The organism is Francisella salina (assembly GCF_000219045.1).
Lineage (GTDB): Bacteria > Pseudomonadota > Gammaproteobacteria > Francisellales > Francisellaceae > Francisella > Francisella salimarina.
On sequence record NC_015696.1, the window covers coordinates 1,326,446 to 1,384,116 of the forward strand.

Below are 57,671 nucleotides of genomic sequence, written 5' to 3' on the forward strand. Positions count from 1 at the left end.
TTCAGCAGCTAGTTGAGATTGTTTTTCACGTTCTGCAAAGCGTGCTTTTTGCTCTTCTGTAACTTTATCATAACAATGATGACAACTTATACCCTTAACATATTCTGGGCGTTTTTTGTCTTCTTCGGTTATAGGCATACGACAAGCAAAACATTGATCATAGTTACCTTTCTCAAGATCATGATTTACAGCCACTCTTGAGTCAAATACAAAACATTCACCTTCCCACATGGATTCTTCTTTAGGTACTTCCTCTAGATATTTTAAGATACCACCTTGTAAGTGATAAACCTCATCAAAACCTTTAGCTTTCATTAAAGCTGTAGATTTCTCACATCTAATACCGCCAGTACAAAACATAGCTACTTTTTTGTGCTTTTTAGGATCTAGGTTTTTATCGACATATTCTGGAAATTCTCTAAAAGTCTCTGTATTTGGATTGATAGCATTTTTGAATGTACCTATTTCGATCTCATAATCATTACGAGTATCTACAAGTATAGTCTCTGGATCAGATATAAGAGCATTCCAATCTTTAGGCTCTACATACTTTCCGCAGACTTTATTTGGATCAATTTCTTCGATACCAAGAGTTACAATCTCTTTTTTAAGTTTTACTTTTGAACGATAGAAAGGCATTTCTTGATGATAAGACTCTTTGTAGTCAATATCAGCTAATCTAGAATCAGATTTTAGATATGCTAATAACGCATTTACACCTTCACGAGGTCCTGCTACTGTCCCATTAATACCTTCATTAGCAAGAAGTAGTGTACCTTTGACATTATTTTTTATCATGGTATCAAGCAGGGGCTGGCGCATAGCTTCATAATCTTCAAGCGTTACAAATTTGTACATTGCGCAAACAACTATTTGTGACATATTTATTCCTAGAAATTTATAATTAATATAATTAAAGATTTGCTATTATAACAAATATTATAATTTTTGTTAGAATGAGTTAATAATTGTGTCATCTCATAAATATAGTATTTGGCTAATACCAGCACAGAAATATCTCTTAGCTCTAGCTAGATGTATCAACTATAATTCTTATATTGCTAGACAGCCATCATTTATACCTCATTTAACATTATTTAGCTCTGCTAAAAATATTGTTGAAGATTTTGGGTATTGGGCGTGTCAGCTTGATTATCAGAATATCTCATTAGATATTGATAATATAGTTATAGATAGAGATTCTTATTTCATGAACTATTATCTCAAATTATCAAAAACTATACAGCTAGATAATCTTTTTGCTAGTGCAAGAAAATTAGATAGAGAATGTGAATATAATTTAGATCCTCATGTTAGCTTAGTGTATGGCGCTACTAATTATGACAAGCTTTTGGAATATCAATTTTCTAAAAAAATTATCTTTGATAAAATAGCTATAATCAAATATTTCCCAGCAGATACAGCAACAACAGTCATGAGTTTTGAGATAGTTAAATCATATAAACTATTAAATTTGTAGTTTAATAGTTTTACTTTATGATTAGATGTTTTATTATTTTGAGACAGTTTTATTATATTTAATCGTTTTTTATGTTTTTTAAAAACCTTACAGCATTCAAAATTACTGATATTAATATAGATATTTTTGAAGATTCGATGAATAAACTCGCATTTATTCCTTGTAGTAATTCTCAGAAATCTTCGAGAGGTTTTACAAACCCATTTATAAAAGATGAACAATGCCTTTTTAAGTTTAATCATTTAGCTGCATTTTGTTTACTTACTGAAGAAAAAATCCTTCCTGCTCAAGTTATCAACCAACAAGCACAAGAATATATTCAAGAGTTAGAGCTCACTAGATATGTGAGTAAAAAAGAAAAAACACAAATAAAAGAGGATATGGAGCAAAAGCTACTACCTCTAGCATTTAGTAAGTTTAGAAAGATTCACGGCTATTTGGATCTGACTAATAACTATCTAATAATTGATAGTGTTTCAGAAAAACAGATTACAGAAGTTTTAGATCTATTGCATAGATGTGAAGCAAGGTTTGAGCCTGTCATTAAAGAAGAAACAGATATTCTAACAGAGTGGCTTGTCGAAGATACTTATCCAGTAGATATTGAAATAGCAGAAAAATGTAAGCTAACAAGTGCTATAGGAGATAGTATTGCAAATATCTCATGTCAAGGTAGCTCGATGTTGAATGATAATATCAAATCATTTATTGATAGTGGAGGGTACATTACGGAGCTAGGTATAACTTGGAAAGAGCAGCTTGCTATGACAGCAAATACTAAGTTACAGTTTAAAAGTATTAAATTCTTAGATGGTATAAAAGATCTAAATAAAGAAGATAATGTTGGTCATGAAGTTGATTTATTACTAATGGCAGATATTTTTGCTGAGCTTATTACAGCTATGCAAAGTTGGATCAAAGAAGATGAGAGTTTGTAAGTATGACATTAAATGATAATCAATTAAAAGCATACGAATATGGTCTAGCACATCACCCAAGTTTAAAAGAAGGGTGCAAAATTTTTCTAGAAAAAGATTTTTTGAAAATTCAGCTGACTGAAAATGACGCTACGATAGAAAAAATATTCAAACATGATAATACTAAAGCAGGCTTAGTAGCATTGCTAAAAAGTAATGAAGTTAAAAACTTATTAGGTTTTGATTTTTCAAATTTGATATCGATTATGTGTATTCGATAGTTGAGATAAACTACTGGTACTCGCAACTGGATTCGAACCAGTGACCCCTACCATGTCAAGGTAGTACTCTAACCAACTGAGCTATGCGAGTATTTAGAATAGATATTATAATTTTATATCTTATAAAATCAATAGATTTTCGCTTATTAATTGTTATTTATTCTAATTAATATATCATTTAACACATATTTTATATTTTATAATTTCTTATGCAAAATTTTACATTTTTCGCTAGCTGTGCAAAGGGTATCGAGCTTTTATTAAAAGATGAGCTAGATGCGTTAGGCATATCATCATCTGAAAAACTTGCTGGAGTTGAGTTTGAGGGATCTTTTGAAGATGCCTACAAAGTTTGTATTTACTCTCATCTAGCAAGCCAAGTTATGCTAAAAATAACTACTCAAAAAGTTACAGATCAGCAAGCTTTATATGATTTTATATCATCAATAAATTGGTTAGATTACTTTGATGTTAACACAGCTTTTAAAATCATAATCTCAGGTAAGCATTATGATTTCAATAATACTATGTTTGTTTCGCAAAAAACAAAAGATGCTATAGTCGATCAGTTTCGTAGAGAAACTAATGAACGACCAAATATTGATACTGATAATCCAGATAATATCATTAAACTTCACTTACATAAGCAGTATGTGAATGTGTTTTTATGCTTAAATATAGAGAGTTTACATAAGCGTAGTTATAGACAGTTCCAAGGTCAAGCACCTCTAAAAGAATCTTTAGCAGCAGCGATACTTATCAAAGCAGGGTGGTTAGATGAGCTTAAAAGAGAACAGCCTATATTGATTGATCCAATGTGTGGCTCTGGGACTATTCTTATTGAAGCTGCTCTTATGGCAAAAAATATAGCTCCTGTGTTGTTAAATAAAGAATTTAAGCTATTCAATTCAAAGCTTCATGATGAAGACTTATGGAGTAACTTATTAGAAATAGCAAAAAAAGCTCAAAAGCCAACAAATGCAATTATTCAAGGCTATGATATTGATAACAATGTTTTAGATAAGGCTGATAGAAACATTTATCAAGCTGGTGTTGAAGATGCTGTTAATATTAAGCGACAAGATATCCGTGATCTTGAGAATGAGTTTGATAGTGAGGGCTTGATAGTTACAAATCCTCCTTATGGTGAGCGTTTATACGGTGATCAGCTTGATGAACTTTTAGACATATTTAATGGTTTCGGTGATAGATTATCTCAAGACTTTTATGGTTGGAAAGTTGCGATTTTGACAAGTTTCGGTGAGTCAATTAAAGAAATGCAGCTACGTACTACTAAGAAGAATAAATTCTATAATGGCGCTATTGAAACAGTATTGTATCAGTTTGATATAAATGAGCATGCAAGATTTAAACATGAAAGCCAGCTTGAGAAAAATATTCGTATAGCTGAAGCAAGTGCACAAAAGTCAGATGAGCATGTAGATTTTTCTAACAAGTTAAAGAAGAATCTTAAAAACCTAAAACCATGGTTAAAGCAGTCAGGAGTAGAATGTTATCGTTTGTATGATGCTGATATTCCAACTTTTGCTGTAGCTGTTGATATATATGGCGAGCATGTGTTTTTACAAGAGTATCGTGCCGATGCTACTATTGATCAAAATATGGCTAAACAAAGATTCTATCAAGCTATATATCAGATACATAAAACTCTAGGTATTCAATACGAGAATATACATACAAGAGTTCGTCAACGTCAAAAAGGCAAAGAGCAGTATCAAAAAAATAATGACAAAAATAACTTTCATGTTATTAATGAATTTGATGCTAAATTTTATGTGAATTTTGATGATTATTTAGATACTGGTGTTTTCTTAGACCATCGTAAGATCAGACAACTTGTAGCAAAAGCTTCAAAAAATAAGACTTTATTGAATTTATTTAGTTATACATGTACAGCTAGTGTTCATGCTACTTTAAAGGGAGCAAAAACTACAAGTGTAGATATGTCTAATACTTATCTTGAGTGGGGTAAGAATAATTTTGAATTAAATAATTTAGATATTAAAAAGCATAATTTTATTCAGGCAGATTGTATTAGCTGGTTAAAATCCAACAGTGAGAAGTTTGATGTGATATTTTTAGATCCGCCAACATTTTCAAACTCTAAACGTATGGATGATATTCTTGATATTCAAAGAGATCATGAGTTACTTATAAATTTAGCTATGGACTCTCTCAAAAAAGATGGAGTCTTATATTTCTCTAATAATTATCGTCGCTTCAAAATGTCATCAGAGATAATTGCTAAATTTGACTGTGAAAATATTGATAAGAAATGTTTATCAAGAGATTTTTTATCTAACAAAAATATCCATAATTGTTGGGAAATTAAATACAAGAAATAAAAATTATAAACTTAATGCATAATAGTCTTTGAGTATGCACAAATAATAATAGTTCCAATAAGTATAAACAGTGTTCCTAAGATAAATGGTAAATCCAACTTTTGCCTAAAAAATAGATATCCTATAATTCCTATTAGAATAATTCCAAATGCTGACCATACAGAATACGCAAAAGCAATATTCATATATTTTAATGTTAATGATAAAAAGTAAAATGAAAGTCCATAAAATATCAAAACAAATAGTGAAGGAACAATCCTTGTAAAACCATTGCATAATGGTAATGAAACTGTACCAAGGACTTCAGTGATTATAGCTATAACTAGATATACGTATGGCATAGAAGATGTATAATTTGGGTATTATATTCTTAATAATATTGTAGAATTGGCTTAATTAAAATATCTTTTATTCAACCACAAAGCTACATTTACTAACCCAATCAAAACAGGCACCTCAACCAGAGGACCAATTACACCGACAAAAGCTTCAGTAGAGTTTATGCCAAATACTGAGATTGCAACTGCTATAGCTAGCTCAAAATTATTTGAAGCTGCTGTAAAACTCAAAGATACGGCTTGCTCATAAGTTGCTTTAGCTTTATATGACATAAAAAATGATATGCTAAACATTATCAAAAAATATATCAAAAGCGGAATAGCAACCTTGATTACTTGAAATGGTAGGTTAATTATTTCATTTCCTTTTGTAGTAAACATCAACACTATAGTAAATAGTAGAGCGATCAATGTCAGAGGTGATATCGCTGGAGTGAATTTATCTATATACCATTGTTCACCTTTTTTAGAGATCAAGATAGTTCTAGTCAATATTCCAGCTACAAAAGGTATTCCTAGATATATTCCGACACTTTTTGCTATATCTAACATTGATATATTTATATTGATGTTCGTATCAAATCCCAGTAGTTTTGGAATAACTGTAATAAATACATATGCGTAAGCAGCATAAAATATTATTTGAAAAATAGAATTAAATGCAACTAATCCAGCACAATATTCTCTAGATCCTTTAGCCAGATCATTCCACACAATTACCATGGCAATACATCTTGCTAACCCTATTAAAATTAGTCCTATCATAAAGCTAGGTTGATCATGGAAAAAAACAACTGCTAAAATAAACATCAGGATAGGACCAATCAGCCAGTTTTGAATTAAAGATAAAAGCAAAATTTTAGTATCTTTAAATATTTTAGGCATTGTTGAGTATTTAACTTTTGCTAGTGGTGGATACATCATCACAATTAGACCCAGTCCAATCAACCAATTAACTGATCCGATATCAAATTTTGATATAAAATTTTTAGCTTCGGGCAGAGTATATCCAATGATGATACCCACAATCATAGCTAAAAAAATCCATAAGGTCAGAAATCTATCGAGAAACTTTAATTTCATTTATTACTCCTTAAATTTTACAAATTTCAGAAATTTCTAGTTTAGAAATTATTTGTTGAACTTCTTCGTCTTTATCTATTTGTTTGAAAAGCTCATTTAAAATATTTAACTGATATTCTGGAATATTTTTATCTAGTTTATAAAACACCCATTTGCCTTGTTTAAAAGACTCTAGCAATCCAGCAGTTACAAGATTTTTTAGCTGTATTGATAGCGCTCCTTGAGTTAATGAGATAAGTTTTTGGATATCACATACGCAAAGAGTATTTTTGTTTAATATATATAAAATAATTAATCTATTTTTATCAGAAATTACTTTTAAAAAACTTGTGATGGATGACATATTGAAATAAATATATATTTAAATTTATAAATATAATAATTGTTTTAGTTATGATTTTCAATTTATTTCTAATACTTATCTGAATAATTTAATATTTAGCCAATATAGACTAGATGTGTTAAAATCTAGCTAGTTTAGAGTAATATTTAATTTTAATGAGTCGATTCAGTCAAAATTTGATGTATGTTGGTATATTGGTTATAGTTTTTATATCTTGTATATATTTTTTTGTTTCTAAGAATACCCCTGAACCAAAAGGTATCTATTTATCAAAATATAGTGCAAAGCTACCTGCGACAGACCCAAGCCGAGTCAAAATTTTCAACTTACGCTATCAGACAGATACACAAGATAGCATAGGTGAAATAAGAGTAGTAATAGGTGTGGATAAAGAGAGAGATTTCCAAAAACTATGTAATGAAAATATAAGAGAAGCTGCAAAATTAGCTGCTCAAAATGGAGCGCATGAGATAAGATATGTTTGTCTGTTCCCAGAGGGGCAAATTACTGAATTAAGTAGTGTTCAGCTGAGAGCATACGCTTTTAGAGACTAATCAAATGAAAAAATTAAATATAATTTTTGCTGGAACTCCTGATATTTCAGCACAAGTTTTAAAAGACCTATACCAATCACAGCACAATATTCAAGCGGTGCTTACTCAGCCTGATAGAGCAAAAGGGCGTGGTAAGAAAATACAATTCTCACCTGTTAAAGAAGTCGCTATAGCTAACAACACACCAGTACTTCAACCATTGTCTTTTAAGAAAGATCCTCAAGTACTTGAGCAAATTAGAGAACTAAAACCAGATGTAATAGTTGTGATAGCCTACGGAATTATAGTGCCTCAGGAGTTTTTGGATATTTCTAAATATGGTTGTTTAAATATTCATGTTTCATTACTTCCTAAATGGCGTGGTGCAGCACCTATCCAGAGAGCAATTCAAGCAGGAGACTCTAAAACTGGAATCTGTATAATGCAAATGGATGCTGGACTTGATACTGGAGATATATTGAATACTCTAGAGATTGATATACAAGATACAGATACATCACAATCACTACATGATAAATTCGCTAAACTATCAATAAAACCATTATTAGAAACTCTAGAAAATATTGATATGATTAAGTCGCAACCTCAGCAAGGTGAGCCTACTTATGCACATAAGATTACTAAGCAAGAAGGTCTTATAGATTTCACAAAATCTGCCAAAGAAATTAGTTGTCATATTAGAGCATTTACTCCATGGCCATCAGCATTTTTTATGCTAGAGGGCGAGCAAGTCAAAGTAGGTGATTTTGAGATACTTGAGAAATCGGCAAATGATGAAGTTACAGCAATTACAGATATAACTAAAAATGGTTTTGATATTGCTACAAATGACAGGATAATCAGATTTAAGCAATTACAATTTCCCAACAAGAAAATGTTAAATATTGCAGATATTTTGAATGGTAAAGATTTAGATAAATATATTGGGTATAAAATAGGATAAATAATGAAAGTAGGATTTATAATAGATAACTTAAACTCTTTTAATATTTCAAAAGATAGCACGTATATGATGCTACAAGCAGCTCAAGATAAAGGCTGGGAAATTTATACTTTTTATTTAAATGATTTATCTATAATCAATGGTAAGCCAAAAGGCGATGCGCTTAAGATAAAAATCCATAAAGCAAAAGAGTCTTGGTATGAAATATTATCTCAACATCATGATTTATCACTATTAGATCTTGATTGTATTTTTATGCGCAAAGATCCACCATTTAATATGGAGTATATATATGTGACATATATGCTTGATTTGGCAAAAAAACATGGGGTGTTAATAGTAAATAATCCACAAGCACTTAGAGATTTTAATGAGAAAGTAGCTATTTCAAATTATCCTAAATTTGCACCAAACACTCTGATAACTAGAAGCTATAAGCAGATTAATCAATTTTACGCAGAGCATAAAGATATTATTGTTAAACCTCTTGATGGAATGGGTGGCAGCTCTATTTTTAGGATCAAAGATGGAGATAAGAACAAAAACGTTATACTTGAAACGCTAACTCATCATGAAACTAGATATATAATGGTACAAGATTATCAAGAAGCAATCAAAGATGGTGATAAGAGAATTTTGATAGTCAATGGAGAACCTATTAAATATCTCTTGGCTAGAGTTCCTAGTGATAGCGATAATCGCGGTAACTTAGCAGTTGGAGCTAAAGCTGAAGTAAGAGAACTTCAGGAGCAAGACTATAAAATAGCTAAAAAAGTTGCTAAAAAGCTGAAAAAAGAAGGGGTAATGTTTGCTGGTTTAGATGTGATAGGAGATAAGCTAACAGAAGTAAATATTACTAGCCCAACAGGTATTCAAGAAATTTATAAAGCTACAAAAGTTAATGCTGCAAGCTTATTAATGCAAGCAGTTGAGAAAAAAATAAATAAAATGAGGCAGGAACAAGAACATGGAGAATAAAATTAACTCTCAAAGTTTATTCCAAGAAGCGCAGCAATATATTCCTGGCGGAGTCAACTCTCCAGTTAGAGCGTTTAAAAGTGTTGGACAAGAATTCCCAAGATTCATAAAATCAGCGAAAGGTGCTTATTTATATGATGTTGATTGGAACAAATATATAGATTATATCGGATCGTGGGGGCCAATGATTTTAGGTCATGGTGATGATGATGTCCTTGAAGCTATACAATGTCAGCTAAAAAATGGTCTAAGTTATGGCGCTCCTTGTAAACAAGAGATTGGACTTGCTAAAAAAATAGTAGAGCTTATGCCAAATATTGAACAAGTTAGATTCGTAAATTCCGGTACTGAAGCGACAATGAGTGCTATTAGATTAGCAAGAGCATATACAGGTAGAAATAAAATTATAAAATTTGAAGGCTGCTATCATGGACATGCTGATGAGTTTCTTGTAGCTGCTGGATCTGGAGCACTATCATTAGGTCAGCCAAATTCACCAGGTGTACCAGAAGATGTTGTCAAAGATACTTTAGTTGCTAGCTTCAATGACATCGAATCTATACAAGCCCTCTTTGAAAAATACAAAGATGAAATTGCTTGTATCATAGTTGAGCCAATAGCTGGCAATATGAATATGATTTTCCCACAAGATGATTTCCTAGCTAAGCTTAGAGCAGTATGTGATGAAAATAATAGTCTACTTATCTTTGATGAAGTGATGACTGGTTTTAGAGTTGCTTTGGGTGGTGCTCAAAGTATTTATAATGTGAAGCCTGATTTAACAACATTAGGTAAAGTGATTGGCGGTGGTATGCCAGTAGGCGCTTTTGGAGGTCGTAAAGAAATTATGCAAAAAGTATCTCCCGCTGGACCAGTATATCAAGCAGGTACTTTATCAGGGAATCCAATTGCTATGGCAGCTGGTATCAAAACATTAGAAAAAGTTTCACAAGAGGGCTTCTTTGTTAGATTGGAAGCTAAAGCTAAACAGTTAGTTGATGGGTTGAATGAAGCTGCTGGAGCCTATGGCTTTAATTTCCATGCGAAATATTTAGGTGGAATGTTTGGACTATTTTTCTGTAATGAAAAGGTCGCTGTTAATACATTTACAGATTTAGGTAAAACTAATCTTAAAATGTTTAATCAATATTTTGCATATATGCTTGATAATGGTGTATATCTAGCGCCATCTGCTTATGAAGCAGGCTTTATATCAATTGCACATAGTGATGAAGATATCGAAAAAACTATTTGTCTTACTAAAAAATTCTTCCAGGAAAATCAGAACTAATTAATCTCCATGAATAACAAATTTAAAGATATTTTGCTAATTTTAGCTACGATTATTGTAGCTTTTTGTATGTATGGTGTAGCTAATTTTTATGCTCCTGATGAAACTAGGTATTCTGAAGTAGCAAGAGAGATGCTCGCTAACCATAACTTTATAGTTCCATATATTGATGGAATGATATTTTTTCACAAGCCTCCACTAGTATATTGGATTACTTGTATATTTATGAGCATTTTTGGCGAGAATACATGGGGAGCAAGACTTGTAAATCCTGTATTACTAGGTATATGTTTAATTTTTACATATATAACAGTACGCAAAGTATTAGGTTGCCGTCAAACAGCACTATTATCAGTAGGAGTAAGTTTAAGTACAGTTTTATTTCTATTTGTTGGTAGATATCTGAACATGGACTTGGCTATAGCTGTATTTTTAAATATGACTATGCTTAGCTATTGGGTAAGCCTTAAATATGATGATTACAAGAAAAGTACATATTGGCTTACTTTAGCCTTTGTATTTGCTGGGTTAGCGGTTATGACTAAGGGATTGATGGGAATAGTTTTTCCTATGGCTATAGTAGGTCTATATTCTCTTATTATGGGACAGTATAAAAGGCTACTTGATATTAGGCTTTACTTAGGTTTGGTAATTGTAGCAGTCATTTCGTTACCATGGATATTTGCAGTTGAACAGTATCATCCTAATTTTGCTTATTACTACATAGTAGTTCAACAAATACTCAGATTTTCAACAGATGAGCAAAATAGAGAAGTTTCTAAAATTATTTATTTGTTAGCAATTATGGGAGCTTTTTTTCCTTGGACTCTGTTTTTACCTAAAATTCTTAAGAGTTTCTTCTCAAAACAAGCTTTTAAAAATCGTAAGCAAAATTCAGATAAGTGGTTTTTATTTATTTGGGCAACATTTATATTTATATTTTTTGGGATTTCTAAATCTTTCTTATTTGGTTATCTAGCACCATTAATATTACCATTATCAATACTTGTAGCTATGCACTTTAAGAGTATAGACTTACAAAAGTTTGATAAGTGGGATAGTATAAGCTTTAAATTTATTATCCTTGTTTTTGCTTTGCTACCTGCTGTGGCCTTAGTTCTTTTATGCCTTCCTCAGTATTGGAGTTTTGGCTCTAGATATATCTTAATTTTATTAGCAATTGCAATAATAGCTATTACAATCACGATTAAATTAATCAAAGAATTAAATATTTTTTCAGTAAATAAATTAGTTGCTTATATTTGTATTATGATGATGGTTGTTGCAAATTTAGGTTATTTATTGGGAGATTATTTTGATACAAGCTCTAAATATAAGACAGCTCAAGAAATATCTAAAATATATCAGAAATATCCAAATGCTCAAGTTTTTGAGAGCGATCGCTTTTATGACATTATCTTCTACACTAAACGTAATGTAATTATTATAAATGATGAGGGAGAATTAGATGATGTTAGACAGTTCCCTAAATCAAATGTAGATAAATATTTAATGAAATTTGATAAATTTATTAAATATTGGAACAACTCAAACCAATTAAATATTCTTGTTGTAAAAAATAAGCCTAAAGAGCATAGTCCTCTAGCTTTTGTTGACTATAAAAAACAACTTAATCCAAGTAAGTTCTATGTAATCTCTAGTCAAGATAATGCTACGATAGTTGCTAGTGAAGATATAAAAATATAGTTTAAAGACTTATTCGTTATTTTGATTTGGGGGCATGATATTGCATATATCAATAAATCTATAGTCATTTAATCTCGCTATAAAATCATTGCTTGCTTGATTTAGTATAAATTTGAGTTTACAGTTTGGTATTAATGGACAGGTTGCTTTATCCTTATCAAAACATTCTACAATGTTCATTGGTTCTAGTTCTTTGACAATAGTTGATAGTTTTATATTGTATGTAGCTTTAGAAATTGATACACCACCAAACCTACCTTTATATGATTCTATATAGTTGAGATTGGATAGTTTATTAATGATTTTAGTAGCATGATTAAGTTTAATATCTAATAACTCTACAAGATCCTTAGTTTTATATTTTTGTTTGGGATTTGATCCTAAAATTATTAATATTCTAAGAGAGTAATCAGTAAAAGAAGTTAAATTCATACAAAATATTTTAGAAAAGATGTTTTCAAAGTATAGGATAAATTTGCATAAATTATAATATGCATATATAATGCATATTATAATTTGAGTATATGGAGATATATTATGTTAAGCCAAAAGAATATAGATACTATAAAAGCAACAATTCCTGTTTTAGAAGAAAATGGAGTTGCTTTAACAAAACATTTCTATGATAGAATGTTTAAGCATAATCCCGAAGTTAAAAAGTTTTTTAATACCTCAAGACAAAAAAACTCATCTCAACCAGAAGCTTTAGCTGCAGCAATTTTGGCTTATGCAAAAAATATTGAGAATCTTGAAGTTTTAGGCAATGCAGTAGAGCTAATAGCCCAAAAACATGCATCATTACAAATCAAAGCGGAGCATTATCCAGTAGTAGGTTCTAACTTAATCGAATCAATCAAAGAGGTTCTAAACTTAAATGATAATGATGACATAGTTATAGCTTGGACAGCAGCCTACAATTTATTAGCTGAAATTTTGATTAATCGTGAAAAGAGTATATACAAAGAGAATTTAGAGCAGTATGGTTGGGATAATTTTAAAGAGTTTGAGGTAGTCAAAAAAGAAAATGAGAGTATAAATACATATTCTTTCTATTTTAAAAATGATCTTTTTAGAAGATATGATTTCAAACCAGGACAATATATTACTGTTAGAGTTCCATATAATGGAATGACTACTATGAGAAATTATAGTATTTCTTCAGCTACTGGTGAGGATTATCTAAGAATAACAGTTAAACAAGAGGGGCAAGGTTATGTATCTCAATACCTATCGCATGAGATAAAAGTTGGTGACAAAATAGAAATAGCACCTCCTTGTGGCGAATTTTTCTTGGAAGTAAATAAAAATCTTGATAAACCGATAGTTTTTATTTCAGCAGGAATCGGTATTACACCTTTAATGAGTATGCTTTTATCGGAGCTAAAAACACAAAATCGAAGACAAGTACTTTTTGTTTGTGGTAAGAAAAACAAAAATGAGCATCCTTTTGCTAAGCTGTTAGAAAAACTATCAAGTGAGAACCCAAGACTTAAAACTATTTTTTTCTATGAAGATAATTCTGGATCTGATGCAAAGCAAGGACTAGTCTGTATAGATACTGTCCAACAACACATTAGTGAAGGTAAGAATGATGCTCAATACTTCTTTTGTGGACCTAAAGAATTTATGCTTTCTATACATGAAAAGTTATTAAAAAATGGCGTTAGAGAAAAAAATATTCATTATGAATTCTTTGGTTCAAAAACAGTTTAAGATATTAAATCTGAACAGGTAATTTTCCTGTTGGGATATTATCGCTAAAAATATTTTCTAATGCTGCTTGAATATTAATTTTCAAAGAAGTCTTTGTATAATTTGTTTGATCCATAGAAGTCGCACCATAAATACAAACATAATTAATAATATTATCGATATAGTTAATATCATAAGGAGTAAGTGCTGCGATATTTATAGTTTGCTCTGGCTTTATAGAAGTTACATAACTATAAGCATTATTATATTCACGAAGATTTGCCGAAATTAGCAAAATTATATCAGCATTTTCGATACTAGTTTTTATATCTTGATTATTAATATTTTCAGAGTTTATTATAGTAGTATAGCTATTTTTTGATACTATTTTTTGTAACTCATTATGAAAATCTGCCATACGTTGGCTATCACTATCTACAACCAAGATATTTTTTAACTTATTGAGATCGTATGGAATAATACCTGAATTTTTAACTACAGTTGTACTTTGCTTAGCTATATCTAAAGATATCAGTTGATGTTTACTACAATTAACTATTTGATTAGCATATTTTAATTGCTCATCGTATGAGAGTTTGAATATTAAACTTTCATCGAGTTTATGTTTTGCTTTGAAATCAGTAATATTCGTGTAGGCATTATCAACTGCATTAGCAAAATTAGGATTTTGATTATATTCTTTTTCTAGTTCACAAAAAAGCTCTTCTAACTTATAAAGATCACTTTCTGACCATACTCGAACAGGCATTAATAAAATATCAATACCAGCTAAGATAGCTAATTTTGAAGCTTCAATAGTTCCAAAGTGTTTAGCAATAGCATGCATATCCATAGCATCAGATACTACTAGACCATCAAATTTCATTTGTTGTTTTAGTAATTTAGTTATTATCTTATAAGAAAGAGTAGTTGGCACATAAATATTTTCACTTGTTGAAACTGATTGGTACTGGGTATCATCTAGGGCTGGTACACTAATATGTGCTGTCATTATCATACTACAATCTCTAGCAAGTTTACTAAATGGTAGTAGCTCTGTTGTCTGTAATTCTTTCAAAGTTTTATCTAAGATTACATTACCTAAATGACTATCTGTTGCAGTATCACCATGACCAGGGAAGTGCTTAATGCAGTCTATGATTTTAGCATCATGATAACCTTTTATCGCATTTTTGGCATAGTCAGTAACTACATTGGGACTATCTGAGTAAGACCTTACACCAATAATAGGATTATTTTTGTTAGAGTTGACATCTACAGCTGGAGCAAAATTAATATTGATACCTAAAGAATATAATTCATCACCAATTATTTTAGCCATAGTGTAAGCATTACTAGGATTATCTGTCGCAGCTAGTGCCATATTACCGCAGCCACTAGTACCTTGTTGTAAGCGATTAACTCTACCACCTTCTTGATCTGTAGCGAAAAATACTGGTGTATTAGTGTTAGCTTGAAGATCTCTTAATAGAGAGATGATTTGCTCATTATTTTGAATATTCTCTCTAAAAAGGATAAAACCACCTAAGTTATAATCTTGGAAGATCTTACTGACGATATCATTGGTTTTTGTAAAAGGTATACGTTGATTATTTGAATCTTCACCCCAATAGCGAAAATCCAACATAATTAGTTGACCTAGTTTTTGTCTTATATTTGAATTTGTAGGCATCTACAGTTTTAGAATAAAATTAATATGATAATAAATATATCACAGAAGTATTAGCTTTGTTTACATTCCCCAACCATGACTTACCAAAATCTTCTGACCTGTTAAAGCATTCGTTTTGAATCCAGCTAAGAATATAGCTGTATCAGCAATATCTTGAACAGTTGTAAATTCACCATCAACAGTACCACCAAGCATAACATTTTTGACCACTTCTTCTTCACTGATGTTTAGCTCTTTTGCCTGTTCTGGTATTTGTTTTTCTACTAATGGAGTTAGCACAAACCCTGGGCCAATTAGGTTTGAAGATATATTATGCTCAGCACCTTCTTTAGCAAGAGCTCTGACAAAGCCAACTTGAGCATGCTTTGCTGCTACATACGCAGCTTTATTTTTTGATGCAAGAACTGAGTGAACAGAACCTACAACTATAATTCTACCACCAGTTTTTAGTTCAATCATATGCCTCATAGCTGCTTGAGCTACAAGTAATGTACCAGTCATATGAATATCAAATAATTTTTTCCAAGCTGATACACTAAAATCTACTATAGGTGATATTATTTGAATACCTGCGTTATTAATCACAGTATCAATACGACCAAATTTTTTAACAGTTTGATCTACACCTGATTTTACTTGGTCTTCATTTGTTACATCCATTTGTACAGCCATAGTTTCTACATCATATTTTGATGATAAATTTATAGCTACTTCTTGCGACTTTTCTAAATCCAAATCTGCAATTACAACTTTAGCTCCTTGTTTTGCAAATTCTGTCGCCATACCTAGTCCAAGACCTGATGCAGCTCCGGTAATTAAAGTCACTTTATTTTTAACTGACATAATAAAAATCTCCTAACAAAAATATTTTAATTACATAATGTTATTATATATCACTAATCATCAGATATATGACATATAAATAAAAAATAATAGATTAATAGTAGTAATCATATATATAATTTATATTATTTTAGATCAACGATGCTTTATGTCAAAATATATATGTCTTAAAAAGAACAGTATTATCTTAGGCATTACTGCCTCTTTGGTAATAGGTTTTTTTACAGTTTTACAAGTTGTCTTAGACCTACAAAATATTTACGGCTTATTTGCAGCATTAGGATGTTTTGTAGTAGCACTTCATCAAGTTTCAATACGCAATCATAGTATTAAATTTAGGCTATATGCAGGAGTATTATTTATATTTTATATGAGTATAGCAATATCTTTAGGTAGTTATTATTCACATGATTTAATTACAAGTTCACTTATACTATTAGGATTTTCTTTTTTGATTGGCTATACTGCAAAATCAGATTTGGTTTTTGCTAATGGCATTCTCTTTATTGCTGATATGTATGTCATAGGAACTGGATTTAATGCTAATGTTAAAGATTCAATACTCATAGGATTATTTACACTAATAGGAGCATTAGTATTTATAATAGTTTTGGTATTTATTCTAAAAAAAATAAGTATAAAAGATACTTTTGATGATAATTATAGAAGTATAAGAATACTGCCTGATATAGATTCTACTATTTATGCGGTTAGTTTATCACTTGGTTTAATTATAGGTAACTTCATATCGATTTACTTTGACATTGAAATAGGATACTGGGTACCTATGACAGTTTTATTAATATTTAAACCGGATGTAATTAGATCATCTACAGCTATTAAACATCGTTTGATAGGTACTATAATAGGATCATTATTTGCTATACCTTTAGCTATATATCTATCAAATGCTTATACCATTTGGATGATTTTGTTTATAACAACATTTTTTACTATATGTTGTATTATTAAGCATTATGGAAGCTATGTATTCTTTCTGACAATATTTATTGCAATGCTCCTAAAATTAGCACATTTATCCGGGTATGAGATAAGCTTATCTAGATTAATTTATACTGTCATAGGTATAGTCATAGTAGCCACAATAATAATACTATCAAAAAATATAAGAACAATTTTAAAAAGAATCTAGGAAAGTACTACTTAAGATAATCAAAAACTACTTCACCAAAACCTAATGTAACATCAGCGATAAAGTGAGAGCCTTTGACAATTTCTAAAACTGGTAAATGATGAAAAGCCGCTTGAACATGGTTAAATACTTGTAAATCTACAGGCCCAGTCCATGCACCTTTTACAGTTACATCTTTAACATGGTATTTAACAAGTTCACAAATACTTACATCTCTACCATTAACATGAGGTATGGTTTTAAGTAAGAAGTTAGGGGTTTCTTCTAGCGATTTTTTGATAGCATCTTTATTAAGCTCTTGATATTTATATCCCATTGTTCCAAAAGCCACATCAACACTATTATATTTTACTGTCCCTAATAATGTATCAGAATCTACTGTAAGGGTAGGGTGAGCATATTTTTTTGGAAAGCCCCATATTTCACGACCAGCTGCAATTGATGGTAAATTATCTAATAGCATGATGTGAGAATATAAGCCTTTCTTACCCTCAAATTCAACTTCGATAAGTTGTCCAGCTTCATTAAAACTACCAAAACCATTAGCATCATGCATTTTCATGAATTCAAATTTTACAAGACCAGTTGGCTTAAGAGGCTCTGGTACATATTTTTTTAGGATTTCTATATCAGCCATATAGTCGATTATGAAATATTCTCTATTAGTGAATTTATAAGCTATTCTATTTGCTGTAGGTGATACTAGCGGCATCGAAAAAACATTTTTTTTAACATCTTCTATTTTCATTTAGATCTCCAGAATTGTTTTTGTTCCAGTTAATATTATAAGCTTTAATATTTTTTTTAGTAATAGTAATAACTCAAAGATGTTTGATTAAAAAGTATATTTACCATTTTTTGAATTAAAAATACTCTATAAAAATATCTATTTAATAGTATAAACTTGAATTATGTATTATATTTGTTAAAAGTAAGCTTTTGATTATCTTATAATTTTATTAAGTGGTAATTTAAGGCAACGGGTTCATACTTAGAAATTTTTTGAGGCAAATTTTATGAAAAAAAACTATTTAATAGTATCTGTGGTGATGATTGGCTTTTTTGCTGTATCATTTGTGACTAATATTTTAGGACCTATAATCCCAGATGCAACTAACGATCTGCATTTGACACTTTCGCAAGCTGGGGTATTACCTTTTGCATTTTTTATAGCATATATTATTTCTATTCCTGCAGGTTATGCGCTAGAGAAATATGGATCTAAAAAGATGATCTTATTTGCTTTTTTATTGGGCTCTCTGGGTTCAATTTTATTCTGTCTAAAAGTTAGCTATCTTACTTATATCGTAAGTTTATTTACTGTTGGGACAGCGGCTGCTATTTTACAGGTAGCATTTTGGCCTTTATTAAGAGTTGCTGGTGGAGAGGAGAATTACTCATTTTTCTCTGTATTACAGCAAGTATTTTTTGGTGGGGCATCATTTGTTAGTCCATTTGTACTTTCTTATTTAGTTATGAATCTTCCATATTCTGGAGATAGTAATTATTTTTTACTATTTTTTAATAAGCTAACAGGGACAAACTTTAGTTGGGTTGCTATTTATTGGTTCAATGCAATTGTAATGTTTTTGCTAGTAATATTTATTGCTTTAATTAAGTTTCCAAAAGTTGAGTTGAAGGAAGATGAGAAATTAGAAGGTTTTGCTACTGTATTACATCTTCTAAAAAATAAAGTCGTAATAATATATTTTTTAGCGATCTTTGCTTATGTTGGTCAAGAACAAGGAATTAGTGTCTGGATTTCTAAATTCTTGAGTGACTATCATGGCTTTAATACCGAAACTGTAGGCAATACTACTGTAGCATTATTCTGGATCATGCAATGTGTTGGCGGTATTTTAGGTATAGTTTTATTGAAGTTATATAATGTCAAAAATATTTTGAAAGTATTTCTAATTTTACAACTAATATCATTGTCTCTAGCATTGTTTGGATCGGCTACTATGGCTTTGATATTTTTCCCTGTTTGTGGTTTTTTGACATCGATAATGTATGGAGGAGTTTTTTCATTAGGAATGAATTCTCTAAAATCACATCATGGAACAGTATCAGGAATATTCTGTACGGGGATAATTGGTGGTGCTATAGTGCCATTAGTGGTTGGTAATATTGGAGATATCTTAGGCTTAAGAATAGGAATGTGTTTTGTATATCTAACTATAATATATATTTTATATGTAGCCATAACAGCTAAGCCATTAATTGATAATAAAACTATAAAGCTAACAGAATTATTTAAGAAATAAGTTGAAGTGATATGAGTAAAGAAATTCAAATTAAGAATAGAACTGTGGTTGGTGTTGATATCGGTGGCACTAAAGTGAATGCTGGTAGGGTATGTGGAGAAAATTTATTAGACTCTTACTTGAGCAAAATTCCGCCAGATGCAGAACATAATGCTCAATCTGTTATTGATGTTGTCATCGATACTATAGCAAAAGTTTTTACATCTGAAGTTGAGGGCATAGGCGTTGGTATTCCTAGTGTTGCAGATCGAGAAAAGGGAATTGTATATGATGTGCAAAATATCAAATCATGGCAAGAGATTCATCTAAAAGAAATACTAGAGGCAAAGTTTAAAGTACCAGTTTTTATAGATAATGATGCTAATTGTTTTGCTATAGGTCAAAGACTATATGGTAAAGGTAAAGAGCATGAAAATTTTGTTGGTATTACAATAGGCACGGGTATTGGTGGCGGTATTATCAATAAAGGCTCTTTACTAAAAGACTCTAATTGCGGAGCAGGAGAGTTTGGCATGTTACCATATTTAGATGGAATCTTGGAGGATTATTGTAGTGGCCAATTCTTTATAAAAAAGATAGGTATTGAAGGTGTTGAGATCCTTAAACGAGCAAGAAATAATGATAAAGATGCTCTAGGCATCTATAAGCAATTTGGTAAACATCTTGGAGTAGCAATAAAGTCTATAATGTATACTTTAGATCCAAAGGTGATAATAATTGCTGGATCAATAATGTCAGCTAGAGAATATTTTGAAAAAGCAATGTGGGATGAGATTAAAACATTTGCCTTTACTCAGTCAGCTAAAAAAATTAAAATAGAATGGTCGGAAACGGAAGGTGGTTTTCAAGTTTTTGGTGCTGCAGCTGTTTATTTGGATCGAAGTAGCAATTTATGATTTTGTTAAAAGAGCAAGGTTAAATGAACAAAACTCAACAGCAAATATTAACCTTTTTAGATGATAAAAAATATGTAAGTGGTGAAGATATTGCTCAAAAGTTAGGTATATCAAGAGCAGCAATTTCAAAAAATATCAAAGCACTTAAGGATAACTATCAAATAATAGTATCTTCTAACTCCAGGGTTGGATATCGACTCCAAGAAAAATTAGATCTAATCAAAGTTGATGAATTAATCAAAGTTTTTAACAATATAAACTATTTTTATTCTATAGACTCAACATCAAAATATGCAATAGAAAATCAAGCTAAGTATAGTGAGAATACAGTTTTCATCTCAGAGTTTCAAACAGATGGATTTGGACGATTTAAACGTAAATGGATTTCACCATTTGGCAAAAATATCTACTGTACTATGCTTGAAATAGTTGAGCTAGACATATCGAAACTTAATGGATTATCACTAGTTGTTGGAATCAGTATTGCAAGAGTTCTAAAAAGTATTAATATAGAAGCTAAACTAAAATGGCCTAATGATATCTATGTAGATGATAAGAAGATTGCTGGCGTTATTATAAATGTTAGTGCTGAAATTAATGGTAGAGCGAAGCTATTTATAGGTTTTGGCATAAATGTTAATATGCAATATAACGAACAAATCTCTAAAGATTGGACATCAATAAAGTTACAATCGCAACGCCATGCTAATCGAACTAACTTAACTATACAAATTATCAAAGCTATTAAGGAGGATTTAGCAGTTTTCATTAATGAGGGTTTTACATATTTTAAAAATGAATTTGAATCACTTAACTATCTAAAAGATAAAAAGTTTTCATTGGCTTTAGTTGATAAAACTTATAATAACTGTAACTATGTTGGCCTAGCAAATAATGGCGAAATTCTTATTAAGAATAGCGAAGGGAATTATTCATTTTCTTCTGGCGATATTAGTATCTTGGATAAATCTATAAAATCTAAATATTCCGTATTTTGAGAAATTTTTGCACTACACTTATATCCTGATAGCTCTTCTATAGTATTTATTTGTTCATCAATGTATTTGATATTTGAGTCATTACAATTAGCAATCCAACCAGCTAATTTAATATTATGACGATTTAACTCATTTATAGTTAGTAAGGTATGGTTTATGCAACCAACTTTTATAGCTGATACTAGTAGTACTGGTATTTGCAGAGCCTTTATTAGATCAAATTGTGTAGCATGATTTGAGTATGGAGTTAATAATCCACCAGCTCCTTCGATAAAAAGAATATCTAAATCTTGACGAGTATACTTATCTTCAATAAATTGTTTGAGACTTTCAATTGAAATATCTACTTTTGATTTTGCTGCTATTATGTGTGGGGCAACTGCTTCACTAAATGAAATTAGGTTTATTTCATCTGCTGTAAATTTGTTCTTATAAGCATTTAGAATACTCTCGACATCTTCACACAGTTCTGAAAATTGGTTTTTACCAGACGCTACAGGTTTCAAACAAAGTGATTTAATATTTTCATACTCATAAGCTTCAATAAGCTTGGTTGATATATATGTTTTGCCTACTTCGGTATCCGTACCAATTATAAAAAACTTTTTCATAAGCTACTCCTTAAAACATATAAATAAACCAATATGATAACTAAGATTTACACGATCTGTATTTGTAAGAAACTTTTTGATATTTGAAAAGCTAGGTTTATTATTGCTTCCTGTATAAGTATTAACTCCCGTAGATTTTAGATGATTTGTTAGTTCTTTAAAGTTATTGAATTTAATATCTAAATATAAATCTTCATGATGTAGACAATTTAAGTCAGATTTTCTGATAAATTCTAAAATGCTAGAACTACTGTGCATTTTATTTATTCTTAGTATGTCTTTTACCTGATAAAAATTGTTATCCAAAACAGTGCTAAAGGCTAAAATTGCACGATTATTTAATTTTTTTGCTAGATTTTTAATTAATGTTTCTATGTCTTGACTCCATTGAAATGACATATTTGAAAATATTAAATCATAGCTATTTTTAAGCAGACGTAGATCTGTATCAAAATTAAGTTTTAGTGTGTTTATATTTGTATATTTTGAGTTTTTTGTTAAAGCAATATCGCAGGCATCTATTTGCTTTGCTGAAAATATCCTATTAAGTTCTAATGGCTCTGATAAGTCGCGTACTCCTAAATTTAGAATATTGTTAGTATGATTGTAGCTAACTAGTCTTGAGTAGTTTAGTGCCTGCTCTAAAAGTAATTGACGTACTTGATTTTGGATAGTTGAGTTTTTAGAGTAATCTGTAGCTTTTGCAAAGTTACTTTTAACTTGATCATATATGTTCATATTTGACCTCTTTTGAGATAATTTCTAAAGCCTGATGAATTTGGTCAAAGGTATTATTACTATGCAGTGAAAATCTCAATATAGCTTGATCTTTAGGTACTGTAGGATATCTAAAACAAGACACTATTATTTTGTTTTCAAAGAGTTTATCTTTCAATCTAAGTGCAAGATTAGCATCATTTAGTTGGATACTTCTAATAGGTGATAAATCTTTAGACACTAGTTCAAGATCTTTATCATCACAAAGTTCATTAAAAAAAATGATATTTTGTTGAAGTTTTGCTCGATTATCATTAGCCTTTTCAAGGTTTTTTAGTTGTATCAAAGCAGCTTTTAATATCATTGGTGGTAATGCTGTTGTATAGATATAGTTACGTGCAAATTGTATTAGGTATTCTGCAATTGCTTCTGTAGTACAAACTACAGCACCGACTCCACCAAATGCTTTACCAAGAGGAAAAATACAGATAGGACAATTTTTATAACTTATTTGAAAGCTGTTGATCGCACCACGACCATTTTTACCTAAAATCCCAAAACTATGAGCCTCATCAACTATAAGCTTTTCTGGTGTGATTTTAGCAAGCTTATCAAGTTGAGTAATTGATCCTGAAGTACTAAAGACTCCTTCTGTAGTAGTGAAGCTCTTGCCATCATATATATCTTGAAGGTGACCTAATTGTTGATGTTTATATCTTTTTAGTTTAGCTTGTGAAAGTTTGATTCCATCAATAATAGACGCATGGATATACTTATCTGCAAAGATACTATCATGCTTATTAAACAATGTTGAATAAATTGCAAGATTTGCCATAAACCCTGAACTAAAAAATATAGCTCTAGGATAGTTAGCAAACTTTGCAAACTCATATTCAAATTGCTGTGTCTCATCGGTGTAACCACAGACTATATTAGATCCCTTACTTCCAAAACCGTACTTATCAAAACCAGTTACAATGGCATCTTTGAGATTGTGTGCTGATGATAGATCTAAATAATCGCTAGTTGTAAAATCAATAGTAGAATCATCCTTTACAAAAGGAGTTAACTCTCTTAATAAATTATCCTTTTGATATTGAGTATATTTGTCTTGTAGGTTTAACATAATTCGACATTTGATTCCAAACCCAGCTTCGCTAATAAAAAATTATCAGAATTAACAGTAGCATTATTCTCTGTTAATAATTTATTACCATAAAATATTGAGTTAATGCCAGCAAGAAAACATAGAGTCTGAGTCTCTAAAGACACATTCTCTCTACCTGCTGATAGTCTCAAGCGTGCTTGTGGAAATAGTATTCTTGTAGTTGCTATAAATCTTACTAATTCAAAACTATCAATTTGAGCATCTGTATACTTATCTCCTAGAGGAGTTCCTTTAACTGGTATTAATGTATTGATGGGAATACTTTTTGGAGCAGCGGGTAATTGTAATAGCTCAAGTAATAAATTAAATCTATCATCTAGAGATTCGCCCATACCTAATATACCACCACAGCAGACATTTATATCGGCGTTAGCAACGTTTCTTATAGTTTCAATTCTTTCTTCAAATTTACGTGTGGTAATTATTTCTGGGTAAAATTCTCTTGAAGTATCAAGATTATGATTGTAGTAATCCAGTCCTGCTTCTTTTAATTTAGTTGCCTCCTCAACGTTGATACTTCCTAAAGTTACACATGTTTCTAAGCCAAGATTTTTGACTTCAGTGATGATCTCAGCTACTTGATCAAAGTCTTTTTTGGGAATGTGCTTCCAAGCAGCACCCATACAGAATCTTTTCGATCCAGCATCTTTCGCATTTTTTGCTTCTGCCAATATACTATCTTTATCTAATAGTTTATGCTTTTCGATACTAGTATTGTAATGGCCACTTTGAGGACAATATTTACAGTCTTCTGGGCAAGTACCAGTTTTGATACTTTTTAGTGAGCATAACTCAATATCATTACCAAAGTTTTTGTTGTGAATTTCTAAGGCTTGTAAAATTAATTCTGTTAATGGTCTTGAGTAAATTTCTTTGATTTGTTCTAATGTCATTTTTTATAAAAAATTGTTTTAAAGTTGTAAAGTATTTTATATCTTGTGTACAATTTATGTCAACTTAATATTCTATAAAAGGTTTACAATATGTATAGTTCAAATATATGGCATCCATGTACGCAAATGAAAGACTTTGAAAAATCACCTCCTATGAATGTTTATAGAACTGAAGGGAGATATATCTACACTAAAGATAATAGAAAGCTTTTTGATGCTACATCAAGTTGGTGGTGTAAGTCTCTTGGACATAGACACCCATACATAATAGATAAGCTTAAGACACAACTGGATAAATATGAGCATACAATATTTGCAAATACTACAAATGATGAAATAGATAGGTTTAGTCAAAGAATTTGTAATTTGACAGCTATGGACAAAACTTTATACGCAAGTGATGGATCTTGTGCTGTAGAGATAGCTCTAAAAATGACGACACACCTTAGAAGCTTTCAAAATCAAACTAAAAAAACTAAGTTTATTTGTCTTGAAAACTCATATCATGGTGAGACATTGGCAACTATGAGTGTTAGTGATTGTGGTTTATACTCTGATCCGTATAAACCATTATTATTTGATAGTTTTAAGTTAAAAAATATTCCGTATGTTAGTGGCAAAAGTGATCCACTATGGGCAAATGCTGAAGTCTATTGGAGTAAATCGCAACAATATCTTGATCAACACAAAGAATTTATTAATGCTTTAATAGTAGAGCCAATTTGTCAAGGTGCTGGAGGTATGTTGATTTATAGCAAAGATTACTTAAATAGACTTTGTAAGTGGTGTAAGGAAAATGATGTTTATATTATTTTTGATGAGATAATGACAGGAGTAGGGCGACTGGGTAAATTTTTTGCTTATGAATATCTTGATATTAAGCCTGATTTTTTGTGTGTATCAAAAGGATTAACCTCTGGGATTATACCTTTTAGTATTGTTTTGACAAAAAATCAATATTATGAGATGTTTTATGATGATCAGTTAACTAAAGCTTTTTTACATTCACATACTCATAGTGGTAATGTTTTAGGAGCTGTAGTAGCAAATGCAGTATTGGATATATTTGAAGAAGAACATATACTTAACAATGTTAAAGATCTTGAAAAACAATTTAGTGAATCTTTTCTTGAGCTACAAGAGCAATTACCGATTATAAAAAATATCAGAGGTATTGGAGCAATTATTGCAGCAGATTTAAATATTGATAAAAAAAGAGCTGGCTTAGATGTTTATCGAGAAGCTATAAAATTAGGTGCTTTATTAAGGCCACTAGGAAATACTATCTACTGGCTACCACCACTAAATAGTACACAACAAGAAATTGAGTTGTTAAAGAACGTAACAAGACAATCTATATTAAATACATTTAGTTAAACTACTTTTTACGATTATTGAAATACTCTCGATCGGCAATATATATAGTTTTGGTTGCTTCAGCATAAATATTATTATCAGTATCTTCATAGCAGACTGGTAAACTAATTACAGATTTATTTTTGGTTATAACATCTTGCTTTATTTTATTGATAATCTCTTTTGATAGTAGAAATCTTGCATAAACATGATGTGTAATTGGTCTAAGATAATCTATATTAGCTGATAAATCCCAAACCACATAATCATCACCAAGAATATTACATAACTGCAATGGATAAATTGGATCTAATGATGAATATATAGCTCCACCAAAACCAGTACCATGATAGTTTTTGGTGTTATCTGTTAAATTAAACCTTAGATGTACTTCCAAAAAGTCATTTGAGACAAAAACAATCTCACCACCAGTTGCAACAAAAGCAGGTAAGTCATTAAATTTTCTAATAAGTTCTTCTGATTTCTCGCCAGATTTTTTATCAGTTTTAAAAATTGGAATCATATATCTAATCAATATCTATCGTTTATTTATAAACTCAATTACTTTATCTAAAGCTATTTTAGGATTTTCAAATGGAACTACACCAAGTCCCCCCATAAAACCATGATACATTTCATCATCATAGTGAGTTTCAACATAAGTACCTTGTTGTTTTAGCTTCTCTTCATAAGCATAGATACCATCTATAAGGATATCATGAGTAGCCGCTATAATTAGTGTATCAGGTTGTTTTGTATCTTTATAAAATAATGGAGATATTGTAGGTTGTCTAAGTTTTTTAGGCTCTGACATTATATCTTCACCTACATATGCTTTTAGAAATAGTTCTGACCATTCGGTAGTGAGATGATATTTATACTCATCAAACTTAGTATTACTATCATATTTAGTATACATATCGACAGCAGGATAAACCAAAATTTGTGCTTTTGGCATATTTCCTTGACGCTCGTGGCATATTATAGTTACAAGATTTCCACCAGCACTATCTCCCATTACAAAGATATTTTCAGTAGATAAATTAAACTTAGAAATATTTTCATAAAGCCAGTCATAAGCATATAGCGCATGATTAACAGCAACAGGATATTTATGCTCAGGACCCAGACCGTACTCTAATGAGAAAATATTTAAATTACCTTGATCACATAAGTATCTACATACGTGATCATAAGTATCTATAGAGCTCAAACACCAACCACCACCATGAATAAAAAGTACAGCTTTATCAGATGCTTTTTTAGGTTTATAGTGTCTTAATATAGTATCATTTTCTAACTTAATATCTTCTTCGATAATATCAGGGCGAGGTAGGCGCTTGATTTGTGCTATTGAAAGATCTGCAAATATCTTACGTTGCTCTCTTAAATCTAATTTTTTTATTCTTCTTATTTCAGGAGTATCTAATAATGACTCTAATGCTGGATGGTATGGCATAATTTTTCCTTACTAAATTTTATGTACTCTTATAATATCAATGTTGAGTTTTTCTAACTTTCTTGAAAGTTCTCTTGTAGCGATATCTAAAGTACTGATGTTACTATCTTTAAGAACACCTAGTACAGATGGTTTACGTGAATGTCCGACTAGTGCTTTTAGATTTAGTTTTTGTTTTATATTAACAATATTTTCTAATAAGTATTTTGCAGTATCTGCTTTTTTACCAAAACCAAAGCCTACATCAAAGTATATATTTTGTTGCTCTACACCATGGTTTAGGAGAATTTGTTTTTTGTTCTCAATAAATTCACATACTTTATCTATAGCATCTTCTTTATCTAAATATTGGTTTCTATCTGTGATACCTAAATTATGAGTTATTACATATTTCTTTTTATATTTAGCTATAAGTTGAGCTTTTTTATCAATATCATTACATTCAACATCATTTATCATCCAGATGATATCATGATGTTTTTCTAAGATTTTACTCATGACTTCAAATCTACGTGTATCAATACTTACAAGAGGTCTATAAGCTAAACTATTAAGCTGTTCTTTAAGATATTCTAAGAATTCATCTAATTTATTAAACTCTTCATCAATACTAGTAGCAGTAGCATCTGGTTTAGTCGATTCAGCACCAATATCAATAATTTCAGCACCATTATTTATTAGCTCAATAAAATTTGATTTACGCTGAGTATCATTAAAACCTCCATCTGAAAAAGACTGATCTGATAAGTTAACTATACCCATACGCATTGTATTTGATAGTGTTTGATTAAGTTTTTCAATTGGTTCTAGCTCTTTTAGTCTTAGGCTTAGATTCCATTCAACATATTTTGGATGGTGCCAACCTTTGGATAGTTCTAGTAATGGAGCTAGAGCAAAACTACGGTTTATTAATTCTTTGTGAGGAATTGTAAGTTTAGCTGTATCTACTACTAAATCCTCAGCTGATAGTATATCTAAATCAATAAGCCTAGGAGACCAAACCAGAGCATTAAGATCTCTACCAATTTTTTCTTCTATATCTTTTAAAACTATCAACAAATCTTGAGGTTTGAGAGACGTACTAATTTTTACAGCGGTATTTAAAAATGTAATATCCCATTCTTTTGGGGCATTTTCTTTGAGTAATGCTTTACTACTATATAAGCTAGCTTTTCTAATAATTCTTATGTTCTGGTATGATGCTAGAGCATCTAACGCAAGATGAATATTCTCGATAGTGAAACCAATATTTGTTCCAATCCCTATAATATATTGCACATTAATTCCTAATAATAAAAGAAGCAGAACCTATCTGTGAAACTGGGGGCTTTTTGTTAAGTTTCAAGTATTTGATTGTTATATCTCTATGTTTTTCTCCAATAAACAGATAAATTTGCTTAGCTAAGTACTCTATAAGATTACAGCTAAAGTTATCACAAAAGTGTTGAATGTTATTTCTCAGAGTATAATAGCAAATAGTTTCTTCAAGATTATCAGAATTACTTGCGCTATAGTTTTGGCTAAACTCAAGTTCTAAGTCTAGAGTTATCATTTGTTTGTGAGATCTTTCCTCTTCAGAACAGCCGAGACTTACATATATTTCCATATTAGATAAAAACAGAGATTGTTTCATTTTGTTAGATAAATTAGAGTAAATTTTGTTATTTAATATATCATATTGGCAAATGCTTAGATAACTTATTGCCCGCAAATATGCATCAACTTAGAGATTTTTTAGCAAATATAGAAAAATATGGTAAAGATACTTATATATATTTTGATAACATAAGATATAGCTATTATCAAATTTTGCAAAAATCATATAGTTTATCTAGATTCTTAGAGTCTTGTGGTTATAGGAAAATATATTCTAATCTAAAAAACTCGCCATTATCTGTAAGCTTGTATATAGCTAGTTGGATAGCAGATATAGATATTTTTGTGCCAATCAATCCAAGATTGGTTGATAATGAGCTAGCAGCGATAATTGAATATGATAGTTTATTTATTACAGATAAAATATCTAGTCTTGAAGTAAATAAATTGTATATAGAAAATCCGACATCGTTTTTTGAAAGTCTTGAATATACGCAAGATTATTCGATTTATGCTAGATCTCTAACAGCTCATGTAAGCTCTGGAACAACAGGATTTTATCAAAAGCATCTTCATGATATTAATCAAATAATCAATTATGCTAATGATAGAATTAATGATTTAGGTCTTAAACAAAATGACCACTTATTAGTAGCATTATCAATAAATCACGCTTTTGCTTTTTCTTATCAAGTCTTACCAGCATTAGCTGTTGGATTAAATATAACAATTATCCGTGAATTTGATGCAAGATTAATAGCAGAGATTATTAACCAAAATAATGTAACTGCTTTAGCACTGTTACCAACAATGTATCATTTTTTGTTAGAGCAAAACATTCATCGTAACCATAATCTATGCTATCTAAGTGTTGCTGGTGATATAGTTAGCGAAAGTTTAGCAAATCAAGTTGAAAATAAACTTGGTATACCACTGCTAAATGGTTTAGGTATGACAGAGGTTTTTGGATATGGTCAAAATATATCTGCCAATACAGTTAATAAAGTTAAAGTTTTTGCAGATACTCAAGTAAAAATAGTTAAATTTGAAAATAGTGACTATGGTAAAATCTTCATCAAAAATAATATGCTACCTCTAAATATTCAAACTGAGTGGTTAGAAACAGGAGATATAGGTAGTTTCGATGCTCAAAGCCATGAGCTTAGTTTTTATGGGCGTTATAAGGATATAATTATAAAAGGTGGCTCAAACATATCTCCAATTGAGTTAGAAACAGCAATTTTAAAAATACCAAATATTGATAATTGCATAGTTACATCTAAAAAAGATAAAATATGGGGGGAAACTATTTGGGCATATTTGGTAGCATCTCAACAATACTCATTAGAGTTTATAAATAATAAGCTAGGTAATTACATAGCTGAATACAAAAAATTAGATGGAATTATTTATATTGATGAAATTCCAACAACGACAACTGGTAAAACTGATAGAAAAAAACTAAAAGAAATGATTAATCATGAGTAATATCCAATTACCACAATTTGCAATTCTTGAAGATACTTTAACGAATAAGCAAAGTTACTATTTTTACAATCCAGTTGCAGAAGTTATAGCTAACGATAAAGAATCACTTGAGTTAGCTTTTGGACAATTGGAAGAACTGCAGCAACAAGGATTATATCTAGTTGGATATTTAAGTTATGAAGCTAGTTATTATCTTAATAATAATCTTTATGATTTATGCGATTTTGATGATGGCAAATTACTTCATTTTGTCGCTTTTAGTAATTATTCAAATGAAATCCCCAAGAATATAGTTTCAGATAAAAATATAGATCTAATGATAGATAGTCTTCATTTTGCAGATTATCAAAGAAGCTTTGATGAAGTTCAACAAGCACTTATCAATGGTGAAAGCTATCAGATTAATTTAACTAAAAATATCTTAGCTACTACAAAGCTTACTAGCTATGAGTTGTACAATAAGCTCAAACAACAACAATCAGTTAAATATGCTGCATATTTATCATTTTTAAACCCAGATATAATATCAATTTCGCCTGAGCTTTTCTTTAAAAAAGAAGCTGATAATTTACTTGTCAAACCAATGAAAGGTACAGCAAAGCTGACTGGTAATGACTCAGAAGATCAAAAGGTATATCAAGAATTATCATCATGTGATAAGAATAGGGCGGAGAACTTAATAATTGTCGATCTTTTGCGTAACGATTTATCCGCTATTGCAAAAACTCATACAGTTAATGTAGATAAACTTTTCTCAATAGAAAAATACAAAAATCTACTACAAATGACTTCACAAATCTCAGCAAAAGTAGATAAACAAATATCTTTCAGGAAGATCCTAGATGGCTTATTTCCTTGTGGTTCGATTACAGGAGCACCTAAGAAACGAACTATGGAACTAATTAAACAAATAGAGAAAGGTAAAAGGAGAGTATATACCGGAAGTATTGGATATATTATGCCAAATAATGATATGTGCTTTAATGTTGCTATTCGCACGATTCAACAATATCATGATAACTTACAGATTGGTGTCGGTGGTGGCATTACTGTTTATTCAGATGTACAGTCAGAATGGCAAGAAATGAATACTAAGATAAACTTTATACGCCAAATCTATCAGCCTGATTTTTGCTTAATTGAGAGCCTTTATTACTGCAATCAATTTAGAGATTTAGAGCTACATTTAGAGAGGCTTGAAAACTCTGCTAGACAGTTATTTTTTGATATTGATATTTGCAAGATTAGAGATCAACTATATGACTATCTAGATCAGTTAACTGATGATAAAAAATATAAAATCCGTCTAGAATATTATTATGATAAGTCTATAAATATCGAGCATACTGAAATTAATACTGCCAACCAACAAGCTATTAAACTAAAAATCTGCCCTGAGAAAATAAATTCAGCTAATAAATTATTTCAGCACAAAACTACACATAGCTCGACACGAGGCTTTTATACTCAAATGCATCACAAATATATTCATGAAGATAATTGTGAGCTTATCTATCTAAATGAAAAAGGTAATATTACTGAAACTAGGTTTCATAACATAGTTATTGAGAAAAATGATAAACTTTATACACCAAAATTAGAAGATGGTGTCTTAGCAGGTGTTGCAAGAAAATCTTTAATTTCTCAAGGCAAACTGCAATCCAAAAGCCTAAATTTTGATGATCTAAAAACTGCTGATAAAATATATCTTATCAATAGTGTCAGAGGCTTAATACCAGCGTATTTGGAGATTTAAGGTGGTTTTATATATTGATCATTATGATTCTTTTAGTAATACAATTATTGATTATATAACTTATCTTGGCTATCAAGTATCAATGCTAAAAACTGATGAGCAAATTGATAATATTGAGCAATATTCTCATATTATTATTGGCCCAGGACCAGGTCATCCGGATGAGCTTAAAAATATCTATCCAATCATTGAGTATTGTCAGCAAAATAATTTATCTTTGTTAGGAATATGCTTAGGTCATCAGCTTATTGCTCAATATTATGGTGCAAAAATCATAAAAGCTAAACAAATATATCATGGTAAACTCTCTGAGATTAAACAACTTCAATCATCTGTATTATACAAAGATCATCCACTGAAATTTGCTGTAACACGTTATCATTCTTTAACTGTTAATGATATTAAAGAGCCTTTGATTACTTTAGCCTCAACCGAGAATGATGAAATTATGTCTTTTGCTCATCGAAATGCAAATATTTTTGGTGTTCAATATCATCCAGAAGCATATTTGACCGAATACGGTTTATTAACTTTAAAGAATTTTTTAGCTCTTTGATTATATTTTTTGAGGTTTTATATAAAAGCTTAAAATATTAGCAATAATCAATAATCCCAAGAATAAACCATAAGCTATTTTATAACTCAAAAAAGTAGCAAAACCATAATCTACTAAAGCTTTTTGGATATATGCAGCCAGTGGGTTAATAATACTATTTAAGACATATTCAACTAAAAAAAGTAGTGACAATATACTAACAAGATAGCTTTGTTTGCGTTTATTTGCAGTATCAAAAACTATACCTGTAAAACCAAAACCAATACCAAAAAACAATGCAGCCAGACTAAGTATATAAATATTACTGATGTTGGTATAAAAGATCATAATAACTGAAATACTTGCTAGCGATGTAAAAATAAAAATATGACTTCTTTTGAGAAATTGAGTAGCAATAATTAGACCAACAACGATGGAAGCTATACCAGAAGCAAGTGATGCAATGCTATTACCTATTAAACCAGCTTGTTGGCTAGCTAGCTTAGTATTTAATAAGATAGTATTTCCCCAATAGCCAATAGTGTTGAAAAATACACAGGTAAAAAGACTAGCATAAAGTATCGTAAAGATTATTTGTCTATCTTTGAGAATATCTTTGATACCAGCAAAATAATCACTAAATGATTTGATATCATCGCTTCTAGGAATCCTACCATATTTAAATCTGCTAATAGAGTAGAGCATCAATATAACAAGCATAATACCTGCTAATGTCAAAACTATGTAAGTATAATTATATTGCTTAACAGCATAATTTAGCGGAGCTCCTGAAATAGAAACTGCTAACGAGCCAAAGAAATAAATAAAACCTGTCGCAATTGCAAATAGACGCTTATTCAGGATAATACTTGTTAGTCTATAAGCACTCATCATAGCAAAAGCTGTACCGACACCAATAATAAATCGTGAAGTCAGTAGAGTCGTTGAGTTAGTAGGAAACGCAAAAATTATTGTTCCAACTAGAACTATTGTCATCGCAATCATTACAGGGATATCAATACCATATCTATCAACTATAACTCCAACAGGTATTTTCATAATTAGCATTGCGATGCTGTATATTGATATAGCAAAAGCAATGTCAATACTAGAAAATCCATATTGATTTATCAATGGTATAGAAAATGCTGAAAGTGAAGTATTTATCATGCGAGTATACATATAAAATGCTACTGCACTTAACCATATTAAGATTAGGAAGATTTTTTTGGACAATGTTTTGAACCTGTATTAGAACGGTATTGGATATTTTCTTCTAACTTTTTCGATATCTGCTAATACTTCAGCTGACAACTCAAGATTTATAGCATCAATATTAGTCTTTAGTTGTTGCATAGTAGTTGCCCCAATTATACTAGAACTCATATATTCATTTCTAATTGTGAAAGCTATCGCCATTTGGCAAACATCTAAATTATGTTTCTTAGCGATTTCTAAATATTCTTTAACAGCCAAGTCAACTGTAGCATTTTGTCTAGTTGCAAATCGAGCTTTCTGCTCAGGTGATCCCATAACCTCATCAGACATTCTACTTCCAGCGGGGATATTACCATCTAAGTACTTACCACTTAAAATTCCCATTTGTAGTGGTGACCATGCTAGATAAGATATATCTTCAATAGCACAAGTCTCCATTACATCAGTTTCATCTCTTCTTCTAAGTAAGTTATACTCATTTTGTAAACTAACTATTCTTGGTAGATTATGTTTTTCGGCTAAGTTAATAAACTGATTTAGACCCCAAGCCGAATCATTTGATAATCCAATATGTCTAATTTTCCCAGCTTTAATAAGTTCATCACATGCTTTAAGTGTTTCAAGAATATTATCTTGTATTTGTTGTTTAGCATTAGCACCCTGAGCTGGTTCAAATGACCACCAATCTGCAAAATGATAGTTCGGTCGATTTACAGTCCAGTGAAATTGATATAAATCGATATAGTCTGTTTTTAATCTTCTAAGACTATTATCAACAGCTGAAATAATATTTTCACGATTTATCTGAGGATTCTCCTCATTTCTAGCCCAAGGTATAGGCGAGAATTTTGTAGCTAATATAACATCCTGTCTTTTTTGTCTAGAAGCAAACCAGTTACCAATTATTTCTTCTGTCTTACCATAAGTATCAGGTGTTGGTGGAACAGCATATAGCTCAGCAGTATCCCAAAAATTAACTCCTTGAGAAAGAGCATAATCCATTTGTTCAAAACCCTGATCTTGAGTATTTTGTGCCCCCCAAGTCATAGTTCCAAGACAGATTCTACTTATGTCAATGTTAGTTTTACCTAGTTTTGTATATTTCATATTTATCTTTAATTATTTTAAACTGTGAAAATTATAACAAATAATGGCCAAAATTTGATTTGTATTTAGTTTTTCTAAAATGGAACAGGATATTTTCTTCTAACTTTTTCAATATCAGCTAAAACTTCATCAGATAGGTTTAGATTTATCGCTTCAATATTTGTTTTTAGTTGATCCATAGATGTAGCTCCAATTATGCTACAACTCATATAGGCTTTTCTAATTGTAAAAGCTATAGCCATTTGACATATATCAAGATTATGTTTTTCAGCGACTTTGATATATTCAGTGACAGCATCATCATTAGTAGCAAATCTAAAAGCATAGCGATCTTCTTGCCCATCTAGAATTTCAGCAGACATTCTAGTACCAGCAGGGCGAGCACCATTGCGATATTTACCCGTTAAAACTCCTTGTTCAAGAGGTGACCATGCAAGATATGATATCTCTTCAAGAGCACATGTCTCCATGATATCCGTTTCATCTCTACGGCGATTCAGATTATATTCATGCTGAATACTTGCTAGACGTGGTAGATTATGTTTTTCTGCAAGTTTGATAAATTGATTTATCCCCCAAGCTGAATCATTTGACAGTCCTATATGTCTGATTTTCCCAGCTTTAACTAACTCATCGCAAGTAACTAAAATTTCATAGATATTATCAACTATACGCTGTTTATTTTGTTGACCTGCTAAAGGTTCAAAATCCCACCAATTACCAAAATGATAGTGAGGTCTATTTGTCGGCCAATGGAATTGATATAAATCTATGTAATCGGTTTGTAAGCGCTTTAGACTATTATTTACAGCATCAATGATATTTGTCTTATCAGTAATAGGATTTTGCTCATTTCTAGCCCATGTCATAGGCGAAAACTTAGTCGCTAATACTACATCATTTCGTTTCTGTCTTGTTTTAAACCAGTTACCGATTATTTCTTCAGTTTTGCCATAAGTCTTAGCAGTAGGGGGGATTGCATACATTTCGGCAGTATCCCAAAAATTAATACCTTGTGCAAGAGCATAATCCATCTGCTCAAAGCCTTCATCTTGAGTATTTTGACGTCCCCAAGTCATAGTTCCAAGACATATTCTACTAACATCAATATCAGTTTTACCAAGTTTAGTATACTTCATAGCTAATTTTTAAATTTAAATCTGTATAGAAATTATAGCCTAAAACTTAAGTTATTCTAATGAAATCTTTCTATTGAGCTATAGATACTGATTTAGTCGATGGTGTTGGATTATATTTAATATCTGCGTTAGGGAATGCATCATAATTCTTACGAGCTTGGTGTAATTTTGTAATATCTAATTTTTCTATAACTACATCTTCTTTATTGAAATTACCCATATTTAAATGATTGAGTTTAAAAGCTTTATTCTGAGGAGATGTAAAAATTATTTGACTTACACCATCAACTCCTTGAGTATTTTGTTTATCTAAGCCTGAAGCCATACCTACTACCATACCATATGCAAAATTTTGAATAGATAGCATTTTCATTGCAGTATGGACTCTATTTAAACCATACAAATCATTGGTGTAAGATGGTGCGATTATAATATCTGGCTTAACTTTTGAGAGTTGTTCAGAGACATTCGGAAATTCACTTGTATAACATATTACAACAGCAATTTTAGTGCCTTTATAATCTAGTACTAATATATTTTTACCAAACTTATTATAGCCAACATTTCTTTCTTCTGGAGTTAGATAAATTTTATCATTTTCTATTACTTGCCCGTTGGGCAAACCTACCAAAACAGTATTGGATATTTTACCATCATTATTTTTGGCAATAGTTCCACCTATAACAATCATCTGGTATTTTTTAGCTAAGTCGGTAACCAAATTTTTAGTTTTACTATAGTATTCACTAAGTTTAATAATACTATCCTTACCCCATGGTAAACCATCAATTAAGTTTACCGTGTTATCTTCAGGAAAGACTACAATTTCAGCTCCTTGATCTTTAGCTTGCTTAGTTAATCTATTCATATCATTGGCAAACTCATCAAAAGACTGTTGTTTGATTAGCATTTGCGCAGCAGCAATACTGATTGTTTGGCTATATCCATAACTGCTAATAAATATGATGATAATTATTAAATATTTTAGGTGTTTAACCATTCTAATTATTCTCCTATCTAGGAAAGTAATTTACTTTCTAGATCTTAAGATGCCTGAGACTGTATACTTAAATATTCTGATTTAGTTTGATAAACTTTAGAGCCATTCTTCATTAGTTTAAGAAATGCTTCTACATCTTTATTTTTAAGAGCTTGATTCATAGCAGCATGAGCATCATCTATTGATTTCCACTCAATGATATCAACCCATTGATTTGGATTAACAGTATTTTGCGTTAGAGTCCTTTTTATAAAACCCTGATATCCTTTTAGCTCTTGTGTCACTTTACTAGACAAATCGAGTACTTGTTTAGTAGATGTATCTTCTGATGTTTTAAAAGAGACTATCTCTAAAATAGGTGGATTGCTAACTGCATGAGCATCAGATGTATCTAAAAGCAAAAAAAGCATACCAATCGTGAGACCGAATATAATTGCGACTTTCAATAACATTTCTTTGAACATATTATTCCACAATATAAAATTATAACATTTATACCATTATATAGTTTTAAAATCTTTCTTCAATCTCGGCTCAATCTTTTAATAAACTAAAAATATCTTTTTAAGTAAAATTTAGCTATTCCCAAATACTCATGGACTATAGCCTGCGTTATATAAAAATTATATGCACTAGGTAGAAGACCTATTTCAGGAGTTACTTTAGATGAAGCTATGTTTATTGTATTTATATTAAAGCTATCAAAGATTAACTTAGCTCTTTGATAGTGAATACCTCCTGTAATTAAGCAATATGTATTATTGTGATCGCTTAAAATCTTTTTGGTAAATTGAGCATTCTCGTAAGTGTTTTTAGATTGTTTTTCTAATCTTATTTTTGATTTAGGAATTCCTAACTTATAGAGAATATCAGCATAAACTTCAGCTTCTGACAACTTATAACCAGATGGAGAACCACCACTTATTATAATATCTTGAGGATATTCGTTATAGACTTCAGCAGTCTTAAGGAGACGATCATAAGCACTAATGCTAGGTTCTAATTTATCAAATGCTTGACTGACGCCAGCTCCTAATAGAATAATTGCTTTGGTATTCGCACATTGTTCAATATCTGTGGATTCTAATTTAATAGGTTTAGCCAAGATATTACCAATAACGCCATTACCCACGAGATAGTAGATAATTGTTACAATGATAACAAAATATCTAAGATAGCCTGTTGCAAATATACAAACAATTATTAGGATAATAAAAAATAAAAATCCAATATCTAATAAACTACTCATTTTAGAATCATTCTTTTTTAGCAAAGACACCACCAAGCATTTCGGTATATGTTTCAGAGTTTTGATTATTTGTACCTCTAAATGATACACAGGTATGTTTTGCTTTTATCTTTACACTTACATCATCTGTTGAGAGGATGAATTTTAGAGTTTCAAATATTTGAGCAGTCATTCTTTCTTGTATTTGTGGACGTCTTGCAAAGAAGTTGCAAATACTATTGATACGACATAAGCCTATAATATTATTATTTTTAGGAATAAATGAAACTTCAGCAATACCTTCAAATGGCACAAAATGATGCTCGCAAAATGACATTATAGTTATATTTTTTTGTGTAAGTATTCCTTCATATTTGAATTCATTCTCATATAATGCACAAGCTGGAAAATTAGCATAATCTAAACCATTGAATATTTCTTGAGTAAACATCCTAGCTATTCTAAAAGGTGTTTTTTCAAATTCATGTGTCTGTAATCCTAGAGCATCTAATATTTCACGATATGCTTTTGAGATCTTAGCAATTTTAGCATCGTTATCAAGTCCAAAATTTCTCGCTTGTTCTAGACCTAATTTTATGAGATGTTGTTGTACATCTCTACCTAACTTAGAACAGTATTTATCATTCATATTTTACTAGCTTTCAATTTAATTAAATGGGCTTTAGGTATTATATTATTTAATAACTCATCTTTATAGAGTAAATAGAGGCTATTAGTGTTAATATAGCTATGCTAAAAAATACCGGAAATAAAAAATTCATGCAATTCTCAGATTTAGGTTTAAATCCTTTAATATGTAGCGCTTTAGAAAAAAAAGGCTATACAAAACCAACTCCAATTCAAGCCAAAGCGATTCCATTAGTTTTAAAAGGTAATGATGTCATGGCATCTGCCCAAACAGGAACAGGCAAGACAGCAGGCTTCACATTACCAATTATCCAAAGACTTCTTGATCAACCAAAAGCTCAAGCAAATCGAGTCAAAACTCTAATCCTAACTCCAACAAGAGAGTTGGCAGCACAAATACAAGAACAAATTCAAATATATGCAGCGAATACTCATATTCGTTCAGCAGTGGTTTTTGGTGGTGTTAGTATCAATCCTCAAATGATGAAGTTACGCAAAGGAGTTGAGATTTTGATAGCGACTCCAGGTAGGTTACTTGATTTATATAGTCAAAATGCTCTTAAATTTGATAGTTTAAATACATTTGTTTTAGACGAAGCAGACAGAATGTTAGATATGGGTTTTATTAATGATTTAAAAAGAATTCATAAGCTTTTACCAAAAAAGTTACAAACATTAATGTTCTCAGCTACATTTTCACCAGAGATAAAAAATCTTGCAAGTGAATTTCTTGATAATCCTCAATCAGTATCAGCAGATGTTGTAAATACAACAGTCAAAAAGATTACGCAGAAAATTTATACACTAGATAAATCAACTAAGATTAATGCTTTGATTTCACTAATAAAAGATCAAGATCTACATCAGGTTTTGGTTTTTTCGCGTACAAAGCATGGCGCTAATAAGATATCAGAGAAGCTAAATAAAGCTAGTATAACAAGTAGTGCAATACATGGTAATAAAAGCCAAACAGCTAGAACAAAGGCATTAGCAGATTTTAAATCCAAAGATATAAACGTCTTAGTTGCAACCGATATCGCAGCACGAGGAATTGATATTGCCCAACTACCATGTGTAATCAATCTTGATCTACCAAATGTAGCTGAAGATTATGTCCATAGAATAGGCAGAACTGGTAGAGCAGGGCAAGATGGTCTAGCTATTTCTTTAGTAAGCGCAGATGAAGTTGAATCACTATCAAATATAGAACATTTAATTGGACATCTGTTACCACGAGAAGAGTTAGAAGGTTTTGAGGCTACTCATAATGTACCTATTACAAGTATGTCACGTAAAACTAAGGCTAAAAAAATTGATGAAGTCAAAATAATAGCAGCCAAAAGAGCTAATAAAAATAATAAAAACACTAATCAAAAGAAAAGCTCAAATCATAATAAAGATTTTGCAAAAAAGATAAAACAAAAAATTCATCAGAATAAAAGTGTCAGAAAGCCAAAGGCTCAAGATTAATTATTTTGTAGGTAATACAGCATTCTCTTCATGCATTCCATGAGTGTTCTCAGATACGAAATGTACTCTCGTACTTTCAATGATAGAGTTTAACCATCCGCGAGCAATCCACATAATAGCTGCGATTACTGCTACAAATATTCCTATAGTTAAAAATACATGTCCATATACAGCTAGACCTTCTACTTTTGTAAATACAGTACCTGCTTCTGGAGCTGTCAAAGCACCTACATAACCACCAATTGGACCAGCAACCATTGTTGTTAGAGCCCACATTCCTAGAGCAAAACCACTCATTTTGCGTGGGAATAGCTCAGCAACCATAGATAAGCCTAATGCTGAGATTAAAAGCTCGCCAGTAGATTGGAAGAAATAGCTAGCAACTAACCACCATCCAGATACAATACCATCAGTAGCTGTAAACTGTGGGAAGTATAGTACTAAAAATGCCATAGCACATAGTGTCATACCAAAGCAGAATTTTGTTACATGCGTACCAGGTATCTTCTTATATATTACAGATAATAAAGGTGACATTAGTACAATTACTAATGGATTAAGTACCTGCCATTGCTCACCATGAACAGTCATACCTAAGAAGTGAGGATCAACATTATTAACTGCAAAGAAATTAAGTGAAGTAGGCATTTGTTGATATAGTACAAAGAAGATAATTCCCTGAACAATCAGTATTAGAGCTACTAACATTCTTTTTCTTTCATGGTCAGATTGTTTGAACATTTGCATAAAGAAGTATATTAGTGCTAATACTGCAATTACAACCACTATACTAGTACATAAAGTAGTATCTTCTAAAATATTACCTGTAATAAATATAGCTATACAAGCTCCTATAATCACTACTAAGACTTTCATCCAAGACATTTTTTGCTTACCAGCCTCTGTAGCAATTCTCTGGATTTTTGGATAGAAAACAGTATAACTAATCAAACCAAGAAACATACCAAATGCAGAGCATAAAAAAGCATGTAAATAGCCATACTTTGCAGCTAATATAGGGGTTATAAGCATAGATACAAATGAACCAATATTAACAGCCATATAGTATAAAGTCATAGCACCATCTAGAGCTGGGTCACCTTTTTCAAATAATTTTGAAATTAAAGAAGTAGGATTAGCTTTAAATAGACCTCCACCTATCGCAACACCTGCTAATGAGTACATTACGACAGTTTTTTCTGTACTACCGAATGAATCTGCTATAACCGCACTAAAACTAAGAGATAGGTAAGATAAAAATAAAATTCCTGCTCCGATAAATATCGTACGCTTAGCACCCAAATAGTTATCACCAATCCAACCACCAATTAATGGACCACCATATAGTAGTGCCGAAAATGAACCAAAAATCAACATTGCCTCAGATTCACTGAAGCCTAATTTTTTAGCAAAGTATATGGCTAATATAGCTTGCAGACCATAATAACCAAATCTCTCCCATAACTCTAATGTCCACAATACCCAGAAAGGGGTAAGATTACTTTTTTTTGAATGATTTACATCACTAATAGTCACAATTATTCTCCTATTTTGAACAATACAAAATAACCTTTTATAAAAGGCCAAAAATTCATCATAGAGTATTTAAGCTATAAAAACAATGATAAATAACAGGGAGGATTATATTTTTATTCAATATGTATTAATATACGTTTAATATCAACTATCTAACAATTACAGCAGTCCCATAACAAAAAACTTCTGTACCACTAGTAGTTCCACCTAAACTGCTTGAATCATATCTTATAGCTACTATAGCATTAGCACCTAACTCTTGAGCTTGATTTGTCATCTCTTGCTCAGCATGTAATCTAGCTTCCTTACAGACATTAGTATAAGAGGTATTTTTGCCACCTATTATATTTTTTAGTCCACCTAGTATTCCTTGAGTTATAGTTGGAGTTCGCACAATTATCCCTGTAACTAGACCTTTGTGTTCTATAATTTCTCTTTTACCAAGAGTATCAGCTGTAGTCAATATCATAAGATTTCCTTACATAGTTACAAGCTCTTCTGAGCTAGTAGGGTGGATAGCTATAGTATCATCAAAGTCACGCTTTGTAGCGCCCATATTGATAGCTACTGCAAATCCTTGTAGCATCTCATCAACATTTATACCAATCATATGACATCCAACAACTCTTTCATTATCACCTGTTACAACAAGCTTCATAACGGTTGGCATTCTATGACCAGAGATAGCACAATATAGAGCTGTAAAGCGAGATTTGTATATCTTTACATTACCATCACCATACTTATCTCTAGCTTCTTTTTCAGTTAATCCTACAGTACCAATAGCAGGGTGCGAGAAGATTACTGTTGGGATATATTCTAGATTAGCTTTTAGATTAGTTTCACCATTAAATAGTCTACGAGCTAGATATCTACCTGTTTTGATAGCTACAGGTGTAAGTTGTGGCACGCCTGAAGCATCACCTAAAGAGTACACCCCTTTAACATTTGTTTCAGACCATTCATTAGCAGGAATTATACCTTTCTCAGTAATATCTATATCGGTGTTTTCTATACCTAAATTATGAGTATTTGGCGCGCGACCAGTTGCCCATATTAGAGTATCAACATTTTCTAAAACCTTACCTGTATCAGTAGTGATTTTTAAAGTACTACCAGCTTTTTCAACTTTAATGATATTTGTATGGTTCATGATATTTAGGTTTGTCATTTGCATACATTCAACCAGAGCATCACTAATACAATTATCAAACTCCATCAATGGCTTGTCTCTACGCACCATAACAGTTGTATCTGTACCATGAGCATTTAGCACTCCAGCGATCTCAACACCAATATAGCCACCACCAACGATTACAGCTTTTTTTGGAGTTTCTTCTAATTCGAAAAACTCATCAGATGTGATACCAAGTTCAGAGCCTTCGATATTTTTTGGCACAACAGGGTAAGCACCTGGAGAAATAAAGATATGATCTGCTGTCAGTTCTGTACCATCATCTAGAATGATAGTCTTATTATCTTTAAACTTACCCCAATTATTAAAATGAGTGATGTTCCATTTATCTAATAGTCTGTCATAGAAACCATGAATATTACTTATGTAAGTAGCTCTTTTTTCTTTGAGCTTTGCCCAGTTAAATCCTTTAACTTCAACGTCAAAACCATAGCCTGCGACATCGTGTTTTAAAGCTTCTGCTAGATTAGCTCCATACCACATAGCTTTTTTAGGTACACAACCTCTATTTACACATGTACCACCGAGTTCACGTTTTTCGATAATTGCAACTTTTTTACCAAACTTAGCAGCCTGTACAGCAGATGCTATACCACCAGAACCACCACCTAAACTTATTACATCAAAATGATTATTACTCATTCTATTTCCTTACTATTTATTTTATGAATACAATTTTACTTATTTAGTTTGTAAATATGTAGAGTTTTAGTTACTTGTCCATTTTCATCTACTTCACCAAAACCGATTGCTTTAATCTTAAAGCTAATTGGTTCTAGTTTCGTATCTTTGATAATCGCATTAAAATCTTTGTCAAAGCTATCTCTTTCTTGATCTGTTTGTAAATTAGCAGCTAATATACTTATATGAGGATTAAATTCTGCAAAAGCATTTGGTGAACCATATTTTTCAAAAGATACTAATTTGCTCGGATAGAATTTAACCCAACTTGGAGCAGGATAGTCTTTATCTCTATATTTTGCTAAGTTACTTATTGCAGAGTTTGATAATCGCTGTAATGATTGAGAGTTTTTGATATCAAGCATTACAAAGCCACTTTTACCAGCACTAAAACCAGTAGTTTTTATATAAAATGATTTTGTGTTCTTAGCAAGATCAGCTAACTGACTCTCAATATTATTAAGATATTTGCTTTGAAAACTTGTTAAATACAATGTTAAATGTACTGGATGATTTTTGATAAATGGAGTAGTCTTGTATTTTTCTAGTACATTTGTTTTAGCTAAAGAATCATCAAATTCTTTAACATATTTATCAGCTGTAGTATCTGGGATTAGATAAACATTATACTGTTTGAAACTCTCTGCAAAGCTATCTAGTGTGATAAACAGAAATGCAAATAAAATAAATAACTTATAAAATAATTTATCTTTCATTAATATTCCTCGAGTTGATTTATAAGTATATTAAACGATTCTATAATATCAGTTTCTGCGGTATCAATTCTAATAATGTCTTCTTTCCATGATTGATAATCTCTATTTACAACATCTTGCCAAGTAGGGTACTTGTTTGGGTTTGATTTATATCTAGTTTCTATTCTATTTTGATGAGCTTGTATATCGCTACAGATAATTTCTATATTTATAACTTTTGTATCATTTATCTCTGATAATGAGTTCCATAATTCTCGAGACTCTAAGATAGGATTGCAACAATCTATAATTACACTTTTACCAAGCTCAAGGTTTTCCTTAGCTTGATAATAAACTATTTCATAGCCTTGTTTATTTAGCTCTTGCGAATATGCTTTTTTGAGATAGTACTCAACAGTATCTACTCTGAAGTAGGCTACATTAGTCAGAGCCTGAGCTAGTTGCTTAGCTAAAGTTGTTTTGCCTACTCCTGGTAGGCCTGAGAAGACGTAAGCTTTTGGCATGATTTTAACTTTTAGTGTATCTACATTTTGGGAAATTATTACACCCCAGAAAAGTCTGTCCTTGTTTTTCTCCTTTTTTAACAGTTCTCTCTACTAGTAAGCCTGAGCATTTTGGACAAATTTCTTCCGATTTATACTTTTCTTTAAGATTTTTAACATGTTTATAATTATTTACTATATTATTTTTTTGTTTCTGATTTTGTAATATATTTGAGTATTCTTCTAACTTAGAATAACTAAGCCTATCAAGATTTTGCTGCTTTAAATAATTTCTTAATCGAAAGATTTTAAATACATTTTCTGGCATTTTTGTTTTAAAAGTCGCGCTACCAACAAAAACTACAATATTATGAATAAGGGTTTCATCTTCTAAGTGCAGCATAGTACTAATAGTTCTAGCATGCTTATAGTTCTGATGAATTGGATTTTGAAACTTTGATTTATGTTTATATATTTGCTGTGTCCAGTTATGACTTTTAGAATCTCCGAATATCCATCCTTTCATATTCTTAGTTTCAATTACAAATATACCTGATGGAAGAAGCAATATATGATCTACTTGGGTAGTATCTTTATCAGTAGGCAGTAATAAGTTATTCAATAAGATACCTTTTTTATCTTTGACAATATTTTTTACTGATAACGCTAAGATCTTTTCACCAATCCATCCTTTAAAAAAAGGAGTTTTTATAAATAAAATAAATAGTGCAATAATCCACAAATACCAATATTCTAGAAGTGCTGAAAATATCGGTAATAAAATTGCTGATACATTCATATTTTAAACCTCATAATCATAACTAATAGTTAGCGGAGCATGATCTGAGAACCAGTTTTCTTTGTAGACATAATCAGACTCTGGCACAACCTTATCTTTTAGAGTAGGTGTTGAGATATGATAATCAATTCTCCAGCCGACATTATTTGCTCTAGCCTGTCCACGATTTGACCACCAAGTGTATTGTAACGGTTCATGATTGATTACTCGGAAAGTATCAACCCAACCTAGATCATCAAAAATATGATCTAACCAAGCTTGCTCTTCTGGTAATACCCCAGATGTCTTACCATAATTAGATTTCCAGTTTTTGATATCTATCTCTTTATGCACAATATTAAAATCACCACAAACTATAAAATCTCTACCAGATTCTGCTTGTTCTTTTAATATTTTTTTATATTTTTCAAGAAACTGCATTTTATACTCTTGGCGAATATCTCCACTAGAACCACTAGGTAGATATAGACTGGCAATGCTGAATTTTTCATAGTCAAACTGAATATATCTTCCTTCATCATCAGCCCAATCTAATCCAAGCTCTTTGATTACCTTTAGAGGCTTTTTCTTAGCATAAATAGCTGTACCACTATAGCCTTTTTTAACAGCATCTTTAAAATCATAGTAATAGCCATCTGGGAAATGCTGTTCATCTTTTTCTATCTGATGAAATTGGGCTTTAGTTTCTTGTATACACAAAAAATCAATATCTTGAGTTTTAAACCACTCCCAAAATCCTTTCCGAGCAGCTGCGCGTATACCATTAGCATTGAATGTCATTACTTTTATCATCAGATTATTACTAAGTTTTAAGATTCATTGAGACATTTTAGCATTTTAGAACTAGTGGTGTAATAGTAAATACTTATTGAATCAATAAATGTTTTTGATAGTAAATATTCTTATAGTACAAGTTTTATATTGTTATAATTACGTAATCATAAAAAATTGAATTAGCATTATGTCTAACTATATTTCCAAACAAAAAATCAAAGTAAGTCAATCATCGACAGGTGAAGATATTCATGTAGAGAAAATAACTATCAAAGGTTCTGATTCATCAGCACCAAGTGTATATATGCAAGCAAGTATGCACGCTTCAGAATTACAAGGAAATGCTGTAATGATAGAGCTTTTAGAGTATTTCAAAAAGCATCAGCCAAAAGGCGATGTTTATCTAATCCCTCAATGCAACCCTATCGGTAAAGATGTATTTATAGGAGCAGGGCACCAAGGTAGATTTGATTCTGCAACAGGAGATAATTTTAATAGATACTATTTTTACCCATCTATTGATTACTCAGCATTTGTCAAAGAACATATCAACTCTACTACAGCGGAGTATAAGCAAGCTTTTGAAAATCTTTTACAGCAAGAATTAGATAAAGAACTAGCAAATGAGTGGGAGCTATCTAGAGCTAAAAGATTAAATCTTCTAGTCCAAAGAGAAGCCCAAAAGGCAGATTATGTCCTTGATTTACATACTGATACAGATGCTACTACTTATTTATACACTGCAGATTTTGCAAGATATACAGCAGAAAAATTTGGCTATAAGGATATGTTGATTATAGATAATGATAAAGCTGGTGGTGCTCTTGATGAAGCCACATTTTGTCCATGGTGGCACTTATCTCAAGAGTTTAAAAAACAAGGTAGAGATGAACAAATACTAAAAGAGGGCTATACACTTGAATTAGGTTCTGAGGAATATATAAATTTTACTAATGCTAAAATGCAAACTCAAGGCATCCTTAATTACCTGAAACATAAAGATATTATCGATTCACCTTTTGATACAAATTTATTGAATACTGATATTAGACATCATGTCTATGGAGCTAACTATAAACACCTAAAAGCAATTGAAGGTGGATTATATGAATGGTTTATAAAGCCAGGTGATATTTTCAAAGCTGGAGATGTAATTGGTCAATATATTCAGACATCTACCATGCAAAAGAAAGACTTAATTCTACCTTATGGTGGTGTTGTAATTAGTATTCATAATACTGGTGCAGTCTGTCAAGGAAGCCAATTGATTAACTTGGCTATTATCTAATTATTACTGGCAAAATATATGAAAAAAATATTATTAATTAATGGTAAAAAGGAATTTGGGCACTCGAAAGGTGCTTTGAATCAATATCTAAATGATATCGCTGAAAAGCATCTTAAAAGCTTTGGTCATGATGTCAAAGTTACAGTTATTGACGATGGTTATGATATAGATGAGGAAATTCAAAAGTGGCTTTGGGCTGATACAGTGATTTATCAAATGCCAGGTTGGTGGATGGGTCCACCTTGGATTGTCAAAAAATATATTGATGAAGTATTCACCACAGGTCATGGTGTTATGTATGCTAGTGATGGTCGATCTAGACATGATGCTAGCAAGAAATATGGATCTGGTGGTTTACTTCAGGGTAAAACATATATGCTCTCATTAACATGGAATGCTCCATTAGAGGCTTTTGTGGAGAAAGATCAGCTTTTTGAAGGTGTTGGAGTTGATGGGGTATATCTACACTTTCATAAAGCTCATGAATTCATAGGCATGAAAGGATTACCAACATTTATTGCAAACGACGTTATTAAAGATCCTAAAATTGAGGAGTATGCTGAGAATTATAAAAACCATCTAGATAAAGTTTTTAACAAATATGAAAACGTCATGAAAAAAAGTATTAATGGTTACAACTAGTCATAGCAAAATGGGTGATTTGAATAAAAAAACTGGATTATGGCTATCAGAGCTTACTCACCCATATTACAGTATTCTTGATGAAAATATCATAATTGATATTGTGTCAATTACTGGTAGAGAAATCCCTATTGATCCTAATAGTGTTGCTGAAAAAGATCTTCTAAATGATAGGTTTTTAGCAGATGATAATTTGAAAAATATTATAAAAAATAGCACTAGTCTCAGAGATGTAAATATCAAAGAATATGATGCAATAATATTTGCTGGTGGACATGGGACAATGTGGGATTTCCCAAATGATTCTAATGTACAGAATAAGATTTTAGATGTTTATTCTAGAAATGGAGTAGTTGGTGCAATATGTCACGGTGTAGCAGCTCTGATAAATGTTAAAGATAATGACGGGAAAAATATTATTAGCGATAAAGAAGTAACCGGCTTTAGTAATAATGAAGAAAAAATCGTCGGTTTGACTGATGTTATGCCTTTTTCTCTAGAAGATAGTTTAGTCAAAGTTGGTGCTAAATATAGTAGTGCTTTGGAATGGCAATCTTGTGTAAAAAATGATGCTAAAATTATTACTGCTCAAAATCCCAAATCAGCTACAGACTTTGGTAAACAGATAAAACAGACATTAATTAATAACTAATAATTTTCCTATTTATCTAACTACTCTGCAAGAATCATTACAGGTGCAGCATATGAAACATTATGAGAAAAACCACTTATTGGGTGTAAACTACCACCAAAACCTAAGTTTGCTAGACTAAACATAACTACTACTGATAGAATTAACTTTTTCATTTTTATACCTTTAAATATTTTGATTTATTTTCTGAGAGTATTATGATAAAGAATTGTTTTAATGTTAAATATATAGATTTTATAGTGATTATAAGTTTTACTTATATATTATTTTTTGCAATAAATTGCTATGCTACGAGGAGTATATATACCAAAAGTGGCCCATGCTATGATCAAGTCTGAAGTTGTTTGCTCAGCATCAACTTTATAAATATTGTTGCTACCTTTACATATTTTACTAGCATTTATATCTGTTGAGGGTCCCATACCTAACAAGAAGGTATCTTTTTTATAATAAGTAGGCTTTTCTAATACTTGTTTAGGCTTTTCAAAATTTACAGTTTGTGTTGCACAGCCAGCTAGTATTATATATATGGTAAAAGTTATAATCTTCTTCATAAGGGCTACCCACAGTAAACATAAGTATGTCGAGGAGTTATTATACCTAAGGTTATCAATGATATTAGTCCATCCAACAGAAAAGGTTTTGTAAAAGTGACTTTTGCAACTTTCTCTTGATGTCCACCACATATATCAGCAGGAGTTACCTCTGATGTTTGTCCCAATCCACCTAGTATATAGATATTAGAAACTTTACCAATAATTGGTTGCCTATCTGGAGGAAGATTTTTGAAAGTAACGCTCTGAAATAAAATACTGAATCCTATCAGAAATATCCGAAAATATTGTAGAATACAGTGTCTCATTTGTATCAATAAAAGTATTTATAATAAGGAAAATTGAGACTCTTCCTTAGTTTCTTTTTTCTCTTGTGAGTTACGTCTAGCCTTAACTGCATCGGCTAACATTTCAAGCATTTTGATTGTTTCATCAAAATCAACACACTTATCTGTTACACTTTGTCCGTAAGTTAGAGGCTTATTATTAATATCCTGATTACCTGCAACAAGATTACTTTCAATCATAATACCAAACACATCATTACTAGTCTTAATTTGCTCGCAAATATCCTCTAATACTGCGATTTGCTTAGTATGATCTTTTTTACTATTACCATGACTACAGTCAATCATAACTTTAGTATCAATTTCAGACTTTTTCAACTTTTCGATACAGTCATCAACATGCTCTTTGCTGAAGTTAGGTCCTGATGCTCCACCACGAAGAATTATATGACCGTTTTGATTGCCTTTAGTAGCAAAGATAGCTGTAGAGCCAGATTTTGTGGTACTCAAGAAATGATGAGGATAAGTAGCTGATTTAATTGCATCTACAGCTACCTGAATATCTCCGTTTGTAGCATTCTTGAAACCAATAGGGGCAGAAAGACCTGAAGCAAGTTCTCTATGGACTTGGCTCTCAACAGTTCTAGCCCCAATAGCTCCCCAAGTGATAAGTTCTGCAAAATATTGAGGAGTAATTACATCTAAGAACTCCGTCCCACAAGGTAAACCCATATTTGTAATTTCGGACAGTAAAGTACGTGCCATGCGAAGACCTTTATTGATATTATAAGAGTTATCAAGATCTGGATCATTAACAAGTCCTTTCCAACCTATAGTTGTACGAGGTTTTTCAAAGTATACTCGCATAATGATAAGAATTTCTTTTTGAAATTTTTTGACTTGTTCTTTTAGCTTTTTAGCATATTCTACGGCAGCTTCTGTGTCATGAATAGAACAAGGTCCGACTATAACAGCAACTCTATCATCCTTACCATGAATAATTTCCGCCATTTCTTTACGAGACTTTTTGACAGTTTCATAAGAAGTCTTTAAAAGAGGTATATCTTGGATTAGAACTTCCGCTGGAATCAATACTTTTTCCTTTTTAATATTTATATTTGAAACTTTATCAAAGTTTTTATCACCTATCATTTAGAGATTTCCTTATAATTTTTATTCTTATTTTCTTTTACCAAAAAGACCTGGCATATTTCCCATACCTTGCATAGCAGACATACGTTTCATCATATTAGCCATACCTCCTTTTTTACCAACTACACTTTTCATCATTTTTTTCATCTGTGTATGTTGTTGTAGAAGTTTGTTAAGGTCTTGTATTGTTGTTCCAGATCCTTTAATGATTCTTTGTTTTCTACTGTGTTTAATTAATTCAGGTTTCTTACGCTCAAGTGGAGTCATTGAGTCTATCATAGCTTCAATTTTTTTGAACATTTCATCACCAACATTACCTGGCATATTCGCTGGCATATTTGGTAATTTAGACATGATTGAGCCAACACCGCCCATACTTTTCATCTGTTGGATTTGGCCTTTAAAGTCTTCTAAGTCAAAGTTTTTACCACTTTTAAGCTTCTTAGTTAATTTTTCAGCAGATTTTTTTTCTGTTTTTTGCTCAATACTTTCAATCAAACTAAGAACATCACCCATTCCTAGTATTTTAGAAGCTACTCTATCTGGGTGGAATGGCTCTAATGCGTCTGTTTTTTCTCCAGTACCTAAAAACTTAATTGGCTTACCTGTAATTTCTCTAATTGAAAGAGCAGCACCACCTCTAGCATCACCATCAGTCTTTGTAAGAATAACACCTGTTAACTCTAAAGCATCATTGAATGCTTTGGCAGTAACAGCAGCATCTTGACCTGTCATACTATCTACAGTGAAGAATGTCTCTATTGGATTTGCAATTTTATGGATTTGTTTTATTTCATCCATCATATTACTATCAATATGCAATCTACCAGCAGTATCTATTATCAGAACATCTATTAATTTTGTTTTAGCAGTTTTAATAGCTTCTGTAACAATATAGTCAGGTTTCTGAGATACATCAGATTCAAAAAAATCTATGTTTAAACTATTTGCAAGAGTTCTTAATTGATCAATAGCAGCAGGGCGGTAAATATCGGCACTGACTACCATTACTTTTTTCTTGTGTTGCTCTTTTAAATATTTAGCAAGCTTAGCTGTAGATGTTGTTTTACCAGCACCTTGTAAACCAGCCATTAGTATCACAGCAGGAGGCTGTGTTTTTAAGTTAATGGGTACAGCTTCTTCACCTAATGCTTTTTCTATTTCTTTCTTTACAAATGAAATGAATGTTTGGTCTGGTGTAAGGCTTTTTTTAACTTCTTCACCTATGGCTCTTTCTTTTATATTTTCTATAAATTTTTTGACCACTGGTAACGCAACATCTGCCTCCAAAAGAGAAACCCTGATGTCACGCAAGGCTGACTGTATGTTTTCTTCTGTTAAAGACGTTTGTCCTTTTATCTTCTTAAATGAAGACTGTAATTTATCTGATAAACTAGTAAACATATTTCAATAAGTTTTCAGCTCTTATGAGCACAATTATCACAATAGAGAAAATATTAACATTTTTAGAATAAATATACTATCTAACAGACTATACTAACAGCTATTATTAGGAATAATATTAAACATATAAGTATGTAAGTGTAATTTTTTGCTTTGATAAAAAAGATAAGTTCTAAAAGAATCCTTAAAACTGGAGTTACTATTATCAAAAAGATTCCAAAATTAACGATATTTTTTGCAATTTCGCGACTTCCAAAAATAGCATCTATAGCACCTAGACAGATTATAAAAACAGCTAATGATAGATTTAATTTTATAACACGATATACGACATTATCTTTGATCATATAAATCCTTTAATTATCATTTGTAATGCTGAAATATATAAAACTATAAAAAATGTAAGTCTTAAAACTCTTGTTGAAATATGAGGCATAATTTTAGAGCCTATAGTAGCCCCTAATAAAGTACCTAAAGCAACAGGAGCCGTTATAGAACTATCAATATATCCTGCAAAATAATACGTTGAAGTTGCCGCAAATGCTGTAATACCCATAATGAAATTACTGGTAGATGCGCTAACTTTAAAAGGTATTTTCATAACTTTATCCATAGCAATTACTTTGAAAATACCAGCACCAATGCCCAGCAACCCCCCAATAAATCCAGCTCCAGACATAAATATAAAACCAAGAATAGGGTGTTTGACACTATATTGATGCTTTATTTTATCTACAGCAAACGAGTCATTAAGTTGAAGCTTTTCAGCAATGATCGATACTTTGGTAGTCTTTTGAATAAAATTAGTATTTTGTTTCTTTTTTATAAAACTCAAAACCGCCACTACAAATAAAATTCCACCGAATATAAGAAATAATGCTTGTGATTTTAGCGATAGAGCTAGTTTAGCTCCAAATATAGCCCCTATAGCAGTAGCTAATGCCAAGAATAACCCTAGTTTTTCTTTGGTTAATCCATGAGATTTTAAAGAGACAAGAGATGTTGCAGTTGATGTACAGATTATAGCTACTAAAGATGCTCCTATAGCATAATGAAGAGGTACATCTAATACAGTTGATAGTAGAGGAGTTATTACCAAAGCTCCTCCAATACCGATGATAGCACCTATGCCGCCTCCTAAGACAGCTACTACAAATATTACTAGCTCAAAGAAAAAGAATTTTTCCACTATGGAATGCTTAAATATTGGAATTTTGATAATAAATTATAACCTTTTAATAACTATTTTTTCAAAAGATTTGAGTTTTTAAATAATTCCTTTTAAAATAGATGCTGTTTTGTGTAACTATTAAAAAGTAATTTAACCGGAGATGAAGCCAATATGGCAAAAGAAGATTGTATAGAAATGGAAGGAGTTGTTTTAGAAGCTCTTCCAAACACAATGTTTAGGGTAGAACTTGAGAATGGGCATGTTGTAACAGCCCATATCTCGGGTAAAATGAGAAAAAACTATATTCGTATATTAACTGGAGATAAGGTAGTAGTTGAAATAACTCCTTATGACTTAACTAAAGGTCGTATTAAGTTCCGTAGTAAATAATCCTCTTTATTTAATCTAGTCACTCATAAGCTTTATAGAAATTATAAGACCATATTCTCTAATACTAGAAGAATAGGGGTTATGATTGTCATCGTTAGGCCAATAGTTATAGCTAATGGAACTATTTTATTACCATAATTATTTCTAAGGATTGGTAAGCAGAAATCCATAGCTGTATTAGCAGCATATCCGACCATCTCTACAGAAAAGTATCGTTTGAGTAATGGTACCATCGCGATTACTAGTATTTCTCGTAAGAAATCAACCATAAATGTTATCATTCCATAATATTCACCTATGAAGTCAGTATTTAAGACAACTGATAAAGAGTACCAGCCTAAGCCTGAGCTGATCATCATACTTTGTTTGACTGGTATATTAATCATATAACTGATCAAAATAGCTGAAATTATCGATGTTGCAATCACTATAACAACCACGGACATAGCTAATTTATTTTTAAAGAGACTTATAAGTGATATATTTTCAAATCTTAATAAACCACCAATAATTAGCATAAGAAGTAATAACATTACAAATACAATGTCATTTATAAAGGAAGTAATATTTATGTTAATAATTTCACCTAGTACATAACCTATAACTAAATATATTAGATACTTGCTTGCTTTGAGGATTGTAATAAATAGATTTTCTTTGGCTTGACTTATGTTATCAGATACAAAGTGAGCTTTTATACTAGGATCTTTCTTACAAAAAACAAAAATCCCTAATATATTAGCAACTGTAATAATTGTAATGTATATCAGACTTATACCTATAACTTCTAGAACTATAGTATTTGTATTAGTAAATATACTAAAATTATAACCTAGTAAAAAAATTATAGAAATTACAATAAAGTCTAATGATAAGTTTATAAGTCTTATAACTTTTAATGATTGTGAGAAATTAAAAATATAATAACCAATAATTAGGAATATAAAGAGAATTAATGATTCAGACATTAGATATTTTTAAGTTTGATCTTTCTATAAACCATGAATAATACTACAGGAAGAATTGATAGTACAAAACATATTGATAACATTTGAATAAATTCAAAAGGATTTTGATATAAATTATCAGGCGGAATAAAACCAACTATTACACAAGAGATTGTTCCTACAATACCTAAAACACATACAAAAGTCATACCAAATTTACCGCCAGGGATATTAAAGTCCTCTGTATTCTTCATAGATTCTTTACTCGATAACTTTAGCTTCAGTGCTGCAAAGAACATCATCAGGTACATCAAAGAGTAAATTTGTGTACTTAAAGCAGTAAGAAGCCAATAGTAGGCTTGAACTGATGGTACAAGCTCTAATAAAAGACATATTATTGTCATAATAACTGCTTGTAATATAAGGATACCACTTGGTACATCATGCTTATTAGTTTTGTCTAGAGCATCAGGTAAAAAGTGATCGTCTGCAGCTTGTAACAAACCTCGAGCAGGTGAAATCATCCAATTGATCATAGACCCTATAGACCCTATGAAAATCATTAGTCCTAGAACATAATAGAAAAACATAGGTATGCCTAAGCTTTCTAGATAAACTTTAAAAGTCTTAATAGTTCCATGTACAACATCTATTTCAGATTGAGGGAATATTATAGCTACTGCCAAAGCACCTAATACCATCGTAAATACAATGAAAACCACTGAAATTAATAGAGCTAATGGGAATGTTTTTTTAGGGTTTGCAACATTTCTTATGTGAACTGTTGCTAATTCAAGTCCTAAAAAAGAAGCAATTATTGCTGTCAAACCCATCCAAGACTCGGTAGATGTAAAGCTAGGGATTAAATTACCTAATTCAAAATGAATGTTTATCGTATAGCTATTTAATAACCATATTAATGCGAAAATAACCATAAGCAGCATAGGTACCACCATACCAAAAAATGTACAGGCGCTTGCAAAAATCGCAGAAACACGTAAACCTTTGAGATTTAGAATAGTCAAAGACCAAAAAACTACTGTAATAAAAATAATAGTAAATTTAATATTCTGTGCTAAATCAGGATTGAATATATATGCAATAGTTCCTGCAATAAATGTTAGTATACTTGGGAACCATATTAAAGTATTGATCCATTGGAACCATATTGCCAACATTGCTATATTCGGGCCAAAAGCTTTTTTTACCCAACCATACACACCTTCTTCACCCTTGGCAGTATATGTTGCTGTCATTTCCGCTGATACTAAAGCTACAGGAGCTAGAAACAAAAATACTGCGACAATAAAAAAGAAAAATATATAAGTTCCTGAAGTAGCAGTAGAAGGAAGGTTTCTTATATTATCAATTGCTCCTGTCATTAATAATATAAGCAGAATTAAACCAATTTTTTCTTTTCCGGTTGAGTTTGATACCATGGGTTATATATGAACAAATTATACGATAGATTTATATTAACCTAACCACATATATATTATCAATATTTTATGCGATGTATAAAGGCATTACTTGAAAAAGTTTTTCAAGGGTCTGCAATGCACCTTTATTGTCAACTTTTATAACCAGTCTATCTCCATCATTAATGAGAGAATTATCAGTAAAAAATTTAGGAGTATTATCATCTTTCATAATTGCTAATATTTTTAAGCCACTTGGCAGTTTTAGATCTGTTATTTTTTTGCCAATAACTGTAGACATGTTTTCTTGACCATGTACTTTTAGCTCCACAAACATCTCCTCACTATCTTCAACCTCATACATTTTAAGC

The 57,671-nt window shown here is 31.0% G+C and carries 63 protein-coding genes and 1 tRNA gene (2 of these 64 running past the window's edge); 23 read left to right on the forward strand and 41 right to left on the reverse strand.

The window, feature by feature from the left end:
• Positions 1-882 carry the 5' portion of an oxygen-dependent tRNA uridine(34) hydroxylase TrhO gene (trhO, locus tag F7308_RS06465; RefSeq protein WP_013923052.1) on the reverse strand. 111 nt of this gene lie to the left of the window's left edge, so the window shows 882 of its 993 coding nt (coding positions 1-882); it begins with the start codon at positions 880-882; its stop codon lies beyond the left edge, outside the window.
• 88 nt (positions 883-970) lie between these two features.
• Between trhO and F7308_RS06470 the strand changes: the two genes are divergently transcribed.
• The 3 genes from F7308_RS06470 (at position 971) to F7308_RS06480 (ending at position 2,678) form a co-directional block, all read left to right on the forward strand.
• Positions 971-1,480 carry a hypothetical protein gene (locus F7308_RS06470; RefSeq protein ID WP_013923053.1) on the forward strand — a complete coding sequence of 170 codons (510 nt, stop codon included), beginning with the start codon at positions 971-973 and terminating at the stop codon, positions 1,478-1,480.
• A 71-nt stretch (positions 1,481-1,551) separates the two neighbouring features.
• Positions 1,552-2,418, forward strand: a complete 867-nt coding sequence (locus F7308_RS06475; protein ID WP_013923054.1) for a recombination-associated protein RdgC — start codon at positions 1,552-1,554, stop codon at positions 2,416-2,418.
• Positions 2,419-2,420: 2 nt separating this feature from the next.
• Positions 2,421-2,678, forward strand: coding sequence for a hypothetical protein (locus F7308_RS06480; RefSeq protein WP_013923055.1), 258 nt, complete (start codon positions 2,421-2,423; stop codon positions 2,676-2,678).
• 14 nt (positions 2,679-2,692) lie between these two features.
• Here F7308_RS06480 and F7308_RS06485 read toward each other — a convergent pair.
• Positions 2,693-2,769, reverse strand: a tRNA-Val gene (locus tag F7308_RS06485).
• A gap of 118 nt (positions 2,770-2,887) precedes the next feature.
• Between F7308_RS06485 and rlmKL the strand changes: the two genes are divergently transcribed.
• Positions 2,888-5,044: a bifunctional 23S rRNA (guanine(2069)-N(7))-methyltransferase RlmK/23S rRNA (guanine(2445)-N(2))-methyltransferase RlmL gene (rlmKL, locus tag F7308_RS06490; protein ID WP_013923056.1), complete on the forward strand. Its 2,157-nt coding sequence runs from the start codon at positions 2,888-2,890 to the stop codon at positions 5,042-5,044.
• A gap of 11 nt (positions 5,045-5,055) precedes the next feature.
• Here the strand turns inward: rlmKL and F7308_RS06495 are convergent, their stop codons facing one another.
• From F7308_RS06495 to F7308_RS06505, 3 genes are read right to left on the reverse strand one after another with little or no spacing between them, the layout of a single operon-like run.
• Positions 5,056-5,385, reverse strand: a complete 330-nt coding sequence (locus F7308_RS06495; protein WP_013923057.1) for a DMT family transporter — start codon at positions 5,383-5,385, stop codon at positions 5,056-5,058.
• Positions 5,386-5,436: 51 nt separating this feature from the next.
• The gene (arsB, locus tag F7308_RS06500; protein WP_013923058.1) at positions 5,437-6,465 is read right to left on the reverse strand and encodes an ACR3 family arsenite efflux transporter; all 1,029 of its coding nucleotides are present in this window, start codon (positions 6,463-6,465) and stop codon (positions 5,437-5,439) included.
• 10 nt (positions 6,466-6,475) lie between these two features.
• Positions 6,476-6,808, reverse strand: a complete 333-nt coding sequence (locus F7308_RS06505) for an ArsR/SmtB family transcription factor (protein ID WP_013923059.1) — start codon at positions 6,806-6,808, stop codon at positions 6,476-6,478.
• Positions 6,809-6,963: 155 nt separating this feature from the next.
• On the opposite strand from F7308_RS06505, the gene fvfA reads away from it, so the two are divergent.
• From fvfA to F7308_RS06530, 5 genes are read left to right on the forward strand one after another with little or no spacing between them, the layout of a single operon-like run.
• Positions 6,964-7,362: a Francisella virulence factor A gene (fvfA, locus tag F7308_RS06510; protein ID WP_041263739.1), complete on the forward strand. Its 399-nt coding sequence runs from the start codon at positions 6,964-6,966 to the stop codon at positions 7,360-7,362.
• Positions 7,363-7,366: 4 nt separating this feature from the next.
• On the forward strand, positions 7,367-8,305 hold the full coding sequence (gene fmt / locus F7308_RS06515; RefSeq protein ID WP_013923061.1) for a methionyl-tRNA formyltransferase: 939 nt from the start codon (positions 7,367-7,369) through the stop codon (positions 8,303-8,305).
• A gap of 3 nt (positions 8,306-8,308) precedes the next feature.
• The gene (gshB, locus tag F7308_RS06520) at positions 8,309-9,283 is read left to right on the forward strand and encodes a glutathione synthase (RefSeq protein WP_013923062.1); all 975 of its coding nucleotides are present in this window, start codon (positions 8,309-8,311) and stop codon (positions 9,281-9,283) included.
• On the forward strand, positions 9,273-10,574 hold the full coding sequence (hemL, locus tag F7308_RS06525) for a glutamate-1-semialdehyde 2,1-aminomutase (protein WP_013923063.1): 1,302 nt from the start codon (positions 9,273-9,275) through the stop codon (positions 10,572-10,574). The genes gshB and hemL overlap by 11 nt, the downstream gene beginning before the upstream one ends.
• Positions 10,575-10,583: 9 nt before the next feature.
• Entirely contained in the window at positions 10,584-12,281 is a 1,698-nt protein-coding gene (locus F7308_RS06530; protein WP_013923064.1) for a phospholipid carrier-dependent glycosyltransferase, read from the forward strand.
• Between the two features lie 9 nt (positions 12,282-12,290).
• On the opposite strand, the gene F7308_RS06535 is transcribed toward F7308_RS06530, so the two are convergent.
• Entirely contained in the window at positions 12,291-12,713 is a 423-nt protein-coding gene (locus tag F7308_RS06535; RefSeq protein ID WP_013923065.1) for an Rrf2 family transcriptional regulator, read from the reverse strand.
• A 105-nt stretch (positions 12,714-12,818) separates the two neighbouring features.
• On the opposite strand from F7308_RS06535, the gene hmpA reads away from it, so the two are divergent.
• Positions 12,819-13,994 (forward strand): NO-inducible flavohemoprotein, encoded by a 1,176-nt coding sequence (gene hmpA, locus F7308_RS06540; protein ID WP_013923066.1) that lies wholly within the window; start codon positions 12,819-12,821, stop codon positions 13,992-13,994.
• Positions 13,995-13,998: 4 nt separating this feature from the next.
• Here the strand turns inward: hmpA and F7308_RS06545 are convergent, their stop codons facing one another.
• Entirely contained in the window at positions 13,999-15,666 is a 1,668-nt protein-coding gene (locus tag F7308_RS06545; RefSeq protein WP_013923067.1) for a glycoside hydrolase family 3 protein, read from the reverse strand.
• 60 nt (positions 15,667-15,726) lie between these two features.
• Positions 15,727-16,509 carry a 3-hydroxybutyrate dehydrogenase gene (locus F7308_RS06550; RefSeq protein WP_013923068.1) on the reverse strand — a complete coding sequence of 261 codons (783 nt, stop codon included), beginning with the start codon at positions 16,507-16,509 and terminating at the stop codon, positions 15,727-15,729.
• Positions 16,510-16,657: 148 nt separating this feature from the next.
• Here F7308_RS06550 and F7308_RS06555 point away from each other — a divergent pair, with 148 nt between their 5' ends.
• Entirely contained in the window at positions 16,658-17,662 is a 1,005-nt protein-coding gene (locus F7308_RS06555) for an FUSC family protein (protein WP_013923069.1), read from the forward strand.
• 7 nt (positions 17,663-17,669) lie between these two features.
• On the opposite strand, the gene F7308_RS06560 is transcribed toward F7308_RS06555, so the two are convergent.
• Positions 17,670-18,410, reverse strand: coding sequence for an acetoacetate decarboxylase (locus tag F7308_RS06560; protein WP_013923070.1), 741 nt, complete (start codon positions 18,408-18,410; stop codon positions 17,670-17,672).
• 268 nt (positions 18,411-18,678) lie between these two features.
• Here F7308_RS06560 and F7308_RS06565 point away from each other — a divergent pair, with 268 nt between their 5' ends.
• From F7308_RS06565 to F7308_RS06575, 3 genes are read left to right on the forward strand one after another with little or no spacing between them, the layout of a single operon-like run.
• Positions 18,679-19,929 carry a sugar MFS transporter gene (locus tag F7308_RS06565; RefSeq protein WP_013923071.1) on the forward strand — a complete coding sequence of 417 codons (1,251 nt, stop codon included), beginning with the start codon at positions 18,679-18,681 and terminating at the stop codon, positions 19,927-19,929.
• 11 nt (positions 19,930-19,940) lie between these two features.
• Positions 19,941-20,825 carry an ROK family protein gene (locus tag F7308_RS06570; protein WP_013923072.1) on the forward strand — a complete coding sequence of 295 codons (885 nt, stop codon included), beginning with the start codon at positions 19,941-19,943 and terminating at the stop codon, positions 20,823-20,825.
• 23 nt (positions 20,826-20,848) lie between these two features.
• The gene (locus F7308_RS06575) at positions 20,849-21,823 is read left to right on the forward strand and encodes a biotin--[acetyl-CoA-carboxylase] ligase (RefSeq protein WP_013923073.1); all 975 of its coding nucleotides are present in this window, start codon (positions 20,849-20,851) and stop codon (positions 21,821-21,823) included.
• On the opposite strand, the gene bioD is transcribed toward F7308_RS06575, so the two are convergent.
• Genes bioD through bioB form a run of 4 tightly spaced genes read right to left on the reverse strand, consistent with a single transcriptional unit; the run spans position 21,754 to position 25,212 of the window.
• The gene (bioD, locus tag F7308_RS06580; RefSeq protein WP_013923074.1) at positions 21,754-22,434 is read right to left on the reverse strand and encodes a dethiobiotin synthase; all 681 of its coding nucleotides are present in this window, start codon (positions 22,432-22,434) and stop codon (positions 21,754-21,756) included. The genes F7308_RS06575 and bioD overlap by 70 nt on opposite strands.
• A 3-nt stretch (positions 22,435-22,437) precedes the next feature.
• On the reverse strand, positions 22,438-23,172 hold the full coding sequence (locus F7308_RS06585; protein ID WP_013923075.1) for a methyltransferase domain-containing protein: 735 nt from the start codon (positions 23,170-23,172) through the stop codon (positions 22,438-22,440).
• On the reverse strand, positions 23,159-24,277 hold the full coding sequence (locus F7308_RS06590; protein WP_013923076.1) for an aminotransferase class I/II-fold pyridoxal phosphate-dependent enzyme: 1,119 nt from the start codon (positions 24,275-24,277) through the stop codon (positions 23,159-23,161). The genes F7308_RS06585 and F7308_RS06590 overlap by 14 nt, the downstream gene beginning before the upstream one ends.
• Complete coding sequence (gene bioB, locus F7308_RS06595) at positions 24,271-25,212, reverse strand: biotin synthase BioB (RefSeq protein ID WP_013923077.1); 942 nt, start codon at positions 25,210-25,212, stop codon at positions 24,271-24,273. The genes F7308_RS06590 and bioB overlap by 7 nt, the downstream gene beginning before the upstream one ends.
• Before the next feature lie 90 nt (positions 25,213-25,302).
• Here bioB and bioA point away from each other — a divergent pair, with 90 nt between their 5' ends.
• Positions 25,303-26,589 carry an adenosylmethionine--8-amino-7-oxononanoate transaminase gene (gene bioA / locus F7308_RS06600; RefSeq protein ID WP_013923078.1) on the forward strand — a complete coding sequence of 429 codons (1,287 nt, stop codon included), beginning with the start codon at positions 25,303-25,305 and terminating at the stop codon, positions 26,587-26,589.
• Position 26,590: 1 nt separating this feature from the next.
• Here the strand turns inward: bioA and F7308_RS06605 are convergent, their stop codons facing one another.
• From F7308_RS06605 to F7308_RS06620, 4 genes are read right to left on the reverse strand one after another with little or no spacing between them, the layout of a single operon-like run.
• Positions 26,591-27,091, reverse strand: coding sequence for a PaaI family thioesterase (locus F7308_RS06605; RefSeq protein ID WP_013923079.1), 501 nt, complete (start codon positions 27,089-27,091; stop codon positions 26,591-26,593).
• Positions 27,092-27,106: 15 nt separating this feature from the next.
• Complete coding sequence (bioJ, locus tag F7308_RS06610) at positions 27,107-28,027, reverse strand: pimeloyl-ACP methyl ester esterase BioJ (RefSeq protein WP_013923080.1); 921 nt, start codon at positions 28,025-28,027, stop codon at positions 27,107-27,109.
• Positions 28,028-28,039: 12 nt separating this feature from the next.
• Entirely contained in the window at positions 28,040-29,305 is a 1,266-nt protein-coding gene (folP, locus tag F7308_RS06615) for a dihydropteroate synthase (protein ID WP_013923081.1), read from the reverse strand.
• 1 nt (position 29,306) lies between these two features.
• Positions 29,307-29,660, reverse strand: coding sequence for a dihydroneopterin aldolase (locus F7308_RS06620; RefSeq protein ID WP_013923082.1), 354 nt, complete (start codon positions 29,658-29,660; stop codon positions 29,307-29,309).
• Between the two features lie 80 nt (positions 29,661-29,740).
• On the opposite strand from F7308_RS06620, the gene F7308_RS06625 reads away from it, so the two are divergent.
• Genes F7308_RS06625 through F7308_RS06635 form a run of 3 tightly spaced genes read left to right on the forward strand, consistent with a single transcriptional unit; the run spans position 29,741 to position 33,423 of the window.
• Positions 29,741-31,111, forward strand: a complete 1,371-nt coding sequence (locus tag F7308_RS06625) for a class I adenylate-forming enzyme family protein (RefSeq protein WP_013923083.1) — start codon at positions 29,741-29,743, stop codon at positions 31,109-31,111.
• The gene (locus F7308_RS06630; RefSeq protein ID WP_013923084.1) at positions 31,104-32,867 is read left to right on the forward strand and encodes a bifunctional chorismate-binding protein/class IV aminotransferase; all 1,764 of its coding nucleotides are present in this window, start codon (positions 31,104-31,106) and stop codon (positions 32,865-32,867) included. The genes F7308_RS06625 and F7308_RS06630 overlap by 8 nt, the downstream gene beginning before the upstream one ends.
• A 1-nt stretch (position 32,868) precedes the next feature.
• Positions 32,869-33,423, forward strand: coding sequence for an anthranilate synthase component II (locus F7308_RS06635; protein ID WP_013923085.1), 555 nt, complete (start codon positions 32,869-32,871; stop codon positions 33,421-33,423).
• Here F7308_RS06635 and F7308_RS06640 read toward each other — a convergent pair whose 3' ends face one another.
• The 7 genes from F7308_RS06640 to folE form a co-directional block, all read right to left on the reverse strand.
• Positions 33,424-34,584, reverse strand: coding sequence for an MFS transporter (locus F7308_RS06640; RefSeq protein WP_013923086.1), 1,161 nt, complete (start codon positions 34,582-34,584; stop codon positions 33,424-33,426).
• A gap of 69 nt (positions 34,585-34,653) precedes the next feature.
• The gene (locus F7308_RS06645) at positions 34,654-35,727 is read right to left on the reverse strand and encodes an aldo/keto reductase (protein ID WP_013923087.1); all 1,074 of its coding nucleotides are present in this window, start codon (positions 35,725-35,727) and stop codon (positions 34,654-34,656) included.
• A gap of 74 nt (positions 35,728-35,801) precedes the next feature.
• Complete coding sequence (locus F7308_RS06650; RefSeq protein ID WP_013923088.1) at positions 35,802-36,866, reverse strand: aldo/keto reductase; 1,065 nt, start codon at positions 36,864-36,866, stop codon at positions 35,802-35,804.
• Between the two features lie 70 nt (positions 36,867-36,936).
• Complete coding sequence (locus F7308_RS06655; RefSeq protein WP_013923089.1) at positions 36,937-37,866, reverse strand: nitrilase-related carbon-nitrogen hydrolase; 930 nt, start codon at positions 37,864-37,866, stop codon at positions 36,937-36,939.
• Between the two features lie 44 nt (positions 37,867-37,910).
• Entirely contained in the window at positions 37,911-38,330 is a 420-nt protein-coding gene (locus F7308_RS06660; RefSeq protein WP_013923090.1) for an antibiotic biosynthesis monooxygenase family protein, read from the reverse strand.
• 86 nt (positions 38,331-38,416) lie between these two features.
• Complete coding sequence (locus F7308_RS06665; RefSeq protein WP_013923091.1) at positions 38,417-39,115, reverse strand: YdcF family protein; 699 nt, start codon at positions 39,113-39,115, stop codon at positions 38,417-38,419.
• A 7-nt stretch (positions 39,116-39,122) separates the two neighbouring features.
• Positions 39,123-39,743 carry a GTP cyclohydrolase I FolE gene (gene folE / locus F7308_RS06670; protein WP_013923092.1) on the reverse strand — a complete coding sequence of 207 codons (621 nt, stop codon included), beginning with the start codon at positions 39,741-39,743 and terminating at the stop codon, positions 39,123-39,125.
• A gap of 131 nt (positions 39,744-39,874) precedes the next feature.
• Here folE and F7308_RS06675 point away from each other — a divergent pair, with 131 nt between their 5' ends.
• Positions 39,875-41,212, forward strand: a complete 1,338-nt coding sequence (locus tag F7308_RS06675) for a DEAD/DEAH box helicase (RefSeq protein WP_013923093.1) — start codon at positions 39,875-39,877, stop codon at positions 41,210-41,212.
• Here the strand turns inward: F7308_RS06675 and F7308_RS06680 are convergent, their stop codons facing one another.
• The 7 genes from F7308_RS06680 to F7308_RS06710 form a co-directional block, all read right to left on the reverse strand.
• Positions 41,213-42,748, reverse strand: a complete 1,536-nt coding sequence (locus F7308_RS06680) for an oligopeptide:H+ symporter (RefSeq protein WP_013923094.1) — start codon at positions 42,746-42,748, stop codon at positions 41,213-41,215.
• A gap of 148 nt (positions 42,749-42,896) precedes the next feature.
• Positions 42,897-43,217, reverse strand: coding sequence for a YbjQ family protein (locus F7308_RS06685; protein WP_013923095.1), 321 nt, complete (start codon positions 43,215-43,217; stop codon positions 42,897-42,899).
• A 9-nt stretch (positions 43,218-43,226) separates the two neighbouring features.
• Positions 43,227-44,585: a glutathione-disulfide reductase gene (gorA, locus tag F7308_RS06690; RefSeq protein WP_013923096.1), complete on the reverse strand. Its 1,359-nt coding sequence runs from the start codon at positions 44,583-44,585 to the stop codon at positions 43,227-43,229.
• A 35-nt stretch (positions 44,586-44,620) separates the two neighbouring features.
• Positions 44,621-45,340 carry a 2'-5' RNA ligase family protein gene (locus F7308_RS06695; RefSeq protein WP_013923097.1) on the reverse strand — a complete coding sequence of 240 codons (720 nt, stop codon included), beginning with the start codon at positions 45,338-45,340 and terminating at the stop codon, positions 44,621-44,623.
• On the reverse strand, positions 45,340-45,843 hold the full coding sequence (locus F7308_RS06700; RefSeq protein WP_013923098.1) for an AAA family ATPase: 504 nt from the start codon (positions 45,841-45,843) through the stop codon (positions 45,340-45,342). Before F7308_RS06700 ends, F7308_RS06695 begins: the two co-directional genes overlap by 1 nt.
• Positions 45,844-45,847: 4 nt before the next feature.
• Positions 45,848-46,621: an NERD domain-containing protein gene (locus F7308_RS06705; RefSeq protein ID WP_013923099.1), complete on the reverse strand. Its 774-nt coding sequence runs from the start codon at positions 46,619-46,621 to the stop codon at positions 45,848-45,850.
• A gap of 3 nt (positions 46,622-46,624) precedes the next feature.
• The gene (locus F7308_RS06710; protein WP_013923100.1) at positions 46,625-47,413 is read right to left on the reverse strand and encodes an exodeoxyribonuclease III; all 789 of its coding nucleotides are present in this window, start codon (positions 47,411-47,413) and stop codon (positions 46,625-46,627) included.
• A gap of 169 nt (positions 47,414-47,582) precedes the next feature.
• Between F7308_RS06710 and F7308_RS06715 the strand changes: the two genes are divergently transcribed.
• From F7308_RS06715 to F7308_RS06725, 3 genes are read left to right on the forward strand one after another with little or no spacing between them, the layout of a single operon-like run.
• Entirely contained in the window at positions 47,583-48,683 is a 1,101-nt protein-coding gene (locus tag F7308_RS06715) for a M14 family zinc carboxypeptidase (RefSeq protein WP_013923101.1), read from the forward strand.
• A gap of 18 nt (positions 48,684-48,701) precedes the next feature.
• The gene (locus tag F7308_RS06720; protein WP_013923102.1) at positions 48,702-49,325 is read left to right on the forward strand and encodes an NAD(P)H-dependent oxidoreductase; all 624 of its coding nucleotides are present in this window, start codon (positions 48,702-48,704) and stop codon (positions 49,323-49,325) included.
• Complete coding sequence (locus tag F7308_RS06725; RefSeq protein WP_013923103.1) at positions 49,312-49,977, forward strand: type 1 glutamine amidotransferase domain-containing protein; 666 nt, start codon at positions 49,312-49,314, stop codon at positions 49,975-49,977. Before F7308_RS06720 ends, F7308_RS06725 begins: the two co-directional genes overlap by 14 nt.
• 20 nt (positions 49,978-49,997) lie before the next feature.
• Here F7308_RS06725 and F7308_RS10405 read toward each other — a convergent pair whose 3' ends face one another.
• From F7308_RS10405 to F7308_RS06755, 7 genes are all read right to left on the reverse strand, one after another.
• On the reverse strand, positions 49,998-50,132 hold the full coding sequence (locus F7308_RS10405; RefSeq protein ID WP_013923104.1) for a hypothetical protein: 135 nt from the start codon (positions 50,130-50,132) through the stop codon (positions 49,998-50,000).
• 108 nt (positions 50,133-50,240) lie between these two features.
• Positions 50,241-50,531 (reverse strand): Bor/Iss family lipoprotein, encoded by a 291-nt coding sequence (locus tag F7308_RS06730; protein WP_013923105.1) that lies wholly within the window; start codon positions 50,529-50,531, stop codon positions 50,241-50,243.
• 5 nt (positions 50,532-50,536) lie between these two features.
• A complete protein-coding gene (locus F7308_RS06735) occupies positions 50,537-50,839 on the reverse strand; it encodes a Bor/Iss family lipoprotein (protein WP_041263943.1) in 303 nt (100 codons plus the stop codon).
• An 18-nt stretch (positions 50,840-50,857) separates the two neighbouring features.
• Positions 50,858-51,970 (reverse strand): 3-deoxy-7-phosphoheptulonate synthase, encoded by a 1,113-nt coding sequence (locus tag F7308_RS06740; RefSeq protein WP_013923107.1) that lies wholly within the window; start codon positions 51,968-51,970, stop codon positions 50,858-50,860.
• Positions 51,971-51,997: 27 nt separating this feature from the next.
• Positions 51,998-53,374 (reverse strand): signal recognition particle protein, encoded by a 1,377-nt coding sequence (ffh, locus tag F7308_RS06745; protein WP_041263745.1) that lies wholly within the window; start codon positions 53,372-53,374, stop codon positions 51,998-52,000.
• Positions 53,375-53,454: 80 nt separating this feature from the next.
• Positions 53,455-53,721 (reverse strand): DUF1634 domain-containing protein, encoded by a 267-nt coding sequence (locus F7308_RS06750; protein ID WP_013923109.1) that lies wholly within the window; start codon positions 53,719-53,721, stop codon positions 53,455-53,457.
• Positions 53,718-54,563: a sulfite exporter TauE/SafE family protein gene (locus F7308_RS06755; protein WP_013923110.1), complete on the reverse strand. Its 846-nt coding sequence runs from the start codon at positions 54,561-54,563 to the stop codon at positions 53,718-53,720. The genes F7308_RS06750 and F7308_RS06755 overlap by 4 nt, the downstream gene beginning before the upstream one ends.
• Positions 54,564-54,716: 153 nt before the next feature.
• Here F7308_RS06755 and infA point away from each other — a divergent pair, with 153 nt between their 5' ends.
• On the forward strand, positions 54,717-54,935 hold the full coding sequence (infA, locus tag F7308_RS06760) for a translation initiation factor IF-1 (protein WP_004287780.1): 219 nt from the start codon (positions 54,717-54,719) through the stop codon (positions 54,933-54,935).
• A 41-nt stretch (positions 54,936-54,976) separates the two neighbouring features.
• On the opposite strand, the gene F7308_RS06765 is transcribed toward infA, so the two are convergent.
• From F7308_RS06765 to trkA, 3 genes are all read right to left on the reverse strand, one after another.
• On the reverse strand, positions 54,977-55,903 hold the full coding sequence (locus F7308_RS06765; RefSeq protein WP_013923111.1) for a lysine exporter LysO family protein: 927 nt from the start codon (positions 55,901-55,903) through the stop codon (positions 54,977-54,979).
• On the reverse strand, positions 55,903-57,321 hold the full coding sequence (locus F7308_RS06770) for an APC family permease (RefSeq protein WP_041263746.1): 1,419 nt from the start codon (positions 57,319-57,321) through the stop codon (positions 55,903-55,905). The genes F7308_RS06765 and F7308_RS06770 overlap by 1 nt, the downstream gene beginning before the upstream one ends.
• A 67-nt stretch (positions 57,322-57,388) precedes the next feature.
• Positions 57,389-57,671: the end of a Trk system potassium transporter TrkA gene (trkA, locus tag F7308_RS06775; protein WP_013923113.1), read on the reverse strand. It continues 1,091 nt past the right edge of the window; the window shows 283 of its 1,374 coding nt (coding positions 1,092-1,374); its start codon lies beyond the right edge, outside the window; it ends in the stop codon at positions 57,389-57,391.

What these genes read in the sequence shown, in the direction of transcription:
- F7308_RS06475 (WP_013923054.1), top strand. Translation starts at nt 1,552, where the DNA reads ATGTTTTTTAAAAACCTTACAGCATTCAAAATTACTGATATTAATATA.
- F7308_RS06480 (WP_013923055.1), top strand. Translation starts at nt 2,421, where the DNA reads ATGACATTAAATGATAATCAATTAAAAGCATACGAATATGGTCTAGCA.
- rlmKL (WP_013923056.1), top strand. Translation starts at nt 2,888, where the DNA reads ATGCAAAATTTTACATTTTTCGCTAGCTGTGCAAAGGGTATCGAGCTT.
- F7308_RS06495 (WP_013923057.1), bottom strand. Translation starts at nt 5,385, where the DNA reads ATGCCATACGTATATCTAGTTATAGCTATAATCACTGAAGTCCTTGGT.
- arsB (WP_013923058.1), bottom strand. Translation starts at nt 6,465, where the DNA reads ATGAAATTAAAGTTTCTCGATAGATTTCTGACCTTATGGATTTTTTTA.
- F7308_RS06505 (WP_013923059.1), bottom strand. Translation starts at nt 6,808, where the DNA reads ATGTCATCCATCACAAGTTTTTTAAAAGTAATTTCTGATAAAAATAGA.
- fvfA (WP_041263739.1), top strand. Translation starts at nt 6,964, where the DNA reads ATGAGTCGATTCAGTCAAAATTTGATGTATGTTGGTATATTGGTTATA.
- fmt (WP_013923061.1), top strand. Translation starts at nt 7,367, where the DNA reads ATGAAAAAATTAAATATAATTTTTGCTGGAACTCCTGATATTTCAGCA.
- gshB (WP_013923062.1), top strand. Translation starts at nt 8,309, where the DNA reads ATGAAAGTAGGATTTATAATAGATAACTTAAACTCTTTTAATATTTCA.
- hemL (WP_013923063.1), top strand. Translation starts at nt 9,273, where the DNA reads ATGGAGAATAAAATTAACTCTCAAAGTTTATTCCAAGAAGCGCAGCAA.
- F7308_RS06530 (WP_013923064.1), top strand. Translation starts at nt 10,584, where the DNA reads ATGAATAACAAATTTAAAGATATTTTGCTAATTTTAGCTACGATTATT.
- F7308_RS06535 (WP_013923065.1), bottom strand. Translation starts at nt 12,713, where the DNA reads ATGAATTTAACTTCTTTTACTGATTACTCTCTTAGAATATTAATAATT.
- hmpA (WP_013923066.1), top strand. Translation starts at nt 12,819, where the DNA reads ATGTTAAGCCAAAAGAATATAGATACTATAAAAGCAACAATTCCTGTT.
- F7308_RS06545 (WP_013923067.1), bottom strand. Translation starts at nt 15,666, where the DNA reads ATGCCTACAAATTCAAATATAAGACAAAAACTAGGTCAACTAATTATG.
- F7308_RS06550 (WP_013923068.1), bottom strand. Translation starts at nt 16,509, where the DNA reads ATGTCAGTTAAAAATAAAGTGACTTTAATTACCGGAGCTGCATCAGGT.
- F7308_RS06555 (WP_013923069.1), top strand. Translation starts at nt 16,658, where the DNA reads ATGTCAAAATATATATGTCTTAAAAAGAACAGTATTATCTTAGGCATT.
- F7308_RS06560 (WP_013923070.1), bottom strand. Translation starts at nt 18,410, where the DNA reads ATGAAAATAGAAGATGTTAAAAAAAATGTTTTTTCGATGCCGCTAGTA.
- F7308_RS06565 (WP_013923071.1), top strand. Translation starts at nt 18,679, where the DNA reads ATGAAAAAAAACTATTTAATAGTATCTGTGGTGATGATTGGCTTTTTT.
- F7308_RS06570 (WP_013923072.1), top strand. Translation starts at nt 19,941, where the DNA reads ATGAGTAAAGAAATTCAAATTAAGAATAGAACTGTGGTTGGTGTTGAT.
- F7308_RS06575 (WP_013923073.1), top strand. Translation starts at nt 20,849, where the DNA reads ATGAACAAAACTCAACAGCAAATATTAACCTTTTTAGATGATAAAAAA.
- bioD (WP_013923074.1), bottom strand. Translation starts at nt 22,434, where the DNA reads ATGAAAAAGTTTTTTATAATTGGTACGGATACCGAAGTAGGCAAAACA.
- F7308_RS06585 (WP_013923075.1), bottom strand. Translation starts at nt 23,172, where the DNA reads ATGAACATATATGATCAAGTTAAAAGTAACTTTGCAAAAGCTACAGAT.
- F7308_RS06590 (WP_013923076.1), bottom strand. Translation starts at nt 24,277, where the DNA reads ATGTTAAACCTACAAGACAAATATACTCAATATCAAAAGGATAATTTA.
- bioB (WP_013923077.1), bottom strand. Translation starts at nt 25,212, where the DNA reads ATGACATTAGAACAAATCAAAGAAATTTACTCAAGACCATTAACAGAA.
- bioA (WP_013923078.1), top strand. Translation starts at nt 25,303, where the DNA reads ATGTATAGTTCAAATATATGGCATCCATGTACGCAAATGAAAGACTTT.
- F7308_RS06605 (WP_013923079.1), bottom strand. Translation starts at nt 27,091, where the DNA reads ATGATTCCAATTTTTAAAACTGATAAAAAATCTGGCGAGAAATCAGAA.
- bioJ (WP_013923080.1), bottom strand. Translation starts at nt 28,027, where the DNA reads ATGCCATACCATCCAGCATTAGAGTCATTATTAGATACTCCTGAAATA.
- F7308_RS06620 (WP_013923082.1), bottom strand. Translation starts at nt 29,660, where the DNA reads ATGAAACAATCTCTGTTTTTATCTAATATGGAAATATATGTAAGTCTC.
- F7308_RS06625 (WP_013923083.1), top strand. Translation starts at nt 29,741, where the DNA reads ATGCATCAACTTAGAGATTTTTTAGCAAATATAGAAAAATATGGTAAA.
- F7308_RS06630 (WP_013923084.1), top strand. Translation starts at nt 31,104, where the DNA reads ATGAGTAATATCCAATTACCACAATTTGCAATTCTTGAAGATACTTTA.
- F7308_RS06640 (WP_013923086.1), bottom strand. Translation starts at nt 34,584, where the DNA reads ATGTATACTCGCATGATAAATACTTCACTTTCAGCATTTTCTATACCA.
- F7308_RS06645 (WP_013923087.1), bottom strand. Translation starts at nt 35,727, where the DNA reads ATGAAATATACAAAACTAGGTAAAACTAACATTGACATAAGTAGAATC.
- F7308_RS06650 (WP_013923088.1), bottom strand. Translation starts at nt 36,866, where the DNA reads ATGAAGTATACTAAACTTGGTAAAACTGATATTGATGTTAGTAGAATA.
- F7308_RS06655 (WP_013923089.1), bottom strand. Translation starts at nt 37,866, where the DNA reads ATGGTTAAACACCTAAAATATTTAATAATTATCATCATATTTATTAGC.
- F7308_RS06660 (WP_013923090.1), bottom strand. Translation starts at nt 38,330, where the DNA reads ATGTTCAAAGAAATGTTATTGAAAGTCGCAATTATATTCGGTCTCACG.
- F7308_RS06665 (WP_013923091.1), bottom strand. Translation starts at nt 39,115, where the DNA reads ATGAGTAGTTTATTAGATATTGGATTTTTATTTTTTATTATCCTAATA.
- folE (WP_013923092.1), bottom strand. Translation starts at nt 39,743, where the DNA reads ATGAATGATAAATACTGTTCTAAGTTAGGTAGAGATGTACAACAACAT.
- F7308_RS06675 (WP_013923093.1), top strand. Translation starts at nt 39,875, where the DNA reads ATGCAATTCTCAGATTTAGGTTTAAATCCTTTAATATGTAGCGCTTTA.
- F7308_RS06685 (WP_013923095.1), bottom strand. Translation starts at nt 43,217, where the DNA reads ATGATATTGACTACAGCTGATACTCTTGGTAAAAGAGAAATTATAGAA.
- gorA (WP_013923096.1), bottom strand. Translation starts at nt 44,585, where the DNA reads ATGAGTAATAATCATTTTGATGTAATAAGTTTAGGTGGTGGTTCTGGT.
- F7308_RS06695 (WP_013923097.1), bottom strand. Translation starts at nt 45,340, where the DNA reads ATGAAAGATAAATTATTTTATAAGTTATTTATTTTATTTGCATTTCTG.
- F7308_RS06700 (WP_013923098.1), bottom strand. Translation starts at nt 45,843, where the DNA reads ATGCCAAAAGCTTACGTCTTCTCAGGCCTACCAGGAGTAGGCAAAACA.
- F7308_RS06705 (WP_013923099.1), bottom strand. Translation starts at nt 46,621, where the DNA reads ATGAATGTATCAGCAATTTTATTACCGATATTTTCAGCACTTCTAGAA.
- F7308_RS06710 (WP_013923100.1), bottom strand. Translation starts at nt 47,413, where the DNA reads ATGATAAAAGTAATGACATTCAATGCTAATGGTATACGCGCAGCTGCT.
- F7308_RS06715 (WP_013923101.1), top strand. Translation starts at nt 47,583, where the DNA reads ATGTCTAACTATATTTCCAAACAAAAAATCAAAGTAAGTCAATCATCG.
- F7308_RS06720 (WP_013923102.1), top strand. Translation starts at nt 48,702, where the DNA reads ATGAAAAAAATATTATTAATTAATGGTAAAAAGGAATTTGGGCACTCG.
- F7308_RS06725 (WP_013923103.1), top strand. Translation starts at nt 49,312, where the DNA reads ATGGTTACAACTAGTCATAGCAAAATGGGTGATTTGAATAAAAAAACT.
- F7308_RS10405 (WP_013923104.1), bottom strand. Translation starts at nt 50,132, where the DNA reads ATGAAAAAGTTAATTCTATCAGTAGTAGTTATGTTTAGTCTAGCAAAC.
- F7308_RS06730 (WP_013923105.1), bottom strand. Translation starts at nt 50,531, where the DNA reads ATGAAGAAGATTATAACTTTTACCATATATATAATACTAGCTGGCTGT.
- F7308_RS06735 (WP_041263943.1), bottom strand. Translation starts at nt 50,839, where the DNA reads ATGAGACACTGTATTCTACAATATTTTCGGATATTTCTGATAGGATTC.
- F7308_RS06740 (WP_013923107.1), bottom strand. Translation starts at nt 51,970, where the DNA reads ATGATAGGTGATAAAAACTTTGATAAAGTTTCAAATATAAATATTAAA.
- ffh (WP_041263745.1), bottom strand. Translation starts at nt 53,374, where the DNA reads ATGTTTACTAGTTTATCAGATAAATTACAGTCTTCATTTAAGAAGATA.
- F7308_RS06750 (WP_013923109.1), bottom strand. Translation starts at nt 53,721, where the DNA reads ATGATCAAAGATAATGTCGTATATCGTGTTATAAAATTAAATCTATCA.
- infA (WP_004287780.1), top strand. Translation starts at nt 54,717, where the DNA reads ATGGCAAAAGAAGATTGTATAGAAATGGAAGGAGTTGTTTTAGAAGCT.
- F7308_RS06765 (WP_013923111.1), bottom strand. Translation starts at nt 55,903, where the DNA reads ATGTCTGAATCATTAATTCTCTTTATATTCCTAATTATTGGTTATTAT.
- F7308_RS06770 (WP_041263746.1), bottom strand. Translation starts at nt 57,321, where the DNA reads ATGGTATCAAACTCAACCGGAAAAGAAAAAATTGGTTTAATTCTGCTT.